Source organism: Collinsella sp. CLA-ER-H11 (genome assembly GCF_040092445.1).
Classification (GTDB): Bacteria; Actinomycetota; Coriobacteriia; order Coriobacteriales; family Coriobacteriaceae; genus Collinsella.
The window spans coordinates 115,344-173,014 of record NZ_JBBNLN010000002.1 but is presented as its reverse complement, the minus strand read 5'-3'; the positions used below and the strand labels follow the sequence as shown (position 1 = coordinate 173,014).

The following is a 57,671-nucleotide window of genomic DNA, read 5'->3' as shown; positions in this document are numbered from 1 at the left end:
TGCGACGGAAAGCTCACCCGCCTCAAGAAACTCCTCGAGCGCCGCTTCGTCCAACGCAGCAGCGTCCTCCTGAACGGCGCCGCCCGCCAGCAGTTCGTTGGCATCCAGGCAGCCTTCGGAAAGACGCTGCCCGAGCTGTGCCAGCAAAACATCGCGACCGGGATTCTCCAAATCAATTTTGTTGATAAAGATGAACGTCGGAATGTCATAGCGCGCAAGCAGGCGCCACAGAGTTTCGGTATGCCCCTGCACGCCATCGTTGGCACCCACAACCAAAATCGCGTAGTCGAGCGCGCGCAATGTGCGCTCCGCCTCGGCAGAAAAATCGACATGCCCCGGCGCATCCACGAGCATGACATGGGTATCGCCATGGTCGAGCACGGCCTGCGACGAGAAAATCGTAATGCCGCGCTCGCGCTCGATCGCGTTCGTGTCCAGATGCGAATCGCCATCGTCCACGCGGCCGCGCTTGCGAATACGACCCGCGTTGAACAGCATGGCCTCGGCCAACGTGGTCTTGCCGGCATCGACATGCGCCAAGATTCCAACGACCGCTTGCTTCGACATGGCCCTCCTCTTATTACGAGCCCATCGCACGCGGCAACGGGCGTTCACGCTTCACACTGGATGATACAATTTACGGGCCGGCGGGCGAAGCGGGCCCTATTCCCCGACCGAGCTCATCGCCCCGCGTTGCCGCGCGGCGATTTTCGTAGGTTCGCGCCTTGCGAAAGCCGGCTTGCAAATCAGCGCAGCGAACGAAAATGGCCCCGGGTGGGACCATTTTCGTTCGTGCGAATTGTTGATACGCGTTCCTGCTCTTACGCCTCGCGCAACCAGTCGAACGCAACACGCGGCGTGCCGTCCGACACATACACGACGCCGGCACGCTCAAATCCGGCCTTGATGCTCGCGCCCTGCATGGGCAGGTTGTCCTGATGCGTGTCGATACGCAGGTGGTCGGCGCGCTCCTTGGCAAAAGCAAACATCGCAGCCGCGATACCGCGCACGGTGCCATCGGATGCCACACGGTGCAGCACGGCGTACGGAGTGTCGCTACGCCATTGACCGTCCTCAATTACGTCATAGCACTCGTCCGGGCCCGGTAAAAAGGCAAACGTCGCCACCACGCGACCGTCGACTTCGCACACATAGCTGCCACCAGCGGCAATATCGGCAGTCAGTTGCTCGGCAGAAGGCGTGCCCTCGGGCCACTGCGTGGCGTTACCATGCGCGCGCATAAAGGCGCGGGCCGCGTCATAGATAGCCATGACGGCGGGAATGTCGGTATCGAGGGTTTTTCTGATCATCACGCGGCGACCTCACGTTTATTGGTATCACTTTGATTGAGCAATGATACCAGCGTTTGAAGAGGGGCGCGAAGCAGATGGGGAGCAAAAAGCGAGCCGCCTGGTCAAAGGCCAAAAGCGAGTTTTTGGGCGCTGCTACGGGCGGCGACATGAGCGACCTGTTTGCGCGCGAGGATGAGCGCCGCGACGCCCTGGACGCCGAGCGCGATGAAGCCTGGCGCTACAAGTCGTGCGAACGCAAAAACCGTTACGACACGCGTGCCGAGGCCGAGGCAGTCATGGCCGACTGCGAAAACCATGGGCGGCGTGGTTTGGCCTGCTACAAATGCGAATACTGCGGCGGCTGGCACCTGACGTCGCACCCTTGGAAATAGGCGCCGCATCGGTACGGCACTGACGGAGTGCCAGCCATCGCACGCAAGCTACGGGCGCGGCGGCACTAAAACATCGTAACGAACTGCCTTGCCCGCAAGTTGATAGCTCGGCTTAACGCCGGCAAGCAGCGGCCCCTTCACCGGCCGCTTGATAACGACCTTGCGCGGATGCACCGCAAGCGCAGCTTCGACCAGCGTCTCCTCATCGGCGCACGGCTGTTCCAGATGATGTAGGAGCTGGAACTTCTTTTTGACCGCCGCACTTTTAGTACGCTCGGGAAACATGGGGTCCAGATACACCACGTCGGGAGCCGCGAGCTCGCCCTGCCCGATCAGCTCAGCTGTATGGCGAAGGCCGGTAATACTGTCCTCGCCCGCATGTAAGCGCATGCGCGCCACGGCTGTCGCAAGCGCCGGATCATCTGCCGCACGATCCAAGGCATCCTTGAGGAGCGCCGCGATCACGCAATCCTGTTCATACAGATCGACGGTAAAGCCCGCGGTCGCCAGCAGCAGCGAATCCTCGCCAAAGCCTGCCGTGGCGTCAATCGCCCATGGGCTCTCGATGCCTTTTGCGCGCGCAGCCTTTACCAGCAGCTCTTGCCGCAGACGGCCCTGCTTGAGCCGCGGCAGCATGCGGTCAAAATCGGCGCGCAGCTCCATCGTGCCGTCAGTGAGCGTGAGGCCCTCGGGCTTCCCGGTCAGCTCAAGCCCCGCGGCCCGAGCAACAGAAAAGGGATCGACGACGCCCATGGGTACTCCTTAACAAGCAAAACGAATACGTGAGCGCCGTTTATGCCGGCACCCAACCGTCCGCTATTGTCCCACATGCGACATGGCCCACAGCATCCCAATGCAAAGCACCGCCATCAATCCCGTGCACACGGCAGCGATCACAGAATCACCCATGCGCCTTCCCAACGACCGCGGCTCACGCACTTGCCCTGCTCCGTACATCATGGCTCCTCCTTCGGTCCAACTCTTACCATGGCCCCCTCATCGCAGCGCCGCGCATACGCTGCCATCGATTTGACTTACGCCCAGCTTTCCTTTTTGAAAGGTTGGGTTGGGCCGCGCGGGCTCAAAGCGCTTTCAGGCGCATGCATCGCCGCGTTGAACTACAATGTGCTTCACGATATGTGCAGCACATTGGGTGCGCCAAGTTGGCGTACTCGTATCGAAAGGACCAGCCATGAGCTTCACTCGCAAGACTCTCAAAATCCTTGCTCTCATCTACTTTGTTTTGGGCATCGCCAGCCTCGTCACCGCCGGCGTCGGTATCGCCACGGGCGGTCTCGATTCCACGTACGGTTCGTACGCCACGCTCGCGGCGGTCGTGCTTATCGCCAAGGGTCTCGTCGACCTTGCCGCAGGCGTCGCCGGTATCAAGGGCGCCAACAAGCCTTCACAGGTGGACGGCGCGTTTAAGCTCGGTATTGTTGCCGCGGTCGCCACGCTTGCCCAAGCGGTGCTCACGCTTCCCGCGTTTGGCGGCGACGCCATCAACTTTGGCGCCTTTGTCATCGTGGTGTACGACCTGTTCTTTGTTCAGCAGGCACACGCCGTTAAGGCCGAGAACAAGGACCGCCTGTAGGCACCTGTCTCCCATAGCCCCTGCTATCAAGCAGCTAAAAAGGGCCGATCGCGCATCTCCGCGGTCGGCCCTTTACGTTTGCCCAGATAAAACCTACCAAAATAAACCTGTCCCTTTTTGGCAGGTTGTTAGCTGTGGCGGTACTCGGCGATGATGAAGTCGATGTCGGTTTGAAGGGTGTCCAAGTTTGCCAGGCGCTCTTTGTCGGCAGGGCGCGTGCGGTAGTAGTACGGCGTCATCTGGAACACCGCCTCGATGTCTGCCTGAGTCTGGAGCGTAATGTTCGCAGACACCCGCTGCGTTCCGACTAACTCGAGCTCGGTGGTCTTCGGCAGCTTCTCATCGTTAAGGTACGGCGTGTCGTAGAGCACCTCTTTGAGCCCAAAGAGATGACGAGCACCCGGTACCACGGTATAGAGTGAACCCTCTGGCGCCAGCACGCGGGCAAACTCGCGCTCGTTAAAGGGAGCAAAGAGTTCGGTCACCATATCGAAGGCGCCATCGGCCACGGGGATGTCCTTCATGTTGGCCACGAAGTAGGTCGCATCGCCGCGCTTGGCGGCCAGGCGCACCATCTCCTTGCCCAGGTCAAAACCGTAAGCATCTACGCCCGGCACCGCGCCCATAGCACTCGTGTAATACCCCTCGCCACAGCAAATGTCGAGCAAGGGCAGCGGCTTGTCCGACGTAGCCGCGCACCGCTGAGCTCGTTCGCGCACGAGCTCGACCATCGTATCGCGCAACGGCGCATAGTAACCGCGGTTCAGAAAGTCGCGACGGCTGCGCGCCTGTGACTTGGGATCGCCCATGGAGTCGCCGCTCTTGGACGAGCACAGTAGATATAGATAGCCCTCGCGCGCACGGTCAAACCGGTGTCCGCCCGCACATGCAGCACCGCGCTCATTGTCCACCAACGGCTCATGGCAAACGGGACACAACAACATGGCAACTCCTTAGCGCGAACAACACAACGCCCACCATTGTCGCACGCCTTTCCCACCTAGTCATTGGGGACGTTCTTGAATGACTAGTCGTTTAAGGACGTCCCCAATGACTACAAGGAGTGTCCCCAGCTGCCGACAGAAAAGGAACGTCCCTAGGTGCCGACTGGTTGCATTAGGAGTATCATCGTCTGCGCAAATAAGCACGAAAGAGCATGTTAGAGATTGAGAGCGTATGGCTGATACCGCATCTAAGCACATTGACATGACCACCGGTTCGCTGTGGCGCAATATTCCCCTGTTCGCCTTCCCCGTGGCCGCCACGAGCATCTTGGAGCAGCTGTCGAACCTCATCGCCACGGTCATCATCGGTAACTTCTCGGGCGACCAGGGAACCCTCGCCATGGCGGCGGTCGGCTCCAATGTTCCGCTTACCAGTCTTATGCTCAACCTGTTTATCGGCATGTCGCTTGGCTCCAACGTGGTCATCGCCAACGCTATCGGCCGCAACGATCAAAACATGGTCAAACGCGCCGTCCATACCTCGATTTTAATGGCGCTCGTGGGCTTTGTCGTCATCGCACTGGGCGAGATCTTTGCCGAGCCCATGCTCGCCGCGCTCAACGTTCCCGCCGAAACCATGCCACTCGCCTCGCTCTACCTGCGCGTCTTTTTGCTCAGCATGCCCTCGATCTTGCTCTACAACTTTGAGGCCGCGATCTTCCGCTCCGTCGGCATCACCCGCATGCCGCTGCAGGCGCTTGCCGTGTCCACCGTCCTCAACATTGGCCTGGACCTCATCTTTGTCCCCGTACTCCACTGGGGCGTCGCGGGCGTTGCCATCGCCACCGCCATCGCCTACACCGTCAGCGCCGCCACGCTCTTTATCCGCCTGCTCAAGACCGACTCCGTCGTCCGCGTCACCCTACGCGACCTGGCTATCGACCCCGTCGCCCTCAAGCGCATCGTCAAGATCGGCCTGCCCGCCGGCATCCAAAGCGCCGTCTTTGCCGTCGCCAACATCATCATCCAGTCCGCCATCAACAGCCTGGGCACCGAGGTCATGGCGGCATCGAGCGCCGCCATGAGCCTGGAGTACGTGTGCTACAACCTGCTCAACAGCTTTAGCCAGGCTTGCACCACCTTTGTGGGACAAAATCACGGCGCCCGCCAGATCGACCGCTGCACCAAGACGCTCAAGGTCTGCCTGGTCGAAGGCGGTATCGTTGCACTCACCACGATCATCGTTATTGTCGGCCTGGGACGCGAGATCCTATCGCTCTTTAACAGCGATCCCAACATCGTCTCGATCGGCTATATCCGCGTGTGTTCGATCTTCCCGGCGTACGCCTTTAGCATGTTCTACGAAAACATGTCCGGCTACCTGCGCGGCTTTGGTATCTCGCTCACGCCCGCCCTCATCACCATGATCTGCGTCTGCGGCATCCGCTTCTATTGGGTGTTCTGCGTGTTCCCGCACTTCCGCACCTTTGCGAACATCATGATGGTCTACCCCATCAGCCTGGGCACCACGGCGTTCTTTATGGTCGTGGCGGTACTACTTTGCCACCCGGCACGCACCTATCGCGCCACCCAAGCCAAAGCGACAGCCCGCTAAACACAGCACTCAACGCCACGCCAGTCATTAATTGACAATATGCGAGCTCATATAGTCGATAAAGCGCCTCGTGGCGATGGGCATGGTGTCCCAGCTGCGCCAGGCGGCCACCACATCGCGCGAGGGAGCATGCACGATGGGCCGCACACGAATATCGGCTTGCATGCCCTCTACAGTACGACGGTAGAGCATGCTCACGCCCAGGCCCTCCTCCACCATCGCCATGATGGTGTAGTCGTCGGTCACCTCACTCGTCACGTGCGGCGACAGGCCATACGCCGCGAATGCATCGAGCACCAGGCTCTGTTCGCCCTCATCCAGCAGCACAAACGGCTCGGACGCTAGGTCGGCGAGTGTCACCTTTTCCTTTGCCGTCAGCGGATGCGCGGCCGGCAACAATGCTACCAACTCGTCGTGATAGACGACGCGCTTCTCGAGCCCAGCGGTAAATCCGCGCGCCGTAAAACAAAAATCAACCACGCCATCGTGCACCCACTGGGCGTTGCGCGTGTAATCGCCCTGCTTGAGGGTAAAGCGTACGCCCGGGTGCAGCGCACCAAAGTCGCGGATCACGCGTGGCAACACGGTACGACTCACGTTGGTAAACGTCGCAATGCGAATATCAGTCGAGGAGAGCCCCAGCAACTCCTGACGTTTGCCCTCAAGCTCGGCCTCGGCAGTTACAATCTGTCGCAGATACGGCAGGTACTGCTTGCCGTCGCGCGTAAGCGACACGCCCTGCTTGCCGCGCTCGATAATCGTAGTGCCCAGCTCGCGCTCGAGTGCCTTGACGGCCTGGCTCACCGCACTTTGTGTATAGCCCAGCTCATCGGCCGCGCCCTTAAGGCTGCCGCGATCGACCACCATACAAACAATCTGATACCGCGATGCCATTGTGCCTCCACATCAATGCAGCCGTAAAACGTTTTGCCAGAGCTTTTTCTGCCAATATTAGTATTTCTTAATCATACTGAAGATACATTCGCTTTACTACATCCACATCTGGGAGCAGAATCCTTTATACGAAACCGTTCTGTAACAAAAGGAGTCCCATGGATCGCAAAAAGGCAATCGCGCTTTCATTTTCCGTTCCCGTCGCATGGGGCTTTTCGTATCCCCTCATGAAGATCGGCATGGACAGCATGAACGCCACGAGCATCGTTGCGTTGCGCTGCATCATCGCCTTTGCGGCCTGCCTGCTGCTCTTCCACAAGCGCGCGCTGCGCATCAACCGCGACCTTATGGTCCGCGCCGCCATCATCGGCGCCATCATGGCAACCGAGCTCACCTGCATGTGCCTGGGCTCCAGCCTCACCTCTGCCTCCACTGCCGGCTTTTTGCAGAGCCTGACGGTCGTAATCGTGCCGTTTGCCAACGCCGCCCTGCTGCGCCGTGCCCCCGAGCGCAAAGTGCTCGTCGGCACCGCCATCGTCACCTGCGGCATGCTGCTGCTCTCGGGCGCCGACTTTACCAGCCTGAATCCCGGTGCGATCATCATGCTGCTCTCGGCCTTTATCTATGCCAGCCACATTATCGTGGCCAAGCGCTTTGTCGAAGAAGTCGACCCGCTGGCTCTGGGCGTTTGGCAGCTGGGCTTCGGCGGATTATTCTCGGGTATCGCCGCATTCACCTTTGGCGGTTTCACGCTTCCCGGCACGCCCAGCGAGATCGTGGTCGTCGTTGCGCTCGCACTCATCTGCTCTGCCTACGGCTTTATCACCCAGACGCTCGTTCAGCCCCACGTGCCAGCCGAGACCACCGGCTTCGCCTTCTCGCTCGAGCCGGTCTGCTCCGCCGTCTTCTCGTTCTTCTTGGTCGACGAGGTCCTAGGCCCCATCGCCTTCTTTGGCGCCGCCCTCATCCTCACCGGCGTCATGGTGGCAACCGTCGAGCTTCCGCGCCTCCGCGCACATGGACAGGCTCGCATAGCAGGAGCGCCCGAACAAGTCTCGTAGACCCCACTCTTCATACAGCCGTGGCATAAAGGCAACCGGCGCGCCTTTACAATAGATGCCAACAGAGCATCTGCCATAAAGGAGCCCCATGGACACCGCAACCCGCGACCGCAACATAGCAACTTGGTTGAGCGATGCGCCGCAGCCGGTACGTGACACTACGAACCAGCTGCTCGAGCGCATCGCCCTTTTGCGTGCCGAGCAGACTATCTACCCGGCACAAGACGACATCCTCAATGCCCTCGCCTACACGCCGGCCGACAAGGTCAAGGTTGTCATCTTGGGTCAAGATCCTTATCACGGACCCAACCAGGCCATGGGGCTGTCGTTTTCGGTCCCCGCGACGCAAACCAAGTTGCCGCCAAGCCTGCGCAACATCTATAAGGAGCTCAATGCCGATCTGGACTGCCCCATTCCCGCCACGGGAGACCTAACCCCATGGGCACAGCAGGGCGTCCTGCTTCTCAACACTACGCTCACCGTGCGCGAGCATGCCGCCAACTCGCACGCCAAACTGGGCTGGAGCACGCTCACCGACTACGTTATCGAGCGCTGCTGCCAGCTGCCCCAGCCGGTAGTCTTTTTGGCATGGGGTCGCTTTGCCCAGCAGATGGTCGAAGGCAAGCTCGCCGCGACCGGCGCGGGCAAGGCAACCGGCAAGTTCTGCCTGGCCTCTACGCACCCCTCGCCGCTTTCAGCCAACCGTGCCACGGCAGAACTCCCTGCTTTTATGGGCTCGCACCCCTTCTCAGCAGCCAATCGGCTACTCGAGCAGCACGGCTCGGCCCCCGTCAACTGGACTTGCCTCGGCTAAAAATCGATACATCAAAAACGCGCCCGACGGCTTTCCATCGGGCGCGTTTCCTATTCGGGCCAAATAAATTGTGTGCGGCCGGCCTCGCCACCGTCAATGAGCAGGCTCTGTCCGGTCATAAACCGGTTGGTCACGCCCACAAAGTAGATCCACTCGGCAATCTCTTGGGCGGTAGCCCAGCGTTTAAGCGGCGTGAGCTCCATAATCTGGTTCCACAGGTGTTCGTCTTCCATCACGCAACGGTTGAGCGGCGTGATAACGCCGCCCGGGTCCACACTGTTGGCGATGGCCTGCGGTGCCAGGCGGTTTGCAAGGTTTTTGGTGTAGGCGATAACGCCGCCCTTGCTGGCGGCATAGTCGGGAAACTCCGATCCCGTATGCCCGCTCGCCGACCCCACATTGACCACGGATTTGATAGACGGCGCCGGCTTGGCGACAAGCCCCTCTCCCACAAAGGCGTAGCGCTCGGTCACGTTGATGGTGCCATACAGGTTGGCGGCGATGTCGTCTGCCGAATCCTGCGTACCGGCAACGTTCACGATTACCTGAGGCTCAAGGTCACCTGGAAACGAGTTAGGCTCGCGAACATCAACGATCAGATGGCGGTAGCGCTCGTGTTCGATCGCCGCCGGCAGCAGGTCAAAGCCCACGACCTCGTGGCCCTCGTCCAAAAAGCGCTGCACGCACGCGGCTCCGATACCGCCCGAAGCGCCCGTGATCAAAACCCGCATACTTGCTCCTTAGGCGGTTGCGTGGCGCTCGAGGTACTCGGAACCCACATTCTCGCGCTCCCAGCCGCGCACGACCTTGTAGCCCACGGGGCTCAGGAAGACCTCGCATAGCAGCTCGGCAACAGCGCCGGTCAGCGAGCACATGAGGACCTGCACCCAGGTCCAACCAAAGAACGTGTGGCTCACCACGATGGCAAAGACCAGGTTGTCGATAAACTGGCCAACACCCGTGGACACATAGGAACGGAAGGCAAAGCTCGCAAAGTTATTCTTCTTGAGCATACGGCCGAGCGACTGGTTGAGCGTGGAGTTAACCACGGCAGAAACGAGCATTGCCAGCGAAGAGCCCAGCACCACGTACCAGGTGCCGCCGATGGTGGCGTTAAGGGCGGTGTTGACCTCGATCATGCCCGTGTCGTAGTAGGCGCCCCACATGCCGGGCGTGAGCGAGCATGCCCAAAAGCACAGACTCACGGCAAGGTTGACTGCCAGCGCGAGGATAGAGATTTTGATGGATGCCTTGGCGCCAAAGCGCTTGCAGATCATGTCCTGGCACAAAAACGAAACCCAGCTCACCACAAAGCCGCAATCGAGCGCCAGATACGGCAGGCTGATAAGCTCTTTGTTGGCCAGCAGGTTCATCATGATGACACTCACGAAAAACAGCGAAACCGTTGCCGCGGGAATGCTCCGCAACAGGACCTTGTAGTCCTCCATGACCTTCTTGATCATTATGTACTCCTTTGGTTTTAGGTTTAACGAGCAGGATATCGGACCCGAACTGCTCGGACGCCCCGGTCTTGAGACGACGGTGGGTATGATAGCCGCTCACACGGCATCAGGCAAGCAACCGGCGCGGCAGCCCCGCAAGACCATCGCGCCGATGCGTTAAAACGCTACGTTGCCAAACTCCGACAGGATCAGGTCGGGATTGTGGTCGGTTGCCCAATCCACGTTCCACGGGCTCGTGAACAGCAGCAGCTTACCGCCGCGCATGTCCTCGACACGCAGGGTGTCGCGCGTGAGCGAAAGGCCCGGGATATCGATAGTGTCGGGGTCGTTCTGGATCCAGCGGATGTCCGTATAGGGCAGCGGCTGGCGACGAACCTCAACACGGTACTCGGCCTTGAGGCGACGCTCGAGCACCTCAAACTGCAGCACGCCGACCACGCCCACGATGACGCTCTCCATGCCGGCACCCAGCTCGCGGAAGATCTGGATGGCGCCCTCCTGGGCAAGCTCCTCCATGCCCTTGACGAACTGCTTGCGCTTGAGCGTGTCGACCTGCGTAATGCGAGCGAACATCTCGGGGGCAAACGTCGGGATCTGCGGATACTGCACGTGGCGCTTGCCGGAGCACACAGTGTCGCCGATGCTAAAGATACCCGGATCGAACAGGCCCACGATATCGCCCGCGTACGCCTCGTCCACGATGGCGCGGTCGTCGGCCATCATCGACGTGCCCGTGGCAAGCTTGAGCTTGCGGTTGCCCTGCACGTGGAAGGCGTCCATGCCGCGCTCGAACTTGCCCGAGCAAATGCGCACAAAGGCGATGCGGTCGCGGTGGTTCTTGTCCATGTTGGCCTGGATCTTAAACACAAAGCCGCTAAAGTCGTCGCGGCAGGGATCGACCGGTTCGCTGGTGAGCGTATCGGTATAGGCGCGCGGCGTCGGGGCCAGACGCAGGAACTCCTTCAGGAAAGGCTCCACGCCAAAGTTGGTAAGCGCCGAGCCAAAGAACGCCGGGCTCAGCTTGCCGCAGGCCACGGCATCCAAATCGAGCTCGTCGCCGGCACCATCGAGCAGCTCAATATCGTCCATCAGGTTCTTATGGTTTTCCTCGCCGATGAGCTCGTCCATAGAAGGATCGCCCAGCTCGGCCTCGACCTCGGCGACCTTCTTGGTGGCGTTGGCGTGGCCGTCGCCCTCAAAGGCAATGACGTGACGAGTCTGACGATCGAACACGCCGCGGAAGTTGCGGCCGCTGCCGATCGGCCAGTTCATGGGATACGTATTGATGCCCAGGACATTCTCGATCTCTTCCATGAGCTCAAACGGATCGCGAGCCTCGTGGTCGAGCTTGTTCACAAAGGTGAAGATGGGGATGTGACGCAGTGTGCAGACCTTAAAGAGCTTTTTGGTCTGGGCCTCGACGCCCTTGGCGCCGTCGATGACCATGACCGCAGCGTCGGCGGCCATAAGGGTACGGTAGGTATCTTCCGAAAAGTCCTGGTGGCCGGGGGTATCGAGAATGTTGACACAGGCGCCGTTATAGGTGAACTGCAGCACCGAGGAGGTGACGGAGATGCCGCGCTCCTTCTCGATGTCCATCCAGTCCGAGACAGCATGCTTGGCCGAGCTCTTGCCCTTGACCGAGCCGGCAGTCTGGATGCTGCCGGTATAGAGCAGCAGCTTCTCGGTAAGCGTAGTCTTACCGGCGTCCGGGTGGCTGATGATCGCGAATGTGCGGCGCGACGAGATTTCATCCGACAGGCTTGCCATGCGGATCCTTTCTTGCGTTCTATATGCATTACGTCGATGTAACTGCCCTATTGTAGCCGTGAAACCTCGCCATAGGGCACCTATCAGGACAAATTCATCAGTTGGGGTCTGGGTAGCCGGCTTAATCCGAATTTGTCTCTTGCGTAACTGTGCATAGTGTATATATACTGTGCTTACCGGTTATATACACGTGTAGCCCAACAGCTAAGGAGCCGCTGTGGACATTATCCTATCCAATTCGAGCGACAAGCCCATCTACGAGCAGATATCCTCGCAGGTCAAAGCTCAAATCCTTTCGGGCTCGCTCGCCGCGGGAGCCAAACTCCCCAGCATCCGCGCACTCGCGAGCGACCTGGGCGTGAGCGTCATCACCACCAAGCGCGCCTACGCCGATCTGGAGCAGCTCGGGTTTATCTGTACCGTGCAGGGCAAGGGCTGCTTTGTTGCCGACGGCAACCAAGAACTCTTGCGTGAAAACCAGCTCTGCCATATCGAAGAGCTGCTTACGCAGGCGGCAGAACAAGCCGAAGCCCTGGGCGTCACGCGCGACAAACTGCACGAGATGCTCGACCTGGTAGCCCCCGAAACCATGCAGTAGCCATCTGCAAGAAAGGCTATACCATGCAAAACTTGTTAGAACTCAAAGGTGTCTCACGCCGCGTGAGCGACCGTTTTTCGCTGCGCGATGTCACGCTCGCCGTGGAGCCCGGCCAGATTGTTGGCTTTGTGGGCGCTAACGGTGCCGGCAAGACAACGACCATTCGCGCCGCGCTCGGGCTTATCAAGCTCGATGCCGGCGAGGTGCGCCTGTTTGGGCAGCGCTGTGGCGCCGACGCGCCCGATGAGACACAGCGCTGCCTGCGCTCCCGCGTCGGTCTCGTCCTGGACACATGCCCCTTCCCTTCAACGCTCAAGGTGGGCCAGATCGAGGCACTCGTAGGCCCGGCGTACCCCACGTGGGACCGCAAAACGTTCGCCGGATTCATCGACCGATTTGGCCTCGATCCCAAGACAAAGGTCAAGGACCTCTCCCGCGGCATGGGCATGAAACTGCAGCTTGCCTGTGCACTCAGCCATAATGCCAAGCTACTCCTTTTGGACGAAGCCACCGCGGGCCTCGATCCCATGGCGCGCGAGGAACTGCTCGATGAGCTGCTTGCTTTTGTCGCCGACGGTCAGCACAGCGTGCTGCTCTCGAGCCACATTACGTCCGACCTCGATCGCGCCGCCGACCGCGTCATCTGCATCGATAACGGCTCGATTGTGTTTGACCTGCCGCGCGAGGACATTACCGACCGAGCCGGCATCGCCCACTGCACCCAAGCGCAGGCCGCCGAGCTTATGGCTTGCGTCGAAGGTGCCCATGCCGCCCGCCACGCCTACAGCGTGGACGTGCTCGTGCCCAACCGTCGCGAAACGCTCGAGGCCTTTCCCGAGATTCCCTGCGATCGGGCAACCATTGATGACTATCTTCGCCTCACGCTGAAAGGGGCTTCGAAATGAAACGCGCCTTTATGTCCGAGCTCGCCATCGCTCGCACGCTCATCCCGAGCATTGCGGGCGTCGGCCTGTTCATCTTCGTCGTGCTAACCCTTGCCAACGCATCGGACGGCGATTCCGGTATGAGCGCCGGCGCCTGCGCGGTCAGCGCCATGTCGCCCATCATAATCATGAACTCACTGGCTGGCTACGATAACCAAAACGGCTGGGAGCGCTATCGGGCAACGCTGCCGTTCTCGCGCAAAGACATCATCTGCGCACGCTACCTGTGCGTTATTGCTTTCTCGGCCGTCATGGCATGCGCCGCCGTGCTTTTGAACATCATCGCCCTTCCGTTCTTCAACAGTGCGGGCGTGACCTCGACGGGACAGACCGTCTTTGAGATCACAATAGCCTCCGCCGCATCGATGCTCATCTCCCTCATGATGGTGTTTTTGGCACAGCCGCTGTTCTTTCGATTTGGACACATGGAGGCGCTGCGCCTTTCCGTCGGCCTGTTTGCCCTGATGGGCTGCGGTACCATGGCAATGCTGAGCTCTTCCAACCCCATTAGCAACTGGCTCATGTCGATTGCCGGAGCGAATCCCGATCCTGCCGTCCTTGGCGGTCTGTGCGCAGGAATTGCCGTACTGGCCCTCGCGCTATGTGCAATCAGCTGCACCGTCAGCACCAAGGTCTATCGAGCACGCGATCTGTAATCGACAGCTAAAGGACTTGGGCGGCACCCCACCTCATTTACTAGATAAGACGAAGCAGCAACAACGCCGCCGCCCTTCGAAGCATGCCGTTTAGATCTTGGAAACCAAAGAGAAGTCGACAGCATATCGACAATTCGAGCCTTCACCAAATGGCTCCCCGGAACATAACCCCCGTCTCGCCGCGGCCATATCAAACCTTCATGGCGGGGCGGTATCCTCATGTCCATAAAACTCGCAGGATAAACCCATTATCCAAGGAGGCACCGCACCCGTGTCGTGGGTTGTCGCAGCATTTGCGTCAGCATTCTTTGCCGGCATCACATCCATCTTGGCCAAATGCGGCATCAAGCAGACCGACTCCGATGTCGCGACGGCCATTCGCACCTGCGTGGTGCTCGTTTTCGCCTGGGTAATGGCGGGCATTTCTGGATCCATTGGAACCATTGGCAGCATCGAACCCAGATCCTGGCTCTTTCTCGTCCTCTCGGGACTCGCTACCGGTGCTTCGTGGATCTGTTACTTTAAGGCGTTGAGCATCGGAAATGTCAATAAGGTCGTACCGGTCGACAAGATGAGCACCGTGCTCGCCGCGCTGGTCGCCATCGCGCTTTTTGACGAGACGAGCAACCTTGCGGTTAAGCTCGTGGGAACCGCTGTCATCACCCTCGGCACGTTTTTAATGATCGAGAAGAAGCAGTCCGCCGAACCCGAGCAGCAGCAAGACCGAACCTGGCTCGCTTACGCCCTCGGCGCCGCCGTGTTCGCGGCACTCACCTCCGTCCTCGCCAAGATCGGCATCGAAGGCGTCGAGTCAAACCTGGCCACGGCAATCCGCACCTGCGTGGTACTGGTTATGGCATGGGCAATCGTGGCAGCCAAGGGAAAACTGGAGCAGGTCGCGCACGTTGACCGGCGCGAACTCACATTTCTCGCAACATCGGGCATCGCGACTGGAGCATCGTGGCTGCTCTATTACTATGCCATCGCTGCAGGCCAGGTGAGTGTCGTGGTGCAGATCGACAAACTATCGATTGTCGTATCGGTGCTATTTGCGCGCCTGGCATTCAACGAAAAACTCTCCCGCCGCAGCGCCATCGGTCTCGTCCTCATCGTACTGGGCACCGCCGCGCTTGCAATTTGGAAGTAGCGCCGATACCGAACGAAATCCAGTCCACCCGCAAATCCGTGACACAGCGCCCGCACCGGACTTGAGATGTTTGTACTGACCGCGCGCTGCCGCGCTACTTGCGCAGCGGCTTGGGCAGTGGAATGCCAGCGGCAATGGCTGCGGCGATGATCATGCAGACGATACCCTTGAGTGGGAAACACATAAGCAGCAGGCCCACAACCATGACAGGCTGGCGCATGACGGCGCCCATCGTCGATGCCGTGCAGACAGCGACGCAAAAGACCGGATCTGCGCCGGTGAGGATGGCAAGGCCATAGCCCAGGCTTACGCCCGAGAAGATAACGGGGAAGAAGTGGCCGCCGCGCCAACCAAGGTTGATGAGGGCGGGCGTCAGCATGGCCTTAACAAGACCGGTCGCGATAAGCACGCCGGCGGGAATGGTGAGGTAGGTCTCCATAAGTACATCGGCCTGGGTCTCGCCGGCAAACATGGTGTAGGGCAAGACCGTGCCGCAGATGGCGAGCGCCAGACCGGCCAGCATGGCCTTGACGACAGGACGCTCCCCTATTGCATGGGACAGCGCCTCGCTCGCGTGCTCCGAGACAAAGTACAGCCAGCCGCAAACGGTGCCAACCAACGCCAGCGAGATGAGCCAGGCAAGCTCCAGGTTGCCCACCTCGGCGGCCTCGAACCTGGGCATGCCCATGCCGCCGCCCATAACCTGGCCGAGCAGCAGGTAGGTGCCCAGACCGCCAGCGATCGCGATACCGTAGACCACCGTCTTCTGTGCCTTGGGCAGCTTGATGGTGATCTCGCCGGACGCGGACCCATCGCCGGCGTCTTCGCCCTGGCCGTCGGCGCTACCGGCGAGCGGCGCCACAAAGCCAAAGACGGGCGCGGTAAAGAGCGCCGTCAGCGCGGCCTGGGTGCCCAACAGCGTGAGCTCCCTGAACTCGGCGCCAAAGCGGCGCATGCGGTCGCCGACCCAGCTGCACAGACCCGCGATAACGCCGGTCAGGCCGGCCTCCGGTCCAATACTTCCGCCAAACAGCAGCGGCAGCAATGCCGCGAGCGAAAGCTTGCCCAGGTTGTCGTACGGGTAGCGCCCGTCTTGCTTAACCTTAGCCATCACCTGGTTGAGGTCGTCGGTCTTGGTGCCCGTAAGCTTTTCGTACAGGCCGATCAGCAGGCCGCCCAGCAGGCAGACGAAAAACGGATACGGCAGAAAACCGAACGGGCCGCTGGCGAGTTCGGGCGACGCCGCGCCCAGCATGTGGGGGATCTCGGTCCACAGATAGTCGATACCGTGCTCCATCGCAAAAAAGAACAGCCAGACCGCGGCACCTGCGAACGCACCGGTCACGGCAACGCTAACTAAAAACAGCACGCGGTTTGTGGGTTTGGCAAGGTTGTCCATCGGGTCCTCCCGCGGTCAAAGTCGACATAGTTATGTTTTATTGTAGAGCGAGCGTTGCCCAGACAAGCCAACCATCTGCGCCACAAACGGCACCATTGGGAGTCATAGTGGGGCAGGCTCAAGACTTATCCGTTGATAATCGAGACAATCTCGCGCAAATCGTCGGCAAAGTAGATGCCGTGCTGGCGCCTCGGGCTCGAAAGCCCCTTATCAATCATGTGCCCGAGCAGCGCCTTGAGGTCGTTGTAGTAACCGTCAAGGTTATACAGGATGCACGGAGCACTCAGGTGCCCCAACGACACCGCGGACATGACCTCGGCAATCTCCTCGAGCGTGCCCGTCCCGCCGGGAAAGGCGATGAACGCATCACCGAGCTCAATCATCTTGGCTTTGCGCTCGGCCATATCGCTCGTCACGATGAGGTCATCGATGCCGTCGTGCTGAAACTCGGCCTCTATAAAAAAGCTCGGCTCAACGCCCGTCACGTGTCCACCTGCCTCGAGTACGCTATCGGCGAGCGCGCCCATCAGGCCCGATTTGGACCCGCCGTATACCAGCGCGTGCCCGTTGGAGCCAATCCAGTTGCCCAGCTCTTGCACCGCAGGCAGAAACGCCGGGTCATTGCCGACGCTGGCGCCCAGGTATACCGTGATATTCATATTCAGTCCCCCTCGTCGTGACGCGCGGCGCCCGTTCTAGCGTTGGCGTCGGCGATATTCGCGCACACGGCGCGACAGGTCGGCGAGCTCGTCACGATCGAGCTCTTCCAAATGCTCCAGATCGTCCATAAAGCGCGCCATGGTGTCCTTTTGGCGCAGCTTGATGAGCGTATTGCAGTAGTTCACCGCCACACCCGTGAGCATGGCAATGTAGAAGATGCTGATGACGCTCAGGACGACGGTAATAGCACGGGCGACCGGCGTTTCGGCCGGGATATCGCCAAAGCCGATGGTCGAGACGGTCTCAAAGCTAAACCAGAGACCATCGCCAAACGTAAGGGTCGTGGGCTCGGACAGCCAGACAGCCGTCGAGCACAGCAGATAGAAGACGAGGAACAGGCCCGTGATACGCACGAAACCGGCCTGGCGCAAAACATCGGCAAGCGTCCTCAGCTTTTTCATCGCGACCCCTTTTCCCCAGACGCCCAATCACGTTTGCTCGGTATTGTCCCACAACCGGCAGTTAGGCAACCGGCAGTTAGGGACGTTCCTTTTGTGCCGGCAGAAAGGGACTGTCCCCAACTGCCGGACGGGACCGTTTAGCGGTGCGGCGGCCGACTGGGCAGGCTGAGCTGGTATCCTTATGCGGTATTGTCTCGATTCGTTAGGATTGCACGTGAGAGCTTCCGCTGTCCTTCGTTCAGTTATATGTCGCACCCTGGCCGTCGCGCTTGCTGCGTTCGCCGTGCTGAGCGCCGTCATACCCGTCCCCGCCTTTGCCGCCGACTCTGACCAGCAGGTCAAGACGGTCCGCGTTGGCTGGCTTATCAACAACGAAGGCTTCCAGGACGGCACCCCCGGCGAGCGTCTCTCGGGCTGGGGTTATGACTACCTGCAGACGCTGTCATACTACACGCCGGGCTGGCAATACGAATACGTCTCCGGCACCTTCACCGAGCTTATGGACATGCTCGAGGCGGGCGAAATCGACCTCATGCCCAACATCTCCTACTCCGAGGAACGCGCCCAAAAGCTGCTCTTCTCCTCGAACCCCGAGGGCGCCGAGCGCTACTACATCTACGCCAAGCCCGATCGCGACGACCTGGCCAAGGGTGACCCCCAAGCGCTCCAGGGCCTTACCATCGGTTGCAACTCCGGTGTTATGCAAACCTTCGTTGGCCAGCAGTGGCTCGCCAACGAAGGAATCACCTGCACATACAGGGAGTATGACGGAGGCTCCATGCTCTTTGACGCACTCGCAAACGACGAAGTCGACGCCGTCATCATGAACGACACCATCTCGTCGCCCGATGCGTCGCCCATGTTCTACGTTGGCTCGAGTGACTACTATTTTGCCGTCCCCAAAAGCCGCCCCGACCTGATGAACGATATCAATGCCGCCATGACGGCAATCGCCCGCGTCAACCCACGCTATAACGACGAGGTCAAGGCGAATTACTCGGCCCAAAACAGCGGCTCATCATCGCTCACCGGCCCCGAGCGCTCCTGGCTCAAAGCAAACGACAACACCATCACGATCGGCTATCTTAAAAACAAACTCCCCTACTGCACGCAAAATGACGACGGCGAAATGGAAGGGTCGCTCGCCTCGCTTGCAACGACGTTGCACGACAAGTTTGGCATTACGGTTGCAACAGTAGCGTTCTCGAACAACGAGCAAATGACCAAAGCCCTTTCCACAGGGACCATCGATGTCGCCCTACCGTTGTTTCGCGACTACTGGCTTGCCGAGCAGGCAGGGGTCATCCTGTCAAACCCGATGGGAACGGTTTCCCTAGCCGCCATTCACAGCAGCAGCAACCTGAACAGTGACCTTAAGAACATCGCTTGCACAGCAGACGCGATCGTCAACCGTTTTGAGCTCGCAAACCTATTCCCCGACGCAAAGGTAACCGAGTATCCGAATGACAACGAGGTACGCGAAGCCCTCAATAAGGGGGAGGCAAGTTGCATCATTGTCCCCAGCACGCGCTTGAAAACCATCCGCGACACCTACGATATCGAGGATTTCCAAACACAGGAGCTCACCGACACGGCACAGCTATCGTGTTTGATTTCGCGCGGCAAGCCCGTGCTGTTGGGAATCATTAATAAGGGCATCGTCAATGCTGGCGAATCGCTCTCTGCAAGCAGTTATTCCCCCACATCGTACTCGGCGCAAGAATCGGATGCGTTTCGACTTCTCTACCGCAACCGCATCGTCATTGCGGCAGTCGTCATCTGCATTTTGCTCACCGGCATCGTCATCCTTGTCTGGTCGCTTCACCGCGCGCAGAAAGAACAGCAGAAAGCCGATGCCGCCAACGCCGCTAAGACGGCATTCCTCACGCGCATGAGCCACGACATCCGTACGCCACTCAACGGCATCCTGGGTCTTATCGAAATTGAGGAATTGAAAGACGGCGACATGCAGGCCGCCCGCGAAAGCCGCGCCAAGGCGCGTGTTGCCGCCAATCACCTACTCTCGCTGATCAACGACATCCTCGAGATGGGCAAAATCGAAGACCGCAAGCTAACTCTGGAACATGCGCCTTTTAACCTCAAAGAGCTCTGTGACGATACGCTGGTGCTGTGCAAGCTCCGCGCATCCGATAACGGCATCACAATGCAGGACAATAGTCTGCCGTACGCCACGGGGCCATACATGATCGGCAGTCCCACCCATATCCGACAGATCATAATCAACCTGTTAGACAACAGCATCAAGTACAACAAGCGCGGCGGCTCCGTCACCTTTAGTTCAAAGACCAAGCCACTCGATGATGGGCGCGCGCTCTTTTGCTTTAGCGTTTCGGATACCGGCATTGGCATGGCTCCCGAGTTTTTAAAGCATATCTATGAACCGTTTGCCCAAGAAGGTGACGATGCGCGCAGTAAGTTCCAAGGAACCGGCATGGGCATGCCAATCGTCAAGTCGCTTATTGAACTGATGGGCGGTACGATTGAGATTTCGAGTGAGATTGGCGTGGGGAGTACGTTCAACGTCCAGATTCCGCTCGATATCGACAAGAACCCTCAGGCTAGAGAGGATGCGAGCAGGCAGACAAACAGCTGCTCGCTTGCCGGCATGAACGTCCTTTTGGCAGAAGACAACGAGCTCAATGCCGAGATTGCCCAGACTCTACTCGAAAGCGAGGGCATCGTCGTAACTCGCGCCGCCGACGGCAACGAAACGGTCGACCTATACGCTGGTCGTCCCGCCGGCAGCTTCGATGCGATTCTGATGGACATCATGATGCCGGGCATGGACGGCTATGAGGCAACCCGCGCGATTCGTCTGAGCGAGAAGGTCGATGCAGCCGATATCCCCATCATCGCGCTCACCGCCAACGCCTTTGCCGAGGACGCCAAGGCGGCACACGATGCCGGCATGAACGCCCATCTGTCCAAACCGCTCGACTTTAACAAGCTCAAAAACATACTCGCGCGCATCAAGAAAAACGGATCCGTTTCGCTATAGTTTGTGCTCAACCACCACGCACGACCAGAAAGGAAGCCAACGATGTTTAGGCCCTTACGTCGAAAGAAACGCGCCATCACCGACGAGGAAGCGCGCGAACTGCTCGCTACCTGCAAGCGCGGCGTCTTTGCCGTCAACGGCGACGATGGCTACCCGTACGCCATTCCCGTCAACTACTTCTTTGACGCCGAGCACGACAAGATTTATTTCCATGGCGCCAAGGCTGGCCACAAGGTCGATTCACTCAAGCGCGATGACAAGGTCTGCTTTACCGTTTACGGCAACGAGTGGTACAAGGACGGTGACTGGGCTCCCTACGTTATGAGTACCGTGGTCTTTGGCCGCTGTCGCCTGGCGAATGACACCCCTGCTTTTATCGAAGATAAAGTTCGCCAGCTCGCGCTTAAGTACTACCCTTCTGCCGAAGAAGTCGAAGAGGAAATCGCCAAGGACATTAAGGGCGTCCAGCTCTACGAGATTACAATTGAGCATCTTTGCGGCAAGCAGATTCAAGAAAAGTAAGCCTCTCAGCAGGTCTGCGCCCAATGGTTACAGATGCCTTACCACACGGGGCCTTCTAGCCAACTTGGCAGAAGGCCCCACATGCAGCGCACGCTTACCGTGCATTAAAAACGTAGCGGTCCAGGCGGTCGCACGCTTCCCTCACGCGCGAAAGCGGCAGCGCCAGATTCACGCGAATGTGGCAGGGCCCGTGGAACGGGCGGCCGTCCTGATACCCCACGCCCACGCGCGCCCCCTCGTCGAGCAACCACTGAATATCGCGGCCATGCTCGCGGCACCACTCGGTGCAGTCCAGAAACACCATGTACGTGCCCTGCGGACGTGAAAACGCGACGCCCTTCCAGTGCTTTTCTGCATACGTGCAGAAGTACTCGATATTGCCGGCAAGTACCTGGTTGAGCTCGTCCACCCACTCGTAGCCCTGCGGCTGATAGGCACCGATAAGCGCATGCATGGAGAGGACATTCATCTCGTTGTAGTGAGTCTTGTCGGACACGGCGCACATGCGGTCACGCAGCGTCTCGTTGTAGACAATGTGGTAGCTGCCGACCAGGCCCGCCAGGTTGAACGTCTTGCTGGGCGCGTAGAGGGCAACCGTACGCATGCGGGCATCCTCGCTCACCGACTGCGTCGGGATATGCTTGTGCCCCGGCAGGATGATATCGGACCAAATCTCGTCCGAGATCACCACGCAATCGTGCTGGCGATAGATGTCCATGGCGCGCTCGATCTCGTCGCGCTCCCATACGCGGCCGCAGGGATTGTGCGGCGAGCAGAACACCGCGGCATGGATGTGGTTTTGGGCGAGCTTGTGCTCCATGTCCTCAAAGTCCATACGCCACACGCCTTGATCGTCGAGCTTAAGCGGGCTGTGGACAATACGATAGCCCGCGGCTTCGATGGATTTGGTAAAGCCGATGTAGGTGGGGCTATGGACCAGCACCGCATCGCCCGGCTGGACATACGCGCGCAACGTCGACACGACACCGCCCAGCACGCCGTTTTCGTAGCCGATATGTTCAGGGCGCAGGCCCTCGACGCCATTGCGGCGGCTCTGCCATTCGATGATGCGGTCGAAGTACTCGGCGCGCGGGTTAAAGTAGCCAAACATGGGATGCTGAGCGCGCTGAATGATATGCTCCTGGACCGTGGGCACCGTGGCAAAATTCATGTCGGCCACCCACATGGGAATGCGGTCGAAGCCCTCGTCGGGTGCGTTCGGAGCCATACCGGGGATCTCGCCCCAGGAGTCAACGGCGATGGAGTCCATGCCGTGGCGGTCGATAAGCGAGCTAAAGTCGTATTTCATGCTGAACTCCCGTGCAAAGTTGATTGTTTTGGTAGGCGTTATTGTCCACCAGCGTGGGCGGTTTTGGAGCGGGGTTAGGCGTTGTTTTTGACGGATACGGACGGATGGTTAGTCCCGCGCGTCGTTGATGGCGGTTACCGTCAACCTGGCGCCGTCGACCGTAAACGATATATCAAGCCCGGCGTAAGCCAAATGGTAAACGCGGTTTGGCTCGTGCTTGCTGCCCGCGCGGCGCGGATCTTGGCGAAGGACCTCGACCAAACCAGGGAGCTTTGCGGGCGGGACCATATCCTGCAGCGCTTGTGGGAACTCGACGTCGAGCTCTTGCCACGGAGTACCCTCAATCCAGCCGCCCGTCGCATCTGGGTGACAGTCGGCAAATGGAATATAGGGCTTAATGTCGTAGATGGGCGTGCCGTCACGCAGGTCGGCCCCCAGCACATGGATGATGGGACCATTGTCGGTGAGCTCGACGCGATCGAGCTTGACGCAGGTAAGACCGATGGGATTAGGGCGAAACGGACTGCGCGTGGCAAACACGCCCACGCGCTTGGCTCCACCCAACCGCGGCGGGCGCACGGTTTTCGACCATTTTGCGTTGGTGCCGGACCTGTCCTGCGTCTTGGCATCGGCAGCTATGTCCTTAGCCGTGCCGCCGGGCGTTCCGTTTTCGAAGCGCCACAGCAGCCATAGGTGAGAGAAGGAGTCCAGACCCTCGACCGCCGCACTGGAGGCAAATTCCGGCTCAAACACGATGCGTCCCTGCAGATGGGGCGCCAAAAAGCTGTTGCGCGGAATGCCAAACTTCTGCGGCAGATCGGTATGTATGTGTGCAATAGGTTCCATGCCGGTCATTGTACGGCATGGAGGTGTGGGGCGTTGCGCGCAATTCTTCGCCGCGGTTCCCCGTCGTGCAACCAACGGTTGCTTGGAAGGGCACCTGCTGCCGCGTATGCTTAAGCCATCAACCAGCAGAAAGGAACCGCTATGGCCTTTGCAGAAAAGCTCATTGCTGTCCGTCGCGTCCATCACCTTACCCAGGAGCAGCTCGCCACCAAGCTCTTCGTCACACGCCAAGCCGTCAGCCGTTGGGAACGCGGCGAGGTCACACCGGGCATCGACATGATGAAGCTCATCGCCGCCGTGACCGGCGAGCCCCTGTCTCATCTGCTCGAAATGCCCGAGCGCTATTGCCAGAGCTGCGGCATGATACTCACGCCCGACGACTGCGGCACCGACGCCACGGGCGCCACGACCGACCATTACTGCAAGTGGTGCTACGACCACGGTAAGTACACCTACGACACCACCATGGAGGCGATGATTGAAGATTGTGCCCCGCGGCTGGCACAAAACACCGGTATGTCGCTCGACGAAGCCGTCTCGCTCATGGGAGCCGTGCTGCCACAGCTGGAGCGCTGGCACACCGTGCAGGAAAACGAGGAGCGCTACGGTGCCGAGGCGCGGTCGCGCTATGGCGATGAGGCTATCGATGCAGCAAACGAAACGTTACTGGACATGGATCATCAGACATGGAACGACATGAAGGAACTTGAACGCGCTATTCTGGGTCAGCTCTCGATTGCCATGGGCGACGGCGATGCGGATGGAAGCGAGGCTCGCAAGCTCGTCGCGATGCATCACCGCTGGATAGCTCTCAACTGGGGCAGCGAGCCCCAAGACGAGGCCTATCTGGGGCTCGCCCACGGCTACCTCGCCGATCAGCGCTTTATCGACTACTACGACAAGCCATGCGGCACCGGAGCCACGGCGTTTCTAGTTCAGGCCATCGAGTCGTCGTTGACGCGCGCATAGACCGCGGCGGCTTTGGGTATTTCAATCAAAACCTCAACCGATTGGAGACCCATGGCTACTAATCATGAGCTCGCGCTGTACGTTATGACCGGCTGCCCGTATTGCATAAAGGTCAAGCGTTTCCTTGCCGATAACGGCGTGACCATTCCCGAGCGCAATATCTCGACCGATACCGATGCCGAGCAGACACTCATCGCCGTCGGCGGAAAACGCCAGGTTCCCTGCCTGTTCATCGACGGCAAGCCACTCTACGAATCGAGCGACATCATCGCGTGGGCGCAGGAGAACCTGCTCTAGCGTTCTATTGCGGTCGGCTGGCCCCAACCCATACGACCCAAACATGTACACCAGCATCCAAAATCGACATTTTTCGACATCTTTGGATGCTGGTGTACAGTTTTTTGCATGGGTAGTCATTGGGGACGTTCTTAAATGACTGGTTGTTTGAGACGACCTTTGGATTATGGCTGTTTGAGGCCATCTGACATCTCTGGAAAGGGCTCCTTAGAGGACCGTGTTCAAAAAATGGCAAATATGAGTACTGCTACTTGTTTAGTAACAGCGATTTTAATCATTTCAGGGATCATTCAACGCCCCAAGCGCCCGCAGACGGCGTTATTCCTCCCCATATGTTCAATAAAAGAGACGCCTAATGGTATTAAATCTCATCAGGGACCTCATTTTTGAAAAAAATAAATGCAACCATAATGGCAACAGTACTCATATTTGCCCTTTTTTGCACACAGCCCTCCAGAATAGTCGTTAGGGACGACTCAAAATGGCAATTCTGGCACTTAGACACTCTTTTCTTGAATGACTAGTTGTTAAAGAACACTCAGCGACTACTCCAATTCGCGACACACTGTGTCGCGAATTGAGCTGTTCTCACCACCGAAGACCGGTGAAAGCTCCTGACCAGAATCTCGATAGTTTGTTAAAGTGCCCCCTCTGCAGGTTCAATGAGCGCTCATGTTCCAGACTGGAAAGCGAAGAAATATCGAAGCCATCGATGCTCATTTCCTATCGAAAAAACTAGTCAATACACGCTAATTAGCTTGATAAACTGCTTGTATTTTTGTCTACAAAACTGTATACAAAAAGAGATTCCGAGAACCAGCGCTCGACATTATGTCAATCGATAGGGGGCGCTATGGACGCTAAGCAGCTCGAAAAGATGATGGGGTTTGCCCCCCGGAGAGTTGGAGAAAGCCGCGGAGGCATACGAAAAAGATAAGTGGCCGAAGGGTCGCACCATCAAGCTGGGAAGACCGCCGATCTCTGATGAGCCAAGCATTGTTTTATCGGCACGTGTGGGTGAGTCGGTTCTTGATGCGTTTGACGCAAAAGCAAAGCGCCATGGGCAGACACGCACAGAGCGACTCAGGGAGCTCATCACGATCGATGCAATGATTGCCTAGTTATCCACCGAGCCCAAAGACGTACGCCAGCATCCAAAGTCGACATTTTTCGACATCTTTGGATGCTGGCGTACGGTATTTTGCAACATAGTCATTCGGGACGTTCTTTTAAATGACTAGTCGTTAAAGTGCGTCCCCAACGACTAACTAGCCGTGGAAGCGTGCTATGGGCGCAAGTGGCTGTTCGCGAAAGACGCGCTCGACGGCGGCGCGGTATTCGTCGACCTTTTTGGTCTTGCGTACGAGCTTGTGAACGGTAGCGGGGTCGGCGAAGGCGCATTTGGCGTAGAACCACCACTCCTTCATGCGAAAGACCGCATTGCCGCCAATCTCTTCTGCATAGGCCGCAAACAGCGTGTCGTGGAAGCGCTGCAGCTCAGCAGCCGTTGCAGCAGGGCCACCCTTGACCATGCGAGCGAGCGCGGGATTCGCAAGCAAGCCACGCCCCAGCATTACATGGCGCGTGCCGGGATAGGCCTCCACCAGCGCGTCCATATCCTCAAGATCGAAAATGTCACCGTTATAGGCCACGGGGAACGGCGCGCGTTCCAGCGTCTCGCCGTAAAACTCCTTGCGCGGCGATCCCGTATAGCGGTCCTTTTGCACGCGCGGGTGCACGATCAGCTCTGCCAACGGCATGCGGCAATACAGATCGAGCACACGCTCGTATTCGTCGTCGCTCTCAAGCCCCAGCCTGGTCTTGACCGATACCGGCAACGGTGACCGCTCGCACACATCGCTCAAGAACACCTCGAGCTCGTCGAGGTTGCGCAGAAAGCCCGATCCTTTACCCTTGGCAACAACCGTACCCGAGGGGCAGCCAAGGTTGAGATTGACCTCGCGGTAGCCCATGTCGGCGAGCACCTGTGCCGCCCATACAAACTCGTCCGCGTTCTTAGACATCAGCTGAGGCACTACGTTGAGCCCCTGGTTATTGGCAGGATCGATCTCCTTAAACGCCTTGCCGCCAAAGCGGTTTCCCACCCGCGGCGGCGGCAAAAACGGCGTGTAGTAGCAGTCGAGCGCACCAAAGCACTCCGCATGCACGCGGCGGAACACATGCCCAGTAATCCCCTCCATAGGGGCCAACGATAGAATCATCAACATCTACTCTCAGATCAATGCGGTAAAGGGACTGCCCCCTTGTCACATGCATTATGCCTTGTGCTTCAGATGATTCACAAGGCAGAGGTAGCTACTTGACGATAATCACCCTTCCATCCGTCGCCTCACGCAACGAAGGTGAATGCTTTTCCGCGAAGTGAACGAGTAAAATCGGACCCCCGAAGCATCGACACTTTTGGAAGACCAATTCCTGCGGTTTTATCACTCAAATCCTGCGGTTTTTGCATCCAAAAGTGCGAATGCTTCAGAGGTCCAGAATAGGTCGTTCACTTCTCGGGAAACCATTCACCTTCGATTTGCTGGCGCTCACAAACAGCGAGAGGCTGTCCCGCGACAGCCCCCTTGCGCGTCATTCGCCCCATGACAGCGGCTCCATGCTCCAAAAACGACGTTCATGATCACGACGACCGCCAACAGCACGCTGTTGACCGCTATGTCTGAACAACAGACACCCTCCACTCATCTATACTCAAGAGCATGTGCGCATCGCCCAAAAACGATGAGAGTCGAGGCCCCATGCAGCAGCTCACCGAACAAGAAAAGAAACGCATCCAGCGGTACTGCACATACCCCAAGATCGCAGCGACCGCACTCGTCATGTCGTTCGTGGCATGCCTGTTGATGTTGCCGCTCCAAATGATCAACGATATCGCGTTCCACCAAAAGGAATTCCAACCCGCGGGCATATGTACCGCCATCGCACTCACCGCAATCGAACTCGCCATCTTTTGCTATTGCGCTCTTGCGCCGCGCTTTGGAATGCAGGGCAAACAGTGGAAGGAGCTGCAGAGCAGGCTTGCGGTAGCCCAGACTAACAAGGACCGTTCCGCGGAGGTCGCCGGCGTGCTTTCCGCGCAAGCTGCCGGCCGCATGCTCAAGAACAGCGATAACGATCTCGCGCGCGACCTGGGCGGTGCCGCCGAGGTCGCCGGCGCCGTAGGGGCAGTCGCCACGGCGGCAGACGTGCTAGCCGAAACCTCGAGCAATGCCGAGGCCATGGCAAACGCATACGGCGTGACGATTCCAAGCGTCAAGAAGCAGGTCATAGCTCTCGCAGTGGTGCCCGTCATTGTGCTGCTTGGCGTCTACATCCCGCAGTTTATCCAGGGAAATAACGAGCTTCAGGCAAGAAAGGCTGCAGCCGCCGAGCAGCTCGCCATCGCGCAAGATGCCTTGGAGCCCGTGTGCGAACGCGTCGCAGCAGACGACCCATACGTGTCATATCACGACTACGGCTACCGCATAATCGGCTATCTACGCGATAATGACCTCGGCGCTCAAGCAGCCTATGTCTACCTTTCTTTTGATGCAGACAGCATGCTCACGGACGTCGATTACACCAGTCAGATCGACCCCGAGGAAAGCCTTGCAGACAACCTCGCCCGCGCCGAGCAGGATATCGCGACGCTCTGCGCCCCGCTCAACGGGTTGGACATTTCCGTTGCCACACCGGGCCTCCTCACGCCATGCAGCCTGTCGGATGAATTTAAACAGGCATTTTTAGCCGGATCCCTATATGAAGAAATCAGCATCAAGACGGAGGACGAATCTATCAAGTCGTACTACACCTTTGACACCGAGCCCAAGGAAGAGTTCGACGAATACACCCATCCGGAAATTAGACTCATGCTCTCTGCAAAGAAGAACTAAAAGCTTACGCTCTAATTGCCGCTCGCAAACATCATCTATATCTCGAGGTCTAATACTTTTCCGAGAAGTGAACGGCTGTATTTGGACCCCCGAAGCATCGACATTTTTAGACGTCAAAACCGCAGGATTTGACTGGCAAAACCGCAGGAAATTGCATCTCAAAAGTGTCGACGCTTCGGGGGTCCATTTTGACTCGTTCACTTCTCGGAAAAGTATTAGACCTCGATTTACATGCCACTCAATGTGACAAAGTGGCTGCTCCTTTGTCACATTCGATGAAAAAGGGCACCGATGTTAGTCGATGCCCCAAAGCGGCTGCAGGTTAAGCCCTACAGCGTATGTCTAAGACGAATCGAACTATTCGTCCCAGGAGAGGTTCTTACCAGTCTTTTTTGCCAGCAGCAAGAACAGGCCGATAATAACGTTGCATGCGATGCAGAAGATGAAGACGCCCTGGAAGGAGCCGACAAGCTCATAGACCTTCATCATAACGGGCATGCCAAAGGCGCCGACGATATAGCCCACGGAGCAGATCAGCGCGAAGATGCGACCGAAATCGCGGGAGCCAAAGACATCCATAACCAAAACGGTCAGGGCAGTGCCAGCGATGACGTACATTACGTCGTTCACGCCTGCTGCGAGGATGCTGAGCGTCGAGTTGCCGCTGCTCATCATGAGCATGACAAAGGAGAGGATGGAGACAGCGAGCCAGCCCAGAATGGCCTTCGTGCTGCCGAACCTATCGCAAGTGGTGCCGACGATCGGATTGAGGAACAGATCGAAGAGCGATGCAGCGGATACCATGAAGCCGCCCACCATGGGGCTAAAACCAACCTCGGAAGCATACGTCGGGAAGAGCTGGTTCATGCAGCAAGTGAGCTGAACGAGACAGAGGAAGCCGATGCAGAAGAAGAAGGCAGGCGACTTAATGGCGCGCGCATAGCTAACGCCACGCGTGCTATCCTCGGTCGTCTCCTCGGTCTCGGTGACCGTCTCGCCCTCGACGTAGCCATAGGGCAGCATGCCCTTGTCCTGAGGCTTGTAGCGGATGATCAGAATGGAAGCTGGGAGAATGAGCACTGCGGAAACACCGGCGAGCACCAGATAACCAGTTCTCCAGCCAGCGGCCTCGATGACAGAGGTGATGACGGGACTCATGATGAGCATGTAAATCGAGTTCACTGCCCAAGCGAGACCGATTGCCAGGCCACCAGATTTTTTGAACCACTGGTCAATAACGTCGGACATAGCGACGCCGGTGGTGAAGGCGAAGCAAACGCCAATCAGGGCGCCAGCGGCGATGAACATCCAGACTTCGGTGTAGAAGGCCATGCCTGCGCCGGCAGCGAGCAAAATAAGCTCGACAACGGGGAGCCAAACCTTGCCAACGACCTTGGGAATGAGTTTTCCGACAAACGGAAGGGCTGCCGCAAGACCAATGAGCGTTGCGGTGAAGTAATACGAGAAGATGGAATAGTCAAACCCGAACTCCTCGCACACGGGCGCGACGAAGGAGCCCGCGATGACGCTATAGGATCCGGTCGTGCCGGCAGACATAAGGCCGAGCGCGATTACGAGAACCCATGCGTAAACCTTGCTGCTCTTTAACTTTGCATTTTCCATTGACGCAGCTCCTAGAGACCCAGAAGGGCACACATAACGGCCTTGATGGTGTGCTGACGGTTCTCTGCCTCACGGAAGATGACCGAAGCGTTGGCCTCAAAGCACTCGTCGGCAATCTCGAAACCCTCTGTGATGATCTCGCGATGAAGGTCGTTCTTGCACTGGTCGAGGAGCATCTTGCCAACACGGTGATCCGCGTTGTGGACAGAGGGAAGCTCATGCATGCAGAAGATGTCGGGATTGTTGGTGCGCTTGCACAGCTCGCTGGTGACGCGATAGGGGTACAGAGACTCGGCATCGCCCAACCAGGAGTTGTAGTCGTCGGGATCCAGAACCTCTTCTCCGCACTCGGGGTTGATGTAGCGCCACTCCTCGGTAACGATAACGTCAACGCCATCCAGGGCATCGAGGTCAGAGGTGATGGTAAAGGTCCTATTGGGAGCGTACTTGGCGTAGCAGGCCTCCACCTCTTCGATCATTTCCTTGCACATCTGATGACGGAGGTCGTCGGGGCCGATGGCGAGGAAGTCCATGTCGAGCATAGCGCACAGACGGCCATACCACACTGGGGCGCCGGCGCAGTTGCCAACGAAAGCCATCTTCTTGCCGCGGCTCGTACGCAGACCGCCCCATTGCTCTTCCATCGTAAGAGCGTCAGCGAGCATCTGAGTCGGGTGATCGCCGAGAGTAAGGGCATTGATGACCGGGATGTCAACCAGGTCGGCGACGTCATAGAGGAACTGCTCGTCCTTCTGTGCGCGGTAGACGATGAGATCGTACATGCCGTTAAAGACGCGCATGGCATCCTTGACGGTCTCGCAGTCACCCATGTGGGAGTTGGTCAGATAAGTGAAGCCCATGCCCAAATCATTGCAGGAGGTCTCGAATGCGCAACGAGTACGGGTCGAGCCCCACTCAAAGTTGGCGAGGACGTTTTTGCCGGGGAAGTAGCGCTGGTCGACACCAGACTTCTTCTGAGCCTTAAGGTTCCAGGCAAGATTGATGAGATAGCGGAAATCCTCGGAGGAGAGATCATGGATGTTGATGTAGTCGCGACCGCGGAGGCTGTTGTTCATGCCTATTTCCTTTCGAATTATTATCAAAATTATTGTTGAATGTGTCCCCGAGGAAAACACGGATATCCCTCGGGGAGCGGTACATGTGGCGCCTAAGCCAAAGAGCGCAGGCTCTAAGGCTCACTAACGACTGGCCGCCACGTCCTTAGTCCAGCAGTGCACGCCGCCGCCGGACAGGTTAAGCGCGAGGGAATCAATCATGATGACTTTGCGATCGGGGAAGCAGCTCTCAAGAACTGCCTTGGCCTGCTCATCCTTCTCTTTCACGACCTCGCTCATGCCCTCGTGGTAATAACGCTGGCCAAGAACGACGCCGTTGCAAATCAGGAAGTTGCAGTAGCTCGCTGCGGCGTAGAAGTGGACGGGGCCCTCGGGCCAGGGGGTGCCATCCATAAACTTGCCGCCCATTTCGTCGATGAAGCCCTTATAGAGCTCGTAATCTTCATCGCCAGGGGCGATAACGACTTCAATAGGCTCGGCGGTGGGCATACGAACGATCTCGAAGGGCTTGCCCTCCCAGTCCGTTTCGTTGCTCAGGATCTCGTAGGCTGCCTCAATGCGGCGACGAGACTCTGCTCCAGCCTTGCTCGAGGCTGCCTCTTCATCGGACACCTCGGCAAGAAGAATCTTGTTCGGAGTGATAAAGCGACACATCTCATCAATGTGAGCTGCAAAGCTCATGCCAAAGACGGGAGTTCCGTCTTCCTTCTCGTCGAGGATGCCCAGTCGATAGTCGTCGTCCTCGAGCATAGGCTGCGGAAGCCAGATAACCTTGTTGAGGTTGTAGATGCGCTTATACTCGGCCTCTACTTCCTCTTTCGTGAACTCGGGATTACGCTTGCGGCATTCCGTGTCCTCGATGGCGATCAGAGTGCCGTGACCGTCAAACTCGCGGTCGCCGCCCTCCGAAACCATTTCGGAATTGACGATATCGAAGCAACCGAGCGCAACCGCCATGTGAACGGCTGCCTTACGTGCGGACTGGCACTCCGGGGAGTTCTTGTCCCACACGCCGTAATAGGTCCAAGCGGGGTTGACCATATAAGAATGGCCCTTGTCGTCGACCATGATGCTGGGACCGTTGTCGCGGACATAGAAGTTGGAGTCTTCGAACTGCGTGATCTCGATGCGATCGAGATCAACCCCCTCCTCCTTCAGGCGCGAGCAAGCCTCCTCATAGGAGCCGGGGGTGCCGCAATTGAGGTTGACCGTAACGTCGCCATACTCGAGCAGAGCCTTGATCACGTCAACGCAGGGCTGGCGGTTATCGTAGCCCTCTGCACGGATGTAATCGGGAAGCCATGTCACATAGACGTTGGAGCGCTTCTCGAACTCGCCCGGCATACGATAGTTCTCGTACATGGTTGGTCCTTCCGTCGGGTTTCCCGCAATGCTGTCCGGCCGCGACAATAGCGGGGTTTCACCTGCTATAGTACTACTATACCTACCGTTCGGTAGATAATTTTGAATAATTGCCGCTCGCCTACTGATACATACCGTTCGCCGTATATAGTGGTCATGTTTGGACACGAATTGATGTCCCGTTGCCATCCTTAATAATGTTGGTAGTGCGGAAGTGATTTGCAATGGAGAAATGCAGCGTGAGCACAAGAAAAAAAATATTGGACGCAATGTACGATCTTGTGGCAGAAGTCGGTTATGACAAAGCGTCTATCGGAAAGATTTGCGACTTTGTCGGTATATCCAAGCCGTCGGTGTACTACTACTTTCCCTCAAAAGAGGAGATTTTCACTACGCTCTTGGACAGCATGTTTCCGACCATTGACTATCAGCGCGACTACTCGCTAATAGTCGATAGGGACGGGTTCAAGGCCGCGCTTATCGAGCTCGGCAATTCAGTTATAGGTGGCTATCGAAGCGATGAAAAGCGCCGGCGCGTGCTGGCCGAGGTTAGCGTTCAAGCAAATCGAATTCCTGCAGTTCAGGAACGTCAAGCGACGGCGACCAAACGAACCATGGATGCGCTTAAAGACATCCTTCTTCATGGTGTAGAGATTGGCGCGTTTTCCGATAGCGCCGACGTAATGCTCTACGTACAAATTCTTTATACCGTTCTGGAGGGAGCAAGCAATACGGTCGCTCAAGGTGAGGATATTGATGAGAAAGCGGTTTGGGCGGGAATAGTCGAGCTTATGTTCAAATAAACCAGCCAAGCTGAAGCGCATGTTGGCACCCATGGTGCCTGCGGGCAACCTTTAAAACGAAAACAGGGGTCGACTCCAGTCTGGCTTGGAGTCGACCCCTGTTGCATGGCAATCTATGCCGATGCAAATCGGCGCTTATTACTTTTCAGCAGCCTTATTGAGAAAGCCGGAAACGATAGCAAACGCAGCAATCATAAGGTTGCAGGCAATGCAGAAGATAAATACTCCCTGGAATGACCCTGCCATGCCGTAAACCTTCATCATGACCGGCATTCCAAAAGCACCGACGACATAGCCCGCTGAGCAAACGATCGAATAGATCCTTCCAAAATCGCGTGATCCAAAGAGCGAGAGGAGAAGCATCGGCATTGCGGTTCCAACGATGGCGAACATGACATCGTTTACACCAGCTGCAATGATGGAAACGGTCTCATTGCTTCCGCCAATGATAAGAAGCAGGAATGAAAGAATGCTGACACCTGTCCATGCGACCGTTGCTTTAATAGCGCCAAGCTTGTCGCATGTTTTGCCCACGAAGGGATTTAGGAAGATATCGGAGAGTGAAGCTGCCGAGACCATTAAGCTTCCTACGATAGGATTGAAACCGACCTCGCTTGCATAGGTTGGAAACAGCTGGTTCATGCAGCAGGTGAGCTGCGCCACGCAAAGCAAGAGGACACAGAGAATAAAAGACGGCGTTTTCGCGGCATCGCGGAGTGCCATGCCCGAAAGGACATCTTCCTGCTCATCGGCGCTGCAGCTCTCATGGGTTTCGGAGGCGGTCTCTCCGTACGGAAGCATATTGCGATCAGAGGGGTTAAGGCGAATGATAAATGCGCTTGCAGGCAAAATCATAGCTGCAGAAACGGCCGCAAGCACGATGTATCCCGTACGCCAGCCTTGCTGCTCGATGACCAGTGTAATGACAGGACTCAATAACAGCGTGCAGAGAGAATTAACGCCCCAAGCGAGGCCGATGGCGAGACCGGACGATTTGCTGAACCATTGGTCAATGACATCGGACATGCAGACGCCCGTTGTAAACGAAAAGCAGATGCCGATCACTGCGGCGGAGACGGTGAACATCCAGACCTCGGTGTAGAACGCCATTGCGGCGCCGGCGGCAATAAGGACGAGTTCAATGCAAATATGCCATGGTTTGCCGATTACTTTTGGAATGAAGCGACTCAAAAGCGGAAGCCCAAGCGCAAGGCCAAGAAGAATCGCGGTGAAATAGAAAGAAAAAGAAGTGTAGTCAAAGCCCAGATCTTCACATACTGGAGCAACGAATGAGCCGGCAATAATGCTATATGTGCCAGTTGTTCCGGCGGACATTAAGCCGAGCGCAATAACGACGACCCAAGCAAATGCGCCGCTTTCACGGAGACAATCTTTTTTGGCTGGTGTGGTGAGAGTCATGGTTGCTCCATTTCTATCGGCAATACATCCTATATGCCTACCGATAGGTATATAAACCAGAGGACTCTTCGTCAAGCATTAAGCGGGGAGAGGGAGTTCTTAACCTGCCGAACGGTAATTAGACCCCGTTTTCGCAAGGGTCTCAATGTGACAAAGGGACTGCCCCTTTGTCACATTATTCGGAGCGCAGGGCCTCCACGGGATCCTTCCTGGACGCGCTACGGGCCGGCAGCAGGCCAGCGACAACCGTCAGCAGCACCGAAATTGCAATGAGCACTAGCGCATCCTGCACGGGCAGGCTCATCAGATTGGGTACCTGTTTGGCAGTAAGCGCCCAGGCATTAACCGGAAAGCTCACGGCCACCACGACGACAACAGCAAAGACGCCGGCAATGAGGCCCTCGATAAAGGTCTCGGCATTGAATACGTTGGCCACGTTACGCTTCGACGCGCCGATCGCACGCAGGATGCCAATCTCCTTTTTGCGCTCCAGCACGCTGATGTAGGTGATGATGCCGATCATGATGGAGCTCACCACCAGGCTGATACTCACGAATGCGATGAGCACCAAGCTGATGGTATTCACAATGTCGGTCACCGAACCCATGATGATGCCCATGTAGTCGGTATACGAAATTGCCCGATCATCGTGGCCGGCGGCTTTGACCTGTTTGTTGTACGCATCGATGTGATCGAGTACGCGCTCCTTGGCCTCAAAGTCGCGCGGGAAAATCTTAACCGAGATGGGATCTGCCTCGTCCGCATAGCCCAACGTGGTCAGATTGTTGTCGTAGGTGAGCTGTGACGCCTTGGCGTAACTCATCATGAGCGAACTCAGGTCCTCGGCGTCCATGTTGAAATGGATGGCGCGGGCAAAGGCGCTCGCATCCACACGCATAGCGCTCGCTAGGTTGGCAAAACTCGAAGACATCTGCGTCGCCACCTGGTCCATAAGCCCTGCCGCGCCCGCCTTGAGCTGGGATGATACCGTCGACGCTATCTGCTCGCTGATTGCCTTCATCACCTGATCCATAGCCTGCTGCAGATACGGAGCCAGCTGCTTTTGCACATAGTCGCTCATCGCCTGCTGCAGACGCTCGGCCAGGGCATCGCCGCCGAGCGCTTTGAGCTGGGCCAGGATTTGCTGGGCTGTGTCATCATTCTCAAGATACGTCGAGAATGCGACAGAGAGCTTTGACGCGTCCTTAAGGTCTTCGGGCGACAGCGCCCTAAACTGATCAGACCGCAAAAAGCCCTCAAACAGTTGGTTGGCCAGCGTTCCCACCTGCTGCATTTGCTCGGGCGTGAGTTCCAGACCGTCAAAGATACCCGAGAAATCTGGGGTTGGCGCTTTTGCCATGATGTCGCTGAAGTCGATGTCCTTGCCAACGTCCGAGAGGTCAATGTCCAACCCGGATAAGTCGATACCAGAAAGGTCCATACCGCCGGCCGCACCCGAGAGTGCAGACGCATCAAACGAGAACGCGCTCTTGAGCGCCGCCTCGTCCACGCTGAACATGCTGCTCAGATCCACGCCTTGTTTGGCCTCGCCTTGCAGTTCGTCGAAGGTTTTGCCCGTAAAGACATCCGTCTCGGGGTGAGCAAGCTGCTCCTGCACAATCTGCGAATTTGCGGCGTGTTCCATAAGCTGACGAGTTAGTGCATGCGTGTAGGCAATGCCCGGGGTCAATGCGCTCGCGTTGGCCGTCTCGTTAGGTCGCACCACGCCCACAATGCGCACGTCGATACCGTCGGCAACCTTGGCGGCCATAAAGTCGGCATCGTCAGACATGTCAGTCCACATGCCGGTCTCTTCGTTTTTGCGATAGGCATCGGCCGGCGACAGCACCTTAAACGTGGTGGACAGCGCATCGTCGTAGGTAAAGTCGGTGCCGGTCTCGGGCGTTTCGACCCCACCGTCAGCCGTCATAGCGCTGTTTACCAGATCGTTGAGCTCATCGATATCCAGCGCACCGATGCTGTAGAGCGTATAGTCGCCCACCGTACCGCGGCTCGAAAGCACCATTACGGCTTCGTCGGCAGACGTGGGCCAATGACCGGCGACGACATCGTACTGGCTGTCGAGCAGGCTCTGGTCGTCAATCATCTCGTTAAAGACCGAGGTTCCCATGGATTCCATGCTCACCGTTGCCGCCGAGCTCGCGCCTCCGCTCATGGCCTCGGTCATGGCGTTGGGCACCAGCCGGACGGGCTTCTCATCGCCCTTGCCGGCACGATAGACAACCGGCGATACACCGTAGCCGTACTGAATGGCGTTGACCTCTTTATCGATGCCGTCGCCACCGGCATCGAGCCATGCCTTAAAGCTCGTCATGTCGTTGGACTTAACACTCGCAAACATATTCTTTACGGCCGTGACCACAGGAATCTTATCGGTTCCCTGAGCCTTGCCGTCGGTACCGTCGTCGGACGAATCCACGTTTTCAGACGAGCCATCATCCGTAGCCCCCTGCCCGCCCATCATGGACGACAGGTCGTAGTCCTGCTTGGAGATCGTAAGCGGGTAACTCGAGAGCGTATCCTCCTCGACCTTTTTGATGTAATTGTTCACGCCATTGGAGAGCGCCAGGATCGCCGCAATGCCGATAATGCCAATCGACCCCGCAAAGGCCGTCATGGCCGTACGACCCTTTTTGGTCATAAGGTTTCGGGCAGAAAGCCCCAGCGCCGTCACAAAGCTCATCGAGGTTTTGCGCGTAGGCTTGGCCTCGCGGCGCGTGGCGTCGGCGACATCGAAAGGATCGGAATCGTCGGTAATCTTACCGTCCGCCAGGTTGACGATACGCGTGGCGTACTGGTACGCAAGCTCGGGATTGTGCGTGACCATGATGACCAGGCGGTCGCGTGCAACATCCTTGAGCAAGTCCATGACCTGCACGGACGTCGTAGAGTCCAAGGCGCCGGTCGGCTCGTCTGCCAGCACGATCTCGGGGTCGTTGATCAGGGCGCGGGCGATGGCCACACGCTGCATCTGCCCGCCCGAAAGCTGGCTCGGGCGCTTGTTCACGTGCTCGCCCAGGCCGACTTTCTCCAACGCCTCGCGCGCACGCTGGCGGCGCTCGGCATGCCCCACGCCCGTGAGCGTGAGCGCCAGCTCCACGTTTTCCAAAATGGTCTGATGCGGAATGAGGTTATAGCTTTGGAACACAAAGCCGATGCGGTTGTTGCGATAGGCATCCCAATCGCGATCGTGAAAGTCCTTGGTCGAAATACCGTCGATCAACAGGTCGCCCGAGTCAAAGTGGTCGAGTCCGCCGATAACGTTGAGCATCGTGGTTTTACCCGAGCCCGAAGGTCCCAGAATGGCCACGAACTCGTTATCGCGAAAAGCCAGGCTCACGCTGTCGAGCGCCACCTGCGTAAACGACTGCGTAACGTACCTTTTGCAAATACCTTTGAGCTCCAACATGGACGGCAACCTCTCCCACGCGGGCGCACTTGCCCGCTCTCCCCCGCCGTTCGTATTCGACGCGTTTGTCCTACTCTATCCCCATTTTTTGCCGGAGCCAGTGAGGAATGTAGGGAACCGCATCAAAAACGAGCTGGACGGTGCCCAAAAGAAGAGGTCCCGAGCGGGACCTCTATATGGTGGAGTTTATCTTGAAAGGTAGCGGACTACTTCGCACAGCGACACACGATCCTCGCTATGCTTTACGCGTTTCCTACTGCTCGCTATTCGCAATCGCCTGGTCGATAAGTTTGTTGAGTGCTGCGCGCTGCTCGGCGGAGCTGATAGCTCCCACGATTGGATCCCCTACGATGTTGCCATTCTGATCGATGACATACGTTGTCGGGAACGAGAACAGATTTGACGTAAACTTACCGGCCTCGCTATCCGACTTGAACCAGATGTTCTTATATGTCACGCCCTTCTTGCTCAGCACGTCCTTGGCATCTGCAATCTCGCCCTTGTTGCCATCGAGCGTAAAGGAATTGACGCCCACGACCTGTCCGCCCTTCTTGGCAAGCTCCTTATTCAGGTCCTCAAGGTCGCCCAGCTCGCCCACGCACGGCTTGCAAGTAGTGAACCAGAAGTTCATGACGGTGACCTTGTTCTTAGAGAACAGCTCGTCGCTGTTCACGTCGTTGCCATCCAGGTCCTTGCCCGTAAAGCTGGGGAACTTCGTCGCCTCGCTCGAAGCATTGGCACCGGCCGTCATGCCAGCGGCCGAAGCGTCGACGCTCTCGCCTGCGCTCGGCGTGCTTCCACAGCCGGGGAACTCCTTCTCCAAGCTCTCGAGCTTGTCCTCGATCTCCTTGATCTGCTGTGCACCGGCCTTGAGTGTCTTAAGCTCATCCGCCGTAAACTCATCCTTGGCACCGTCGATGGTCTTGAGCAGAAAATCGCCGTAATTGCTGCCGTCCTCAATCATTGTCGAGTCTTTATTTGCCGCATTGAATACCTTTTCCCACAGCGCGTTATCACTCGAAAAGATCTCGTTCTCCTTCTGCATGAGCTTCGCATACAGCTCGGCGGCCTCGTCGGCATTGGCCGGCTTCTGCGCAGTGAGTTCTGCGATCTTAGGATCGGAGCTCGCAGATTCGCTCACATTGCCACCGGGCGCCGAACATGCCACAAGGCACAAGGCCAATACCGGCACCATAAACAGGGCCGCAATCTTAGAAAGCTTCATAGTCATTCCTCCGTTTTGTCGAAGCTTGTTTACTTTTTATCGGCGGTCAAGGGAAGCTTTTCCGCCGACACATCCAGGCCATAGCGATAGCTGATGGCATCGACAGGACAGGCCCCGATGCACTTTCCGCACCGGATACATTCGGCATGATTGGGCGCGCGGACCACATCAACGTCCATCTGACAAACCTTTGAGCACTTGCCGCACGAGACGCATTTGCATGCATCGACCCGAATCCCCAGTAGGGATACCTTATTCATGAGCGCATAAAATGCGCCGAGCGGGCAAATCCATTTGCAGAAGGGGCGATAGAACAAAACGCTCAGCACTGCCACGGCAATGAGAACGACAAGTTTCCAAGTAAAGAGATGTCCCAACGCAGATCGAATGCCGGCATTGGCAATGGCCAGCGGAATGGCGCCCTCGAGCACACCCTGCGGACAGATGTACTTACAAAAGAACGGGTCGCCCATGCCCACGTCGTTAACCACCAAGACAGGCAGCAGCACCACGGCAAACAGCAGCACGACGTACTTGATGTACGTGAGCGGCTTGAGCTTTTTCGTGGAGAACTTTTTGCCGGGAATCTTGTGAAGCAGCTCCTGCAGCCAGCCAAACGGGCACAGAAAGCCGCATACAAAGCGTCCCAGCAGCACGCCGAGCAAAATGAGCGTACCGGTGACGTAGTAAGAAAAGTTGAACTTGGATGAACCCACCACCGACTGGAACGACCCGATGGGGCACGCACCCGATGCCGCGGGGCACGAATAGCAATTAAGTCCAGGCACGCAGACTGTTTTTCCCGCGCCCTGATAGATGCCGCCTTTGGCAAAGTTTGGCAGGTGAATATTGGTGACCAGCGTCGCCGCCGCCTGAATGAATCCGCGAAATCGGGCCAAAACATGCGACGCAGTGTTTTCTCTTTTATCCAATTCCGATACACTCCAAGCACAGCCTAATCGCTTTGGCCAGCACGGCATCCGCCTCGCCACGCATAACGCCAAAGCACACCATGGCAATTCCGACGATCAACAAAGCGACCTGTACCACGGGTTTTACCGCTTTGAACAACACGACCACTCCTTTCGTTACGCGACCATTGGACCATATCGACTATAAAATCCGTGTTAAGCGCGATTTGGAATGTGCAAGGAGACTGTTATGCGTATTTTGATCGTCGAGGACGAGCGGGCGCTGTGTGACGCAATCGCGCGCAGTTTGCGAAACTTGGCGTACAGCGTCGACTGCTGTCACGATGGACAGGAGGCGCTCGACCTACTGGACGTTGAGTCCTTCGACCTCGTGGTACTCGACCTCAACCTTCCCCGTATCGATGGCATGACCGTGCTCAGGGAACTTAGGAAAACCGACTGCGAGACCAAGGTGCTGATTCTGTCCGCGCGTGGCGAAGTATCCGATAAGGTCGACGGACTCGATGCCGGCGCCAACGATTACCTCACCAAGCCGTTTCATCTGGACGAACTTGCGGCAAGGATCCGCAGCCTTACCCTCAGGCGCTTCGCACAAAGCGACATAGTATTAACCTGCGGAAAGCTCAGCTTTGACACCAAGGCGCGCATCGCTTCCGTGGACAGTGAGGCTCTATCTCTTACACGCAAGGAAACGGGAATCTTGGAATACCTGATGCTTAATCAGAGGCGACCGGTAAGCCAAGAGGAGCTTATCGAGCACGTTTGGGATAGCAGCGTGAACAGCTTTAGCAACGCAACCCGCGTTCATATCTCGTCGCTCCGAAAAAAGTTGCGCAGCGCTTTGGGATACGACCCGATTCGCAATCGGATTGGAGAGGGCTACGTTATGGAGGATAGCGAATGAAAAGGCTTTCGCTGCAATGGCGCATAACGATTATGACGGCACTGCTCACGTGTGCGGCATGCGTGCTGACGAACTGTCTGGTCGGCTATACGGGCATGCGCTACATGGATGCCATCGGCAGTGACATCTCGGCCTTTAACGCAACCGGCGAAGATTCGCCCCAGGCGTTCGACCCAACGAAAGCGACCCTCGATGACGAGGTCACGATCGTCGTAAACGACGCACAGGAGTCTTTTGGCACGACAGCCTGGCGCATCACGGCTGGAGTCACACTCCTTGGCGGCGTGCTGGCATACTTTGTGAGCGGCCGTGCACTCAAACCGCTACGGGCTTTTGCAGCCCAGGTTGAGCGTGTGCAGCCTGACAACCTAAGCGAAATCAGACTCAGTGAAGATGTGCCCACCGAGCTACAACGATGCAGCGCCTCTTTCAACGACATGATCGCCCGTCTTGGCGAAGGGTTCTCTGCACAGCATCAATTTACCGGCAACGCCGCACACGAGCTGCGAACCCCGCTCGCCCTTATGCAAGCACAGATTGAACTATTCATCTCCGAGCACTCCGGTTTGCAACCCGAAACAGCCGAGCTGCTCGGCCTGCTACAAGAACAAACCGAGCGCATGTCTCGAATGACCAAGGTATTGCTTGAGATGAGTGAGCTCCGCAGCGTCCCTTGCGGGGACGCTGTTGAACTCGGTCCCCTGTCCGAAGAGGTCCTCACCGACCTTGCGCCACTTGCCGAGAATAAGGGCATAGCCCTCGATTGCGCCGGAGACGCTTTGACAATCGGAAGTGATACGCTCCTCTATCGGCTGGTGTTTAATCTGGTCGAAAACGCCATCCGTTACAGCCGCCCCGACTCGACTGTCAACGTCTCCATCAGCGACAGCGACAGCCACGTGCTCCTGCGAGTCAAAGATGAGGGCCCGGGAATACCCAAGCAGTACCGAGAGAGCATCTTCCAGCCGTTCTTTCGTCTAGACAAATCCCGCAGCAGGGCATACGGCGGCGCAGGACTCGGACTAGCACTCGTTTGGGAGATTGCAGCGCTTCACGGTGGCGCTGTAGAGGTCGAAGCAAGTTCCGAGAACGGGACCGTGATGCTCGTGACCCTCTCAAAGGGGGCCACCACGTGATCCGACTGTCCAGGGGTCCCACTCGGCATTGTGAAACGCGTCCCAAAACTTGGACATGAGAAATGGGAGGCAGTTCGCATCTATGCCGAGGACGAAGTCTTGGCGGGGATTCAGAATGCGCAGAGGAAGCTTACGGCAGAAAACCCCGACAGAGTCGTGACCGTCGGCGGCAACTGTATGGTGTCGCTTGCCCTCTTCGATTACCTGCACGGGAAATACGAGAACGTTGGAATCGTCTGGATCTATGCGCATCCGGATGTATCCACGCTGAATGATGGCTACCCCAACGCTCACGCCATGGTACTTGGCAACCTTTTGGGATAAAGTCATCCTGGTCTTCGGCGGCGAATAACGCGAATGTCCGCAGGCAGACTCCAACCTGTGCGCGGAGAAGCTGGGCGACGCAAACAAGAGTCCTCGACTCGAGCATGGAGATGAATCCGTCTATCAGTCTCATCGCATACTCAGAGGAGGATGCCAGATATAGATCCCATTGGGTAAAGTCGCCGTTCATGAGGGGAATCACTGCATTGCGCTCGGCGACTCTCAAGGCACTCAGGCTTTGTTCTATTTCCCAGCTTCTTGTTTGAACTGTTCGCTATCCAAAATGCCCCCAAATGCCGGCTTCTCAACAAATCAGAAAAAGCATTGGCTATACTGATGCGGACAGTTCCGGGAGGGGTGCAAGAGACGGAAGGGCCGTAATGGGTGAGAAGGGCGAGCGGCCGGAGCGGGTGTTCCCCGGCAGGACAGACCCGTGGTTCATAGCGGCCATGGTGATTGTGGCGGGCGGTTTATCCGCGGCGTGTATCGCGTGTTTCCTGAGCTCGAGTCCCGCGCTCCTATGGGGCTGGCTCGCGCTGCTGCCCATCCCGGCCCTCGTGGCCCTGGCTGCCCTTCCCGTCCGCAGCAATCGCCTCGAGCTCTACGGCGACCGCCTCGTCGTCGTGTACGCTGGGACGCGTTCGGTGATACCCTACGCCCACGTGCGGGGCGTCCGGCGCACCAGGACGCTCTGGGCGGGGACGGCCAACTCGCTCGACCGCGTCTACATCGAGGCGCCCTACGACGGCGACGCCATCGTCTCGGTCAGAGACAACGACGCCCTCGTGGCGGAGCTGGGGCGCAGGTGCGGCCTTGGGCCCGGCGCCTGACGCCCCGAAAGGAAGAGAGGATGGACGTCCCGCACTGGCCCTACTGGAGGAAGTATTCCCTCGGCGGCACACAGGTCTGGTACGCGGACTGGGGCGACTGCCCCTTCGACACTGGTCTACATGAGCCCAGTTGAGTTCAGGAACGCAGGGCTGTCCCTGTAAAAAATGTTTAAGCAACCGTTGCAAATCCATTCTCCCGCGCAGAGAGCCCCGGGTAGGCCGAGCTCGCGTCGGGCATGTAGCCCATACGCCTCCGGGCGGCGGCAAGCCCGCGCCCGCCGCGCTCGCCGAACAGCTCAACCGAGCCCGAGCTGGGGCTGGCGGTGCCAGTGACGATACAGATGAGCGTTGACTTCCCGGCGCCGTTTTCGCCGATGAGCCCGTAGACGCGCCCCGCCTCGAGGGCGAGGTCGATGGGGCCAAGGACGGTCATCCCGCGGTACGCCTTCGTGACCCCGTGAAGGCGGAGGGGCATGGCTGTCGTCATTGCGTTCCTTTCTCCTCGGATGGATTTTGGGTATGCGTCATGGGCCCCGCGCGGGACGGGGAGCGAATCGACGCAGGCTCGAGGCCGGTTGGGTTGGGGTTGAGGTCCGGGTTCCACAGGCTTGCACAGCCCGACGGACGGGGCGTCCGGGCACGCTATGCTTAGGGAGCGGTGGGCGCCTCCGGGGCAGCAGGGGACTCGGACGCGGTGATGCCGGAGGTGTCGACCTCGCCGATTCCGGCGAGCTGCTCGATGAGGGGGAGGCCCGTCGGGTCGTCCACCTCGACGCCGCCGAGCACGATGGTGCTGTCGCGCGTGTCGATTTGGGTTGTGAACACGGCCGGGTCGAAACCCGAAGCGATAAAGCCAATGCCCGCGAGGACAACACCCGCGGCAACGAGCCCGCCCGCCACGGCGAGGTAGATCTTCTTCGCGCTGGTCATGGTACTCACTCCTTTCTACGCCGCGAGATGCGCGGCAGCGCCGCCCTTCTCGCCCTTACCCTTCCAGAAGGGCGAGGCGGCCTTCCTCGCCCAGAGCGCCGAGAGGCGCGCAATTTGTTTTGAGGCGGCCCAAGCGCCAGCACCAACGAAGAGCGCCACGCCGACGAGGCCGAGCCCCACGCCCGCCGAGGCGAGGGCGTACGGGAAGTGGCCGATGGTGACGCCGCTTACGGCAAGCAGGAGCTCAACTACGCCCACGCCCCCGAGTGCCGCCGCGACGATCCACACGCAGAGCGCCAGCACCCAGATGCAGATATAGACCGTGACGGCCACGGCGGCGAAGGCGGCGAGCAGCGGCACCCACACCGGGGAGCCCACGATGGTCAGCACCCACAGCAGCGCGGTGCTGCGCCGGCACGTCCTCGCGATCGCGCGCGGCACGGCGGGCAGGTCGTCGAGCGTGGCCTCGGCAACCTCGCCGGGGGCGCCCATGGCGGCCACGGCCTCCTCCTCGCTCATACCGTCCTCCATGCGGTCGGCGATGGCCTCCGCATAGAACGCCTTGGTCTCCTCCACCTGCTCGGCCGGTAGGCAGGCAAGCAGCTCGCCCAACCGGCCCAGAAACTCATCGCGCGTCATGGTGCGCCCCCTCAACGTATGCGTAAATCTCCCGTACGGACGGCCACTCGGCCAGGAACTCCTCGATGCGCGCACGCCCATCGTCCGTGATGCGGTAGTACCGGCGCAGCCGCCCGTTGTGCTCGGCAGAGCGCGCCGTGATGCACCCGGCCTTCTCCAGGCGCTTGAGCAGCGGGTAGAGCGTCGACTCCGTGAGCCCCATGCTCGCCGGCACGTCCTTCACGATCTGGTAGCCGTAGGACTCCTCGCCGGAGACGGCCGCGAGCACGCAGGCCTCCAGGAAGCCGCGCTTCATCTGGGCCTCCATCCGCACACCTCCTCTCGTCATATACTATGCTATACACACTATACGATGCAAGGTATTAGACGTCAACTCTCATCGCGAAGATTCTCCGGCCCCTGCGCGCTGCGAACGTGATGTCGCGGGGCGGTTGGCATTATGCATGAAACGTCAAGTAACGCTCTTTTGATCCACTTCCACTCGGCCCCATATGCCTTGTACAACGCCCCCTTCGACCTCGGGTTCAAGAGAGCCGCTAGTCTTCCTTTATACGTTCGGCATAATCGTCGGCGATACCCACAAATTCCAGTCCCGAGCAACAGGAGTACAATTGCTGCTATTGTTGCCAGCCGTTGGGAGATGGAAGATGGACTGCGATGGCTACCCATGCGTTCCCATGCCGTTGATGTGCACCGCCTTTGTGCCGGGGCAGATTGACGCTGCGGTTGCAGGCATTTCCGACCCCGATTCGCGCGCCATTGCTACGGCAGAAGCGCTGTACTTTCGCGGGCAGGCCACCCTCGCTGCCAAGACGGCGCGCCCCTATCTTGACGCCACCGATCCCGCACTGCGCTATTCCGCATGCTTTATCTGCGGATACGCCAGCCTGTCGCTCAACCGTATCGCCGACGCCCGCCGGTGCCTTGCTGGCATCCTCGATACGCCGGCCGACGAGGAATCGCCCGCCATCCACGCCACGCATATCCTGTTCGCCTCGGCCGCGAGCGTCCTGCTGCACTTGCCTTCCCCGCATTCCGCCGAAGAGTTTTATCCACTTGCAGCGCATCTGCCCGAAGGCCTGCGCCTGTTCGCCAGCTACGTGATGGCGCACGCCTTGTATCTGCACGGCGAATACGGCCGCAGTCTGGGCATGGCGGAAAACGCCCTGATCATGAAACAGGGGAGCTATCCGATCTCGGAACTGTTCCTTCACCTGGCAGCTTCCATGGCATGCATGAGCCTCAAGGACATCGACGCCGCAAAAACGCACTTCGGAACCGCTTGGAACATTGCGCGTCCCGACGGCCTTATCGAGCTCATTGGCGAGCATCACGGCCTTTTACAGGGGCTCATCGAGGCGTGCCTAAAAACGCAATACCCTGACGACTTCGCGCGCATCATCGAGATCACGTACCGATTCAGCTACGGCTGGCGGCGCATCCACAACCCCGATTCGGGCGAGGACGTGGCTGACGACCTGACGACCACAGAGTTCACCATGGCCATGCTCGCCTGCCGCGGATGGACCAACGCCGAAATCGCTCGTCATATGGGAGTATCGCCGGGCACTGTCAAAAACCGCCTATCCAGTGTGTATGCAAAGCTTGGCATCGGCACGCGCACCGAACTGGTCGCTCATATGCTGCGTTAGCGGCCAGACTGCCTAGCGCGGCACGTGCGCCCCGGAGCCCCGGCGCTTCGCTCGCTCAAATTGGACATTTTGGCCCTCGGACGGCACTACCGTGACAGGATGCCTTCTCGCAAAATTGGATTATTTCCACCGATACCTGCGGGATGGGAGCCAAAGATGCTTGATCGCCGTTCGTTACTTGTTGCCGGAGCGTCCTCGCTGGCGAGCATTATGTTGCCGCGCGTGCCGGGAAGCGCAAACGCCTTCATATTGCCGTTCGCCCCCGCCGAGGCATACGCCGACGAAGATGATCCCTTCAAGGTCTTGGTGCTCTCGCGCACCATGTTTGGTGTGGTCGTGGTCGACGTCGCCAACAAGAATACGCCCATCACGGGTGCCCAGGTCACGCTCATATCGCGCTATGCCGCAGGCAAGCAGCTCACCGCCACGACCGATGACGAAGGCACGGCCATCTTTGAGGTCGCCCCTCTTTCAGAAGGCTACGTGGACGAGGCAACGCTTCTCGACGCGTACGACTTTAACGGCGGCATCTCCATTAGCATGGCGGGCTACCGTGATGTCGAGATTCCCCTTGCGCGTATCCAGGGCGGCACCGCCATAACCGCGCCCACGCGTCCGCTTTCCGACAGCGATCCGTACTTTCGCCAGCTCACATTCGACGAATGGGACATCCAGTACGCCGACGCCACGTTTATGGCAATGCCAGCGGACGAAGCAGCAAACGACCAACCCGACACGCATACTTTTACCGTGCAGGCACATCTGCCACAGGGCGGACAGGCAACGCTGCGCATCAACAAAGTGACGCCTGCCGCGGGCAGCTCACCCGAAACCGTCACACAGATCGGCCAGATCAAGGCCAGTGCATCGGGTGCGAATAATCTGGCGACGTTCACGCTCGAAGACAAGTTCCTCGATGCAGCGTCAAACCTTCTGGAGGAAGGATGCAAGCTGCGCTTTGTGCTCGACTATCAGGGCAAAACCTATACACTCTCCTCCCCCATGGCCGTTGTCACCGCGCCGGCCGCAAAGGCAGAATCGGGATCGACCACTATCGTCCCCACCACCATGGACCAAGAGATCACTCCGTTTGATTTCCCCGCGGCGTTTCCCGGCATCGGCGGCAATAAGTTCACGTGTTGGATGCCCACATTTCCGATCCTCTTCGATTTCTCGTTTGCTGGATACGTGCTGTTTGGCGGAGGATACAAACCAGCCAGCTATATGAACGATTCGGGCAACCCTGATCCGGAATACTGGAAGAAATCGCCGCGCGAGTCGGGCGCCAAGCAGGCAAACCGCTACCTCGACGAGATGGAGGGGAAGTGGAATCAGTACAAAAGTATGAGTGCCGGTTCGGGCACCGATCCAAGAAACACCAAGCTCCTTCGCCACCGTTGCACGCCGCTGTTCACGATGGATATCGCCACACAGCTGTACGGCTCGCTCGCCTACGATTGGGTGGGCAAAACCTGGGGTAACAACAACGACCCCGCATACGGCAATATTAAGGCCCTCTTCCAGGTAAGAACCGACCTCAATTGGACCGAGCAGTTTACCCTAGGACCAGTGCCGTTTTTCCTAAACGTCAACCCCTGGGTGCTGGCGAAGCTGGCGCTCGCCGTGGGTGCCCACACGCACGGCAGCGGCGCGGCGTTTTTTAAAAACATTTCGCTCGACTATTCAAACACGTCGGGCTCGTTCACCATCCAAATCGGGCTCGCCGTCACCTTTGGCGCCGGCGTTGCAGGCGTCGCTTCGTCTGCCGTGCGCGGCGCCGCATCCCTCACGCTGTTCATTGGGTACGAGAAGGCAGATGGACACCAGCTTCCGCGACTGCGCGTAGGTGCAGACGTCGATGTCGATGTGATACTCCAGTTCGTGATGTTCAAGTGGACCACCAAGGCTTGGTCGGGGTCGTGGCCCACACTCATCGATTCGTGGAATATGTCGGTGAACAATGGCGACCAGTATGTGCTCCAGCGCTCTGAGCTCGCATTGGGTGGAGATACGCCTTATACGCTGGATGCCTGCTTCGGCTCGGTCGGCAACATTGAGGCGGGCGGCGTGCCGCAATTTATCGCATCGGCCACCATCGTCACCAACGCCGAGCTGCTCGCACGCGCCGAGGTTAAGGCCACTGCCGTAAACGTCGCGCCTGTCGTGCGCGATTGGGATCAAGCGGTCACGCGCATTGAACTCGAGGCAGATGCAGAAAGCGAAGACACGGGACAGGTCGAACATTTCGTCCACTCACTGATGGAAAGCGACGAAAACGCCGCGCCGATGTACGAGTACACCTATATCGGCCAGGCGACGAACACCGTTGCCGACCCGAACGCCAATTCTGCCGGCGTGTCGGAGGACGAGCGCGGCGGCATAAAACCCTCGAGCGACAACGTACTGTTTTCCGGCGTGCTCAGCGAAGCCCACATGAAGCTAACGATGATTGCCGGCGTGGAGTGCCTATTCCGTATCGCCTCGGTGCGCTACGGCGAGAATGGTCGCTCGCGCCTGGTGGTGCATACAAAGACGAACGGCACGTGGTCCGCTCCCACGCCTGTGGACTTTCCCCTTGGGTTTGGCGAGGGCGACGTGGAGCGCAACGGCATATTCGATTACGACTTCGACGTGGTGGAATATACAGACGGGAGGAGAAACCAGGACGCCTACGTGCTGCTGGTCTCGGGCGAGCGCCCCGCCGGTGACAACACCCTTTTCGATACGGCGAGCACATCCGGCATACTGTCCGTTGTGCGCCTGCGCATAAGCAACGACGGAGTTCGCGTGATATCGCATACGTCATGGCGCAGCATCTCGCGCGGCCGCCTTCAGGAGGATGGCTACCATTGCCTGCAGTGCCCACGCATCACGGTGGGCAAGACGCTAGTCGACGGGCGCCTGTCGGGCGCCTACCTCCACCGCCGCGGAGCCACCGCAGAAAAGGCACTCGGCAGCGAGGCCGAGGTTGCGCTGGAGTGCTTTACCCTGTGGTCGGACGTTTCGGGCGACAGTCTCACGTTCCGTCAGGTCCTCCGCTTTCCGCAGGCACCGTCGAGCATCGAGCTGGGCACGCCCGAGAATATCAACGGCAAAATGGTGGTGCCCGTTGCATACGAGACTGCAGACGGTTGCGGCTGCGCATCGTACGCCGTGATCGGCCAGTCCATTGCGGGCTGGGGCGTTATGTCGCCAGATGCGGCAGTACCCCACGCGGTGCCGTGGCCGCAACACACGGGCTTTTTGGCTACCGTCAACGAGCAGCTGCAGCATATTACTTGGGCACGAGGCGCATCGGCATTTGCAACGCAGCCCGTGGGCGCCGCGGGCTGTGGCCCGGCATCGTTTAGCGTAAGCAACAACGGCAGGTGCGTGCTCTATGTAGAGAACACCGATGGCAAGGTGGGACAAACCTACGACGAAGAAGGCAACCCGGTAGCAGTGATGGGCAAGCACTTCCGCATCTTCGCCAGCACTTTGGCAGGCGATCTGTTCACGGAGCCGTTCGTGATGTGCGAGCTGGACCACCCTGTCGATCAGATAACGACATTTTTGACGTCGGGAGGCATGCTCTCCGCGCTCGCCACGCACATTGTGAGCGCAGAGAAGAGCGAGGCAGAGCTGCACGGCATCGAAGTGCCCTTGGTGGCGTGTGCCACTCCGACGGGCGCGGTCGCTACCTCGGGCGCGGTGGTGCCCGGAGCGGCAGGCGAATCCTTCATGGTCACGGTGCGAAACGACGGCAACACCTTGCTGACCGCCGGCACGATCGATCTATACCGAGAGGGCTCCAGCCAGCCGTTCTCCAGCGCATCCATCGGGTTCGGAGCGAACGCACGCATGGCATCGATCTACGATCCGGAGCTTGCCGAGGATGCTTCGGCCAACGACATGGCACACGTGAAGTACGCGCTCGAGACGCTGGGTGCACGTTTTGCAACGCACCCGCTGGTAGCCGGCAGCGGCAACGCCGTGCTGGCACCGGGTCGCACGGCACAGTTCCGCATGAGCTTCGCCATCCCCGAGAGCTGGAGCGACGAGGTGGGCAAACGCGTAACGCTATATGCGAAGGCGCGTAATCTGGTGGCGCTCGATCCCGTAACGCTCGAGGAAATTCGACCGGGCGCAAACTCGGCGCTGGGTGCCGTACTGCACGAGCTTCATGTGCCCGACGCGGCATGCGAACGCTCAGAAGTTCAGGTCGGCGTATGTGACAGCGCGGATACGACAGGGCTTCACGACGCCCCGATGACGGTCGACGGCGATGGCGGCACGAGTGGAGGCGGCTCCGGCGGAAGCAGCTCCGGTGGCGGCAGTGGCTCTGGCAGCGGCAAGGATCACGGCAATAACAAGCGTTCCGGAAAAGCGGGCGTGCTTGCGGGCACGAGCGATGTCAACGCTCCCCTCATGGCAGCCGCTGCAGCACTCGCCGCAGCTGGTGCCGGCCTTGTCGCCTACAGCGCCCGCCGCACGGCGCTCGAAAACGACACCGCCGATGAGGTCAATTCTGATAAGCCTCACTAGCTCTCAGTTACCTTTGCGAGAGACGCCGACTCGGCTCATCGAACATCAAAATGGGCCGGTTCTGGATACCCAGAGCCGGCCCATTACGCATTAGATATCGTCCGTGGAGTCGAGTTCTGCCTCGAGCTTGGCACGGCGTCTTTTTGCCGTGAAAAACGTTGCGCACAGGACAGCAAACGTGGCCGCGAAAATCGTCGTACCGCAGAACACGCCCGTGGCCAAGTTTGCCAACCAAAAGACGCTTTCGAGCGGTACGATCTGCGCCTCAGCGATACAGCGCATTGCGGCAATAACAAGCGCGAACGCGGCGCCGCTAAGACCGCTGACAAGCAGGAAATATCCAACAGGAAGATGCTCGGTTTGCCCAAAACGATTGGTATCGACATAGCCCTTCCGCGTTTGCAGGCCTGCGCAAATCAACATCACGAGAACGAGCCACAAATACATGGCTGCCTCGAACGGCGTTGCAAAGCCATGCGGCATTTCACTGGCGTCGCTGTGAACCCACGCAACCTGTCGAGCTATAAACTGGTAGAAAAAGATCATCAACATGCCAAACGAAAGCAGCACGAAACCAATCTTGTAGATCTTCGCGCTCTCGGCCTCCAGGCGCTCATCCTTTGGGCCGGCATATTCACGCCACTTTTGCACGAGTTTTAAATCTTCAAATTTCATAGCGAACTCCTAAAGAGCGTCAGGGTCGACGTCGCTCTCGTCTTCCCAAAACAAGTCGTTCAACGTAACGCGTAGCGCTTTACAGATTGCCACGCACAAATTGAGCGTGGGGTTGTAGCCGCCCGCCTCGATCAGGCCGATGGTCTGGCGCGTAACGCCCACGGCCTCGGCCAAGTCAGCTTGCGAAAGGCCAACCGCCGCGCGCGCCGCCTTCATGCGTAGGTTCTTTTTGCCCGGCATGGAGTTCCTTTCGTGGTAATGGACAGATATCCGTTGCAACATGCCAGAAATATATTGCATCAATCAAAAAATGTCAACTATATCTGTCATTATGGAAATCATGTTCGTCATCGCCATACGGCACAGCGATTTCGATTCGCTTTTCAATCTTACTCGGGCAGAACCGAGTCGGAAGGAACCGAGTAAGTGGGACTTATCGGCATGGCCAACGCGCACGCCAATAACCGGATTTGCCGGAACCATGCGTGCCCCATCGTTTAATAGCTCCGTTATTGTTCGATGATCTTCTTGACGACCGCAGGAACGCCTGCCGCCATCACGTTGTCTGGAAGGTCTTCCGTCACAACACTTCCCGCAGCGATAACGCAGCCGCTGCCGATGGTAACCCCCTGGAGTACGGACACGTTCGCGCCAAACCAGCAGTTATCGCCAACAACAATGGGCAGAGCCCTCTCGAGACCCAAGTTGCGCTCTTTTGCCCCAAGGGGATGCGAAGCGGTATAGAAGCCGCAAAACGGCCCAATAAACACGTTGTCACCAAAGGTAATAGAACCACCGTCCATAAAGTAGCAGCCATGGTTCACGAAGCAGCCGTCGCCAAAGGTTGTCTTGTCCCCGTAGTCAAAGTAGGCAGGCGAAAGGACCGTCAGCCCCGCCGGAAGATCGGTATCGAGCAAGGTTTTTAGGGCGTCAAGCTGCGCGCTGCTTCCGGGTTTTCCCATATTGAAGTCATAGCAGAGCGCCTCTGCCCTCGCCCGTTTTGCCAAGAGTTCCTCGTCAAAGTTGGCATCATGCCACTCCCCGCGCTCCATCTTCTCTTTCTCGGTCACTGTGAGTCCCCTTAATAAAAACATTTGTGGCGGCAATTCTATCATTTGATAAGCCGTCAGTTCCATACCGATAACGAACGCGCGTTCGATGGATTTCGTGTTGGTTGGAATCGCCTATGGGCTGGGCTATGCTACCTTGACTATCTATATGACTTAAACGCAGCAAAGGAGCACCGAGAGAGCGAGTATGGCAAAAAACACCGCAAACTATGGTAACGACAGCATCCGCCAGCTCAAGGACGAGGAACGCGTACGCCTGCGCCCCGCCGTCATCTTTGGCTCGGACGGGCTCGACGGCTGCGCGCATGCCGCCTTCGAGATCCTGTCCAACGCCGTTGACGAGGCGCGCCAGGGCTACGGCAAGCTTATCACCCTTACTGCCTTTCGCGATGGCTCTATCCAGGTAGAGGACAATGGCCGTGGCTGCCCGCTCGACTGGAACCCCTCCGAGAAGCGCTTTAACTGGGAGCTCGTCTTCTGCGAGCTCTACGCCGGCGGCAAATACAACAACAACCAGGGCGGCGACTACGACTTCTCGCTCGGTACCAACGGCTTGGGTTCGTGCGCGACCCAGTATGCCTCCGAGTACATGGATGTCACGGTTTGGCGTGACGGCAACAAGTACTCCTTGCACTTTAAAAAGGGCAAGGTCGTCGGCGCCAAAAAGAAGGCACTCGAGATTGAGCCCAGCGACGAGAACCGCACCGGCACCACCATCAAATGGCGCCCCGACCTTGAGGTCTTTACCTCCATCAGCATTCCCCACGACTGGTATCGCGAGACCATGCGCCGCCAGGCCGTGGTCAACGCCAACGTGACCTTCCGTCTGCGTATCGAGGGCGACGATGGCGAGTTTTCAGAAGAGGACTTCTGCTATCCCAAGGGCATCGAGGACTACGTGCTCGAGAAGGTCGGTACCGACTACCTTACCGAGCCCTTCTTTATCGAGGCTGACCGTCGCGGTCGCGACCGCGAGGACCTGCCCGATTACAACGTCAAGATTACCGCATGCATGTGCTTCTCGCGCACCTTCACGATGCAGGAGTACTACCACAACTCCTCTTGGCTCGAGAACGGCGGCTCGCCGGAGAAAGCGGCACGTAGCGCTCTGACCAGCGCCATCGATGCCTACATCAAGCAACAGGGCAAGTACAACAAAAACGAGAGTGGCATCAAATGGCAGGACGTCCAGGACTGCCTGGTGCTGGTGACCAACTGCTTCTCCACTCAGACGTCCTACGAGAACCAGACCAAGAAAGCCATCAATAACCGCTTTATCCAGCAGGCCATGACGGCCTTCTTTAAGGAGCGCCTCTCGACCTACTTGATCGAGAACAAGGACGCCGCCAATAAGATCATGGAGCAGGTGCTCATCAACAAGCGCTCGCGCGAGAACGCCGAGAAGACGCGCCAGAGTATCAAGACCAACCTGCAGCAGAAGACCGACATGGCCAACCGCGTGCAGAAGTTCATCGACTGCCGCTCCAAGGACAAGAGCCGCCGCGAGATCTACATCGTAGAGGGCGACTCGGCAGCGGGCGCCATTCGCACGTCGCGCGATGCCGAGTTCCAGGGCGTTATGCCCGTCCGCGGTAAGATCCTCAACTGCCTGAAGGAGGACTATCCGCGCATCTTTAAGTCCGACATCATCATGGACCTCATGCGCGTGCTGGGCTGCGGCGTGGAGATCAAGGACAAGCGGATCAAGAACCTCGGTGCCTTTGACCTGGACAATCTCAACTGGAACAAGGTCATCATCTGTACGGACGCCGACGTCGACGGTTACCACATCCGCACGCTCGTGCTCACCATGCTCTACCGCCTGGTGCCCACACTTATCGACGAGGGCTACGTGTATATCGCCGAGTCGCCGCTCTACGAGATCAACTGCAAAGAAAAGACCTACTTTGCCTACACCGAGCTCGAGAAGAACGGCATTCTCAAGGAGATTGGCGACCAGAAGTGCTCCATCAACCGCTCCAAGGGTCTTGGTGAGAACGATCCGGACATGATGTGGCTCACCACCATGAACCCCGAGACGCGTCGCCTAATCAAGGTGGAGCCCGAGGACGTCACCAAAATGGAAACCATGTTCAACCTGTTGCTGGGCAACGACGAGGCGGGCCGTAAGCGCCACATCTCCGAGCACGGCAAGGAATACCTGGACCAGCTGGACCTGCAGTAGCAGCAAATCGATAACGACGGCCCATAAGAAGTTCAAGAGGAAATCGTGGCAAAGAAGAAGACGAAAACCCAGCCAAAGAAAAAGCAGGTCAACGCCGAGAACGTCATCGGCCTGCACTCCGAGGTCACCGACCAGCCGATCACGCAGACGCTCGAGGTCAACTACATGCCCTACGCCATGAGCGTCAACGTCTCGCGTGCGTTCCCCGAGATCGATGGCTTTAAGCCCTCGCACCGCAAGCTGCTCTACACCATGTACAAGATGGGTCTGCTCAAGGGCGAGCGCCAGAAGAGCGCCAACATCGTGGGTCAGACCATGAAGCTCAACCCGCACGGCGATGCCGCAATCTACGAGACGATGGTGCGTCTAGCCACCGGTAACGAGGCACTGCTCGCGCCGTTCGTTGAGTCGAAGGGCAACTTTGGCAAGTACTATTCGGGCGATCTGAGCTACGCCGCCTCGCGTTATACCGAGGCCAAGCTCTCCCCCATCAGCGCCGAGATCTTCAAGGACATCGACAAGGACCCGGTCGACTTCGTCGACAGCTACGACGGCGCCATGAAGGAGCCGCGCCTGCTGCCCACCACGTTCCCTAACATCCTCGTCTCGGCCAACAAGGGCATCGGCGTCGCCATGGCGTCCGACATCTGCGGTTTCAACCTCAACGAGGTCTGCACCGCCACCATGCACTACCTGCAGGATCCCGACTGCGACCTGCTCGAGTATATGCCCATGCCCGACTTCTCGACCGGCGGCGAGATTATCTACCGCCGCGAGGAGATGGAGAAGATCATCGAGACCGGCCTTGGCAGCTTCCAGATTCGCTCCCGCTGGCGCTGGATTCCCGAAGAGCGCATCATCGAGGTCTACGAGATCCCCTACACCACCAAGACCGATGTCATCATCGAGCGCATCGTCAAGCTCTCCAAAGAGGGCAAGGTCAAGGAGATCGCAGACATTCGCGACGAGACCGACCTCTCGGGCCTGCGCATCGCCATCGACCTTAAGCGCGGTGTCGACCCCGACAAGCTCATGGCCAAGCTCTATCGCTCGACCACGCTGCAGGATTCGTTCTCGTGCAACTTCAACGTGCTCGTCGACGGCTATCCCCGTGTTATGGGCGTGCGCCAGATTCTGCACGAGTGGGTCAAATGGCGTATTGAGTCCACGCGTCGCCGCATTAACTTTGACCTGGGCAAAAAGTCCGAGCGTCTGCACCTGCTGCACGGCCTCGAGGCGATTTTGCTCGACATCGACAAGGCCATCGCCATCATCCGCGGCACCAAGCTCGAAGCTGAGGTCGTGCCCAACCTTATGAAGGGTTTCGATATCGACGAAACCCAGGCCGAGTTTGTTGCCGAGCTCAAGCTCCGCAACATCAACGAGGAGTACATCCTCAATCGCACCAAGGACATCGCTAAGCTTGAGGGCGAGATTGCCGAGCTTGAGGAGATCCTTTCCAGCGAGGAAAACATCAAGAAGGTCATCAGCGACGAGCTGGCCGCGGTCAACAAGAAGTACGTGATGCCGCGCCGCACGGGCAGAATCGAGCCCCATGAGGTCGTCGAGGTAAGCCTGGAGCCCGAGGTCGAGGAGTACCCGGTGACCATCATGCTCTCGCGCGATGGCTACCTTAAGAAGATGACGGACCGCGTACTCAAAAAGGCGACCACGCTCAAGTACAAGGACGGCGACAAACCCTTTATCGAGTTCCCGTCCTCCAACACCCACGAGCTGCTGGTCTTTACCAACAAGAGCCAGGTATACAAGTGCAAGGTTGCGGCGTTTGAGGACACCAAGTCGGCCCAGCTGGGCTCGTACCTGCCCACCGACCTCGAGATGGAACCCGACGAGAGCGTCATCTGGGTCATCGACCCCGAGGACTACAAGGCCGACGTGCTGTTTGTCTTTGAGAACGGCCGCGTGGTGCGCGTCGCGCTTGCCGGATACGTCACCAAGACCAACCGCAAGCGCCTTAAGAACGCCATCTACGGTGGTAGCAAGCTGCTGTATGCCCAGGTGCTCAAGGAAGATCGCGACATCGCACTGGTCTCGAGCGACTACCGCCTGATGAACTTCAACACGTCGCTGCTCAAGACCAAGACGACCACCAACACGCAGGGCGTCCAGGCCTTTACGGCCAAGAAGGGCCGCTCGGTCACCACCGTCGGCACGACCGAGGAGATCCTTGGCGCCGGCGTCTCGGCCGAGAAATTCACCGCGCAGAGCCTACCCTCCGCCGGTGCCCTCATGAAAGAAAACGACATGCCGAGTTTGTTTGACTAGGACGACGGCAGAACCGCCATAAGCTCTTAAAACGGTGGGGCCCGGAGCGCAGCAACATCGCGCTCCGGGCCCCGCTCGCTGTAA

General features: G+C 58.2%; 52 protein-coding genes (1 of these 52 only partly in view). 23 read left to right on the top strand and 29 right to left on the bottom strand.

What is annotated here, in order from left to right:
* Positions 1-567, bottom strand: the 5' end (the start) of a protein-coding gene (locus AAAX35_RS02340; RefSeq protein ID WP_349116610.1) for a translation factor GTPase family protein. 1,434 nt of this gene lie to the left of the window's left edge; the window shows 567 of its 2,001 coding nt (coding positions 1-567); it begins with the start codon at positions 565-567; its stop codon lies off the left edge, out of view.
* Between the two features lie 254 nt (positions 568-821).
* On the bottom strand, positions 822-1,310 hold the full coding sequence (locus AAAX35_RS02335; RefSeq protein WP_349116609.1) for an N-acetyltransferase: 489 nt from the start codon (positions 1,308-1,310) through the stop codon (positions 822-824).
* 77 nt (positions 1,311-1,387) lie between these two features.
* Between AAAX35_RS02335 and AAAX35_RS02330 the strand changes: the two genes are divergently transcribed.
* The gene (locus AAAX35_RS02330) at positions 1,388-1,684 is read left to right on the top strand and encodes a hypothetical protein (protein WP_055286660.1); all 297 of its coding nucleotides are present in this window, start codon (positions 1,388-1,390) and stop codon (positions 1,682-1,684) included.
* Between the two features lie 48 nt (positions 1,685-1,732).
* Here the strand turns inward: AAAX35_RS02330 and AAAX35_RS02325 are convergent, their stop codons facing one another.
* Positions 1,733-2,437 carry a class I SAM-dependent methyltransferase gene (locus tag AAAX35_RS02325; protein WP_349116608.1) on the bottom strand — a complete coding sequence of 235 codons (705 nt, stop codon included), beginning with the start codon at positions 2,435-2,437 and terminating at the stop codon, positions 1,733-1,735.
* Between the two features lie 439 nt (positions 2,438-2,876).
* Here AAAX35_RS02325 and AAAX35_RS02320 point away from each other — a divergent pair, with 439 nt between their 5' ends.
* Entirely contained in the window at positions 2,877-3,278 is a 402-nt protein-coding gene (locus AAAX35_RS02320; RefSeq protein ID WP_055286664.1) for a hypothetical protein, read from the top strand.
* Between the two features lie 128 nt (positions 3,279-3,406).
* On the opposite strand, the gene AAAX35_RS02315 is transcribed toward AAAX35_RS02320, so the two are convergent.
* Positions 3,407-4,222, bottom strand: coding sequence for a putative RNA methyltransferase (locus AAAX35_RS02315; RefSeq protein ID WP_349116607.1), 816 nt, complete (start codon positions 4,220-4,222; stop codon positions 3,407-3,409).
* Between the two features lie 232 nt (positions 4,223-4,454).
* On the opposite strand from AAAX35_RS02315, the gene AAAX35_RS02310 reads away from it, so the two are divergent.
* A complete protein-coding gene (locus tag AAAX35_RS02310; protein WP_349116606.1) occupies positions 4,455-5,837 on the top strand; it encodes an MATE family efflux transporter in 1,383 nt (460 codons plus the stop codon).
* 27 nt (positions 5,838-5,864) lie between these two features.
* Here the strand turns inward: AAAX35_RS02310 and AAAX35_RS02305 are convergent, their stop codons facing one another.
* Positions 5,865-6,731: a LysR family transcriptional regulator gene (locus tag AAAX35_RS02305; protein WP_349116605.1), complete on the bottom strand. Its 867-nt coding sequence runs from the start codon at positions 6,729-6,731 to the stop codon at positions 5,865-5,867.
* Positions 6,732-6,889: 158 nt separating this feature from the next.
* Here AAAX35_RS02305 and AAAX35_RS02300 point away from each other — a divergent pair, with 158 nt between their 5' ends.
* Both AAAX35_RS02300 and AAAX35_RS02295 read left to right on the top strand, forming a co-directional pair.
* Positions 6,890-7,792, top strand: coding sequence for a DMT family transporter (locus AAAX35_RS02300; RefSeq protein ID WP_349116604.1), 903 nt, complete (start codon positions 6,890-6,892; stop codon positions 7,790-7,792).
* Positions 7,793-7,880: 88 nt separating this feature from the next.
* Positions 7,881-8,606: a uracil-DNA glycosylase gene (locus AAAX35_RS02295; protein ID WP_349116603.1), complete on the top strand. Its 726-nt coding sequence runs from the start codon at positions 7,881-7,883 to the stop codon at positions 8,604-8,606.
* Between the two features lie 50 nt (positions 8,607-8,656).
* Here AAAX35_RS02295 and AAAX35_RS02290 read toward each other — a convergent pair whose 3' ends face one another.
* The 3 genes from AAAX35_RS02290 to AAAX35_RS02280 all read right to left on the bottom strand — a co-directional run bounded on the left by AAAX35_RS02290 (position 8,657) and on the right by AAAX35_RS02280 (position 11,839).
* Entirely contained in the window at positions 8,657-9,337 is a 681-nt protein-coding gene (locus AAAX35_RS02290; protein ID WP_349116602.1) for an SDR family oxidoreductase, read from the bottom strand.
* A 9-nt stretch (positions 9,338-9,346) separates the two neighbouring features.
* A complete protein-coding gene (locus AAAX35_RS02285) occupies positions 9,347-10,069 on the bottom strand; it encodes a VUT family protein (RefSeq protein ID WP_229090641.1) in 723 nt (240 codons plus the stop codon).
* A gap of 156 nt (positions 10,070-10,225) precedes the next feature.
* Positions 10,226-11,839, bottom strand: coding sequence for a peptide chain release factor 3 (locus AAAX35_RS02280; protein WP_118081383.1), 1,614 nt, complete (start codon positions 11,837-11,839; stop codon positions 10,226-10,228).
* A gap of 217 nt (positions 11,840-12,056) precedes the next feature.
* On the opposite strand from AAAX35_RS02280, the gene AAAX35_RS02275 reads away from it, so the two are divergent.
* The 4 genes from AAAX35_RS02275 (at position 12,057) to AAAX35_RS02260 (ending at position 15,184) form a co-directional block, all read left to right on the top strand.
* Positions 12,057-12,437, top strand: coding sequence for a GntR family transcriptional regulator (locus AAAX35_RS02275; protein WP_349116601.1), 381 nt, complete (start codon positions 12,057-12,059; stop codon positions 12,435-12,437).
* A gap of 23 nt (positions 12,438-12,460) precedes the next feature.
* Positions 12,461-13,342, top strand: a complete 882-nt coding sequence (locus AAAX35_RS02270) for an ABC transporter ATP-binding protein (protein ID WP_349116600.1) — start codon at positions 12,461-12,463, stop codon at positions 13,340-13,342.
* Positions 13,339-14,037 (top strand): ABC-2 transporter permease, encoded by a 699-nt coding sequence (locus tag AAAX35_RS02265; protein ID WP_349116599.1) that lies wholly within the window; start codon positions 13,339-13,341, stop codon positions 14,035-14,037. The genes AAAX35_RS02270 and AAAX35_RS02265 overlap by 4 nt, the downstream gene beginning before the upstream one ends.
* A gap of 271 nt (positions 14,038-14,308) precedes the next feature.
* The gene (locus AAAX35_RS02260; protein ID WP_349116598.1) at positions 14,309-15,184 is read left to right on the top strand and encodes an EamA family transporter; all 876 of its coding nucleotides are present in this window, start codon (positions 14,309-14,311) and stop codon (positions 15,182-15,184) included.
* Positions 15,185-15,278: 94 nt separating this feature from the next.
* On the opposite strand, the gene AAAX35_RS02255 is transcribed toward AAAX35_RS02260, so the two are convergent.
* The 3 genes from AAAX35_RS02255 to AAAX35_RS02245 all read right to left on the bottom strand — a co-directional run bounded on the left by AAAX35_RS02255 (position 15,279) and on the right by AAAX35_RS02245 (position 17,704).
* On the bottom strand, positions 15,279-16,583 hold the full coding sequence (locus tag AAAX35_RS02255) for a chloride channel protein (protein WP_349116597.1): 1,305 nt from the start codon (positions 16,581-16,583) through the stop codon (positions 15,279-15,281).
* 125 nt (positions 16,584-16,708) lie between these two features.
* Complete coding sequence (locus AAAX35_RS02250; RefSeq protein ID WP_117769865.1) at positions 16,709-17,242, bottom strand: TIGR00730 family Rossman fold protein; 534 nt, start codon at positions 17,240-17,242, stop codon at positions 16,709-16,711.
* Positions 17,243-17,278: 36 nt separating this feature from the next.
* Positions 17,279-17,704 carry a potassium channel family protein gene (locus tag AAAX35_RS02245; RefSeq protein ID WP_117769866.1) on the bottom strand — a complete coding sequence of 142 codons (426 nt, stop codon included), beginning with the start codon at positions 17,702-17,704 and terminating at the stop codon, positions 17,279-17,281.
* A 214-nt stretch (positions 17,705-17,918) separates the two neighbouring features.
* Between AAAX35_RS02245 and AAAX35_RS02240 the strand changes: the two genes are divergently transcribed.
* Positions 17,919-20,723 (top strand): transporter substrate-binding domain-containing protein, encoded by a 2,805-nt coding sequence (locus AAAX35_RS02240; protein WP_349116596.1) that lies wholly within the window; start codon positions 17,919-17,921, stop codon positions 20,721-20,723.
* Between the two features lie 42 nt (positions 20,724-20,765).
* The gene (locus AAAX35_RS02235) at positions 20,766-21,245 is read left to right on the top strand and encodes a pyridoxamine 5'-phosphate oxidase family protein (RefSeq protein WP_117769868.1); all 480 of its coding nucleotides are present in this window, start codon (positions 20,766-20,768) and stop codon (positions 21,243-21,245) included.
* 94 nt (positions 21,246-21,339) lie between these two features.
* On the opposite strand, the gene AAAX35_RS02230 is transcribed toward AAAX35_RS02235, so the two are convergent.
* Positions 21,340-22,554, bottom strand: a complete 1,215-nt coding sequence (locus AAAX35_RS02230; protein WP_117769869.1) for an aminotransferase class I/II-fold pyridoxal phosphate-dependent enzyme — start codon at positions 22,552-22,554, stop codon at positions 21,340-21,342.
* Between the two features lie 108 nt (positions 22,555-22,662).
* Positions 22,663-23,400: a tRNA (N6-threonylcarbamoyladenosine(37)-N6)-methyltransferase TrmO gene (locus AAAX35_RS02225; RefSeq protein ID WP_233504610.1), complete on the bottom strand. Its 738-nt coding sequence runs from the start codon at positions 23,398-23,400 to the stop codon at positions 22,663-22,665.
* A gap of 141 nt (positions 23,401-23,541) precedes the next feature.
* On the opposite strand from AAAX35_RS02225, the gene AAAX35_RS02220 reads away from it, so the two are divergent.
* Together AAAX35_RS02220 and AAAX35_RS02215 are read left to right on the top strand one after the other, a co-directional pair.
* Complete coding sequence (locus AAAX35_RS02220; RefSeq protein WP_349116595.1) at positions 23,542-24,369, top strand: TipAS antibiotic-recognition domain-containing protein; 828 nt, start codon at positions 23,542-23,544, stop codon at positions 24,367-24,369.
* Positions 24,370-24,420: 51 nt separating this feature from the next.
* The gene (locus AAAX35_RS02215) at positions 24,421-24,666 is read left to right on the top strand and encodes a glutaredoxin (protein WP_117769871.1); all 246 of its coding nucleotides are present in this window, start codon (positions 24,421-24,423) and stop codon (positions 24,664-24,666) included.
* Between the two features lie 1,268 nt (positions 24,667-25,934).
* Here AAAX35_RS02215 and AAAX35_RS02210 read toward each other — a convergent pair.
* Complete coding sequence (locus tag AAAX35_RS02210; RefSeq protein WP_117770483.1) at positions 25,935-26,888, bottom strand: tRNA-dihydrouridine synthase family protein; 954 nt, start codon at positions 26,886-26,888, stop codon at positions 25,935-25,937.
* 540 nt (positions 26,889-27,428) lie between these two features.
* Here AAAX35_RS02210 and AAAX35_RS02205 point away from each other — a divergent pair.
* Positions 27,429-28,562 (top strand): hypothetical protein, encoded by a 1,134-nt coding sequence (locus tag AAAX35_RS02205; protein ID WP_117770479.1) that lies wholly within the window; start codon positions 27,429-27,431, stop codon positions 28,560-28,562.
* A gap of 357 nt (positions 28,563-28,919) precedes the next feature.
* Here the strand turns inward: AAAX35_RS02205 and AAAX35_RS02200 are convergent, their stop codons facing one another.
* The 3 genes from AAAX35_RS02200 to AAAX35_RS02190 form a co-directional block, all read right to left on the bottom strand.
* Complete coding sequence (locus AAAX35_RS02200) at positions 28,920-30,185, bottom strand: MFS transporter (RefSeq protein WP_022094931.1); 1,266 nt, start codon at positions 30,183-30,185, stop codon at positions 28,920-28,922.
* Positions 30,186-30,196: 11 nt separating this feature from the next.
* The gene (locus AAAX35_RS02195) at positions 30,197-31,261 is read right to left on the bottom strand and encodes an ornithine carbamoyltransferase (RefSeq protein ID WP_349116594.1); all 1,065 of its coding nucleotides are present in this window, start codon (positions 31,259-31,261) and stop codon (positions 30,197-30,199) included.
* Between the two features lie 123 nt (positions 31,262-31,384).
* Complete coding sequence (locus AAAX35_RS02190) at positions 31,385-32,623, bottom strand: agmatine deiminase family protein (RefSeq protein ID WP_148346582.1); 1,239 nt, start codon at positions 32,621-32,623, stop codon at positions 31,385-31,387.
* 224 nt (positions 32,624-32,847) lie between these two features.
* On the opposite strand from AAAX35_RS02190, the gene AAAX35_RS02185 reads away from it, so the two are divergent.
* Positions 32,848-33,426, top strand: a complete 579-nt coding sequence (locus AAAX35_RS02185; RefSeq protein WP_006234577.1) for a TetR/AcrR family transcriptional regulator — start codon at positions 32,848-32,850, stop codon at positions 33,424-33,426.
* A gap of 138 nt (positions 33,427-33,564) precedes the next feature.
* Here the strand turns inward: AAAX35_RS02185 and AAAX35_RS02180 are convergent, their stop codons facing one another.
* From AAAX35_RS02180 to AAAX35_RS02160, 5 genes are all read right to left on the bottom strand, one after another.
* Positions 33,565-34,845 (bottom strand): MFS transporter, encoded by a 1,281-nt coding sequence (locus AAAX35_RS02180; RefSeq protein WP_117840391.1) that lies wholly within the window; start codon positions 34,843-34,845, stop codon positions 33,565-33,567.
* 175 nt (positions 34,846-35,020) lie between these two features.
* A complete protein-coding gene (locus AAAX35_RS02175) occupies positions 35,021-38,275 on the bottom strand; it encodes an ATP-binding cassette domain-containing protein (protein WP_349116593.1) in 3,255 nt (1,084 codons plus the stop codon).
* A gap of 253 nt (positions 38,276-38,528) precedes the next feature.
* On the bottom strand, positions 38,529-39,500 hold the full coding sequence (locus AAAX35_RS02170; protein ID WP_349116592.1) for a TlpA disulfide reductase family protein: 972 nt from the start codon (positions 39,498-39,500) through the stop codon (positions 38,529-38,531).
* 29 nt (positions 39,501-39,529) lie between these two features.
* Entirely contained in the window at positions 39,530-40,432 is a 903-nt protein-coding gene (locus AAAX35_RS02165; protein ID WP_349116591.1) for a 4Fe-4S binding protein, read from the bottom strand.
* A complete protein-coding gene (locus AAAX35_RS02160; RefSeq protein WP_040219972.1) occupies positions 40,425-40,571 on the bottom strand; it encodes a CD1871A family CXXC motif-containing protein in 147 nt (48 codons plus the stop codon). Before AAAX35_RS02160 ends, AAAX35_RS02165 begins: the two co-directional genes overlap by 8 nt.
* Before the next feature lie 90 nt (positions 40,572-40,661).
* On the opposite strand from AAAX35_RS02160, the gene AAAX35_RS02155 reads away from it, so the two are divergent.
* From AAAX35_RS02155 to AAAX35_RS02140, 4 genes are all read left to right on the top strand, one after another.
* Positions 40,662-41,336 carry a response regulator transcription factor gene (locus AAAX35_RS02155; protein ID WP_349116590.1) on the top strand — a complete coding sequence of 225 codons (675 nt, stop codon included), beginning with the start codon at positions 40,662-40,664 and terminating at the stop codon, positions 41,334-41,336.
* Entirely contained in the window at positions 41,333-42,472 is a 1,140-nt protein-coding gene (locus AAAX35_RS02150; protein WP_349116589.1) for an ATP-binding protein, read from the top strand. Before AAAX35_RS02155 ends, AAAX35_RS02150 begins: the two co-directional genes overlap by 4 nt.
* A 30-nt stretch (positions 42,473-42,502) precedes the next feature.
* Positions 42,503-42,796, top strand: a complete 294-nt coding sequence (locus tag AAAX35_RS02145) for an arginase family protein (RefSeq protein ID WP_349116588.1) — start codon at positions 42,503-42,505, stop codon at positions 42,794-42,796.
* 380 nt (positions 42,797-43,176) lie between these two features.
* The gene (locus AAAX35_RS02140; RefSeq protein ID WP_161155268.1) at positions 43,177-43,626 is read left to right on the top strand and encodes a PH domain-containing protein; all 450 of its coding nucleotides are present in this window, start codon (positions 43,177-43,179) and stop codon (positions 43,624-43,626) included.
* A 169-nt stretch (positions 43,627-43,795) separates the two neighbouring features.
* Here the strand turns inward: AAAX35_RS02140 and AAAX35_RS02135 are convergent, their stop codons facing one another.
* From AAAX35_RS02135 to AAAX35_RS02120, 4 genes are all read right to left on the bottom strand, one after another.
* A complete protein-coding gene (locus tag AAAX35_RS02135) occupies positions 43,796-44,059 on the bottom strand; it encodes an ATP-binding cassette domain-containing protein (RefSeq protein ID WP_349116587.1) in 264 nt (87 codons plus the stop codon).
* A 215-nt stretch (positions 44,060-44,274) separates the two neighbouring features.
* A complete protein-coding gene (locus AAAX35_RS02130; RefSeq protein ID WP_161155314.1) occupies positions 44,275-44,556 on the bottom strand; it encodes a hypothetical protein in 282 nt (93 codons plus the stop codon).
* Between the two features lie 15 nt (positions 44,557-44,571).
* The gene (locus AAAX35_RS02125; RefSeq protein WP_349116586.1) at positions 44,572-45,210 is read right to left on the bottom strand and encodes a DUF1700 domain-containing protein; all 639 of its coding nucleotides are present in this window, start codon (positions 45,208-45,210) and stop codon (positions 44,572-44,574) included.
* A complete protein-coding gene (locus AAAX35_RS02120; RefSeq protein ID WP_006234594.1) occupies positions 45,182-45,502 on the bottom strand; it encodes a PadR family transcriptional regulator in 321 nt (106 codons plus the stop codon). Before AAAX35_RS02120 ends, AAAX35_RS02125 begins: the two co-directional genes overlap by 29 nt.
* Positions 45,503-45,842: 340 nt before the next feature.
* Here AAAX35_RS02120 and AAAX35_RS02115 point away from each other — a divergent pair, with 340 nt between their 5' ends.
* Positions 45,843-46,847: a LuxR C-terminal-related transcriptional regulator gene (locus tag AAAX35_RS02115; protein ID WP_349116585.1), complete on the top strand. Its 1,005-nt coding sequence runs from the start codon at positions 45,843-45,845 to the stop codon at positions 46,845-46,847.
* Between the two features lie 156 nt (positions 46,848-47,003).
* Complete coding sequence (locus tag AAAX35_RS02110; RefSeq protein WP_349116584.1) at positions 47,004-51,371, top strand: hypothetical protein; 4,368 nt, start codon at positions 47,004-47,006, stop codon at positions 51,369-51,371.
* A gap of 90 nt (positions 51,372-51,461) precedes the next feature.
* On the opposite strand, the gene AAAX35_RS02105 is transcribed toward AAAX35_RS02110, so the two are convergent.
* The 3 genes from AAAX35_RS02105 to AAAX35_RS02095 form a co-directional block, all read right to left on the bottom strand.
* Positions 51,462-52,046 carry a hypothetical protein gene (locus AAAX35_RS02105; RefSeq protein WP_349116583.1) on the bottom strand — a complete coding sequence of 195 codons (585 nt, stop codon included), beginning with the start codon at positions 52,044-52,046 and terminating at the stop codon, positions 51,462-51,464.
* A gap of 9 nt (positions 52,047-52,055) precedes the next feature.
* Positions 52,056-52,286, bottom strand: coding sequence for a helix-turn-helix transcriptional regulator (locus AAAX35_RS02100; protein ID WP_055286736.1), 231 nt, complete (start codon positions 52,284-52,286; stop codon positions 52,056-52,058).
* Positions 52,287-52,555: 269 nt separating this feature from the next.
* A complete protein-coding gene (locus AAAX35_RS02095) occupies positions 52,556-53,182 on the bottom strand; it encodes a sugar O-acetyltransferase (RefSeq protein WP_349116582.1) in 627 nt (208 codons plus the stop codon).
* A 121-nt stretch (positions 53,183-53,303) separates the two neighbouring features.
* Here AAAX35_RS02095 and AAAX35_RS02090 point away from each other — a divergent pair, with 121 nt between their 5' ends.
* Together AAAX35_RS02090 and AAAX35_RS02085 are read left to right on the top strand one after the other, a co-directional pair.
* Positions 53,304-55,301: a toprim domain-containing protein gene (locus AAAX35_RS02090; RefSeq protein ID WP_349116581.1), complete on the top strand. Its 1,998-nt coding sequence runs from the start codon at positions 53,304-53,306 to the stop codon at positions 55,299-55,301.
* A 45-nt stretch (positions 55,302-55,346) separates the two neighbouring features.
* Positions 55,347-57,587, top strand: coding sequence for a DNA gyrase subunit A (locus AAAX35_RS02085; protein ID WP_349116580.1), 2,241 nt, complete (start codon positions 55,347-55,349; stop codon positions 57,585-57,587).
* The last annotated feature ends 84 nt before the right edge of the window (positions 57,588-57,671 follow it).

Coding starts and splice junctions, on each gene's coding strand:
- AAAX35_RS02195 (WP_349116594.1), bottom strand. CDS start 31,261: ATGAACAACAGCCTCCGCGGTCGCGACTACATCAACATCCATGATCTC.
- AAAX35_RS02225 (WP_233504610.1), bottom strand. CDS start 23,400: ATGGAACCTATTGCACACATACATACCGATCTGCCGCAGAAGTTTGGC.
- AAAX35_RS02190 (WP_148346582.1), bottom strand. CDS start 32,623: ATGTACGAGAACTATCGTATGCCGGGCGAGTTCGAGAAGCGCTCCAAC.
- AAAX35_RS02105 (WP_349116583.1), bottom strand. CDS start 52,046: ATGAAATTTGAAGATTTAAAACTCGTGCAAAAGTGGCGTGAATATGCC.
- AAAX35_RS02200 (WP_022094931.1), bottom strand. CDS start 30,185: ATGGAAAATGCAAAGTTAAAGAGCAGCAAGGTTTACGCATGGGTTCTC.
- AAAX35_RS02295 (WP_349116603.1), top strand. CDS start 7,881: ATGGACACCGCAACCCGCGACCGCAACATAGCAACTTGGTTGAGCGAT.
- AAAX35_RS02115 (WP_349116585.1), top strand. CDS start 45,843: ATGGACTGCGATGGCTACCCATGCGTTCCCATGCCGTTGATGTGCACC.
- AAAX35_RS02320 (WP_055286664.1), top strand. CDS start 2,877: ATGAGCTTCACTCGCAAGACTCTCAAAATCCTTGCTCTCATCTACTTT.
- AAAX35_RS02255 (WP_349116597.1), bottom strand. CDS start 16,583: ATGGACAACCTTGCCAAACCCACAAACCGCGTGCTGTTTTTAGTTAGC.
- AAAX35_RS02330 (WP_055286660.1), top strand. CDS start 1,388: ATGGGGAGCAAAAAGCGAGCCGCCTGGTCAAAGGCCAAAAGCGAGTTT.
- AAAX35_RS02280 (WP_118081383.1), bottom strand. CDS start 11,839: ATGGCAAGCCTGTCGGATGAAATCTCGTCGCGCCGCACATTCGCGATC.
- AAAX35_RS02170 (WP_349116592.1), bottom strand. CDS start 39,500: ATGAAGCTTTCTAAGATTGCGGCCCTGTTTATGGTGCCGGTATTGGCC.
- AAAX35_RS02265 (WP_349116599.1), top strand. CDS start 13,339: ATGAAACGCGCCTTTATGTCCGAGCTCGCCATCGCTCGCACGCTCATC.
- AAAX35_RS02175 (WP_349116593.1), bottom strand. CDS start 38,275: ATGTTGGAGCTCAAAGGTATTTGCAAAAGGTACGTTACGCAGTCGTTT.
- AAAX35_RS02235 (WP_117769868.1), top strand. CDS start 20,766: ATGTTTAGGCCCTTACGTCGAAAGAAACGCGCCATCACCGACGAGGAA.
- AAAX35_RS02155 (WP_349116590.1), top strand. CDS start 40,662: ATGCGTATTTTGATCGTCGAGGACGAGCGGGCGCTGTGTGACGCAATC.
- AAAX35_RS02120 (WP_006234594.1), bottom strand. CDS start 45,502: ATGGAGGCCCAGATGAAGCGCGGCTTCCTGGAGGCCTGCGTGCTCGCG.
- AAAX35_RS02335 (WP_349116609.1), bottom strand. CDS start 1,310: ATGATCAGAAAAACCCTCGATACCGACATTCCCGCCGTCATGGCTATC.
- AAAX35_RS02325 (WP_349116608.1), bottom strand. CDS start 2,437: ATGGGCGTCGTCGATCCCTTTTCTGTTGCTCGGGCCGCGGGGCTTGAG.
- AAAX35_RS02135 (WP_349116587.1), bottom strand. CDS start 44,059: ATGACCGTCCTTGGCCCCATCGACCTCGCCCTCGAGGCGGGGCGCGTC.
- AAAX35_RS02315 (WP_349116607.1), bottom strand. CDS start 4,222: ATGTTGTTGTGTCCCGTTTGCCATGAGCCGTTGGTGGACAATGAGCGC.
- AAAX35_RS02210 (WP_117770483.1), bottom strand. CDS start 26,888: ATGATTCTATCGTTGGCCCCTATGGAGGGGATTACTGGGCATGTGTTC.
- AAAX35_RS02140 (WP_161155268.1), top strand. CDS start 43,177: ATGGGTGAGAAGGGCGAGCGGCCGGAGCGGGTGTTCCCCGGCAGGACA.
- AAAX35_RS02205 (WP_117770479.1), top strand. CDS start 27,429: ATGCAGCAGCTCACCGAACAAGAAAAGAAACGCATCCAGCGGTACTGC.
- AAAX35_RS02305 (WP_349116605.1), bottom strand. CDS start 6,731: ATGGCATCGCGGTATCAGATTGTTTGTATGGTGGTCGATCGCGGCAGC.
- AAAX35_RS02090 (WP_349116581.1), top strand. CDS start 53,304: ATGGCAAAAAACACCGCAAACTATGGTAACGACAGCATCCGCCAGCTC.
- AAAX35_RS02250 (WP_117769865.1), bottom strand. CDS start 17,242: ATGAATATCACGGTATACCTGGGCGCCAGCGTCGGCAATGACCCGGCG.
- AAAX35_RS02230 (WP_117769869.1), bottom strand. CDS start 22,554: ATGAAATACGACTTTAGCTCGCTTATCGACCGCCACGGCATGGACTCC.
- AAAX35_RS02310 (WP_349116606.1), top strand. CDS start 4,455: ATGGCTGATACCGCATCTAAGCACATTGACATGACCACCGGTTCGCTG.
- AAAX35_RS02290 (WP_349116602.1), bottom strand. CDS start 9,337: ATGCGGGTTTTGATCACGGGCGCTTCGGGCGGTATCGGAGCCGCGTGC.
- AAAX35_RS02150 (WP_349116589.1), top strand. CDS start 41,333: ATGAAAAGGCTTTCGCTGCAATGGCGCATAACGATTATGACGGCACTG.
- AAAX35_RS02245 (WP_117769866.1), bottom strand. CDS start 17,704: ATGAAAAAGCTGAGGACGCTTGCCGATGTTTTGCGCCAGGCCGGTTTC.
- AAAX35_RS02180 (WP_117840391.1), bottom strand. CDS start 34,845: ATGACTCTCACCACACCAGCCAAAAAAGATTGTCTCCGTGAAAGCGGC.
- AAAX35_RS02300 (WP_349116604.1), top strand. CDS start 6,890: ATGGATCGCAAAAAGGCAATCGCGCTTTCATTTTCCGTTCCCGTCGCA.
- AAAX35_RS02285 (WP_229090641.1), bottom strand. CDS start 10,069: ATGATCAAGAAGGTCATGGAGGACTACAAGGTCCTGTTGCGGAGCATT.
- AAAX35_RS02130 (WP_161155314.1), bottom strand. CDS start 44,556: ATGACCAGCGCGAAGAAGATCTACCTCGCCGTGGCGGGCGGGCTCGTT.
- AAAX35_RS02220 (WP_349116595.1), top strand. CDS start 23,542: ATGGCCTTTGCAGAAAAGCTCATTGCTGTCCGTCGCGTCCATCACCTT.
- AAAX35_RS02215 (WP_117769871.1), top strand. CDS start 24,421: ATGGCTACTAATCATGAGCTCGCGCTGTACGTTATGACCGGCTGCCCG.
- AAAX35_RS02185 (WP_006234577.1), top strand. CDS start 32,848: ATGGAGAAATGCAGCGTGAGCACAAGAAAAAAAATATTGGACGCAATG.
- AAAX35_RS02100 (WP_055286736.1), bottom strand. CDS start 52,286: ATGCCGGGCAAAAAGAACCTACGCATGAAGGCGGCGCGCGCGGCGGTT.
- AAAX35_RS02110 (WP_349116584.1), top strand. CDS start 47,004: ATGCTTGATCGCCGTTCGTTACTTGTTGCCGGAGCGTCCTCGCTGGCG.
- AAAX35_RS02095 (WP_349116582.1), bottom strand. CDS start 53,182: ATGGAACTGACGGCTTATCAAATGATAGAATTGCCGCCACAAATGTTT.
- AAAX35_RS02270 (WP_349116600.1), top strand. CDS start 12,461: ATGCAAAACTTGTTAGAACTCAAAGGTGTCTCACGCCGCGTGAGCGAC.